Source organism: Kitasatospora sp. NPDC004531 (assembly GCF_053602195.1).
On sequence record NZ_JBSGDD010000002.1, the window covers coordinates 1 to 57,039 of the forward strand.

Annotated in this window: 47 protein-coding genes, 2 tRNA genes, 2 rRNA genes and 1 riboswitch (1 of these 52 only partly in view); of the genes, 38 read left to right on the forward strand and 13 right to left on the reverse strand. The window is 71.8% G+C overall.

The genetic code is table 11. The annotated features are described in order from the left end of the window. The 6 genes from ACWEMJ_RS01270 to ACWEMJ_RS01295 form a co-directional block, all read left to right on the forward strand. Positions 1–93, forward strand: a 23S ribosomal RNA gene (locus ACWEMJ_RS01270); the annotation flags it as partial. Positions 94–167: 74 nt separating this feature from the next. Then, positions 168–284: ribosomal RNA gene (gene rrf / locus ACWEMJ_RS01275) — 5S ribosomal RNA — on the forward strand. Positions 285–401: 117 nt separating this feature from the next. Continuing rightward, positions 402–1,112 (forward strand): SigE family RNA polymerase sigma factor, encoded by a 711-nt coding sequence (locus ACWEMJ_RS01280; RefSeq protein ID WP_452134850.1) that lies wholly within the window; start codon positions 402–404, stop codon positions 1,110–1,112. Then, positions 1,105–2,235 (forward strand): hypothetical protein, encoded by a 1,131-nt coding sequence (locus ACWEMJ_RS01285; RefSeq protein WP_452134851.1) that lies wholly within the window; start codon positions 1,105–1,107, stop codon positions 2,233–2,235. The genes ACWEMJ_RS01280 and ACWEMJ_RS01285 overlap by 8 nt, the downstream gene beginning before the upstream one ends. A 372-nt stretch (positions 2,236–2,607) precedes the next feature. Beyond that, a complete protein-coding gene (locus tag ACWEMJ_RS01290; protein ID WP_452135005.1) occupies positions 2,608–3,513 on the forward strand; it encodes an ABC transporter ATP-binding protein in 906 nt (301 codons plus the stop codon). 8 nt (positions 3,514–3,521) lie between these two features. Next, positions 3,522–4,187 carry an ABC transporter ATP-binding protein gene (locus tag ACWEMJ_RS01295; protein ID WP_452135006.1) on the forward strand — a complete coding sequence of 222 codons (666 nt, stop codon included), beginning with the start codon at positions 3,522–3,524 and terminating at the stop codon, positions 4,185–4,187. A 19-nt stretch (positions 4,188–4,206) separates the two neighbouring features. On the opposite strand, the gene ACWEMJ_RS01300 is transcribed toward ACWEMJ_RS01295, so the two are convergent. Further along, entirely contained in the window at positions 4,207–5,034 is an 828-nt protein-coding gene (locus ACWEMJ_RS01300; protein WP_452134852.1) for a patatin-like phospholipase family protein, read from the reverse strand. A 133-nt stretch (positions 5,035–5,167) separates the two neighbouring features. Here ACWEMJ_RS01300 and ACWEMJ_RS01305 point away from each other — a divergent pair, with 133 nt between their 5' ends. From ACWEMJ_RS01305 to ACWEMJ_RS01320, 4 genes are all read left to right on the forward strand, one after another. After that, the gene (locus ACWEMJ_RS01305) at positions 5,168–7,771 is read left to right on the forward strand and encodes an ATP-binding protein (protein ID WP_452134853.1); all 2,604 of its coding nucleotides are present in this window, start codon (positions 5,168–5,170) and stop codon (positions 7,769–7,771) included. Beyond that, on the forward strand, positions 7,768–8,448 hold the full coding sequence (locus ACWEMJ_RS01310; protein WP_452134854.1) for a response regulator: 681 nt from the start codon (positions 7,768–7,770) through the stop codon (positions 8,446–8,448). Before ACWEMJ_RS01305 ends, ACWEMJ_RS01310 begins: the two co-directional genes overlap by 4 nt. Before the next feature lie 65 nt (positions 8,449–8,513). Further along, positions 8,514–8,924, forward strand: coding sequence for an OB-fold nucleic acid binding domain-containing protein (locus ACWEMJ_RS01315; protein WP_073812423.1), 411 nt, complete (start codon positions 8,514–8,516; stop codon positions 8,922–8,924). Further along, a complete protein-coding gene (locus ACWEMJ_RS01320; protein WP_452134855.1) occupies positions 8,921–9,637 on the forward strand; it encodes a DUF3159 domain-containing protein in 717 nt (238 codons plus the stop codon). Before ACWEMJ_RS01315 ends, ACWEMJ_RS01320 begins: the two co-directional genes overlap by 4 nt. A 61-nt stretch (positions 9,638–9,698) precedes the next feature. On the opposite strand, the gene ACWEMJ_RS01325 is transcribed toward ACWEMJ_RS01320, so the two are convergent. Continuing rightward, positions 9,699–10,355: a potassium channel family protein gene (locus tag ACWEMJ_RS01325; protein ID WP_452134856.1), complete on the reverse strand. Its 657-nt coding sequence runs from the start codon at positions 10,353–10,355 to the stop codon at positions 9,699–9,701. Beyond that, a complete protein-coding gene (locus ACWEMJ_RS01330) occupies positions 10,355–11,023 on the reverse strand; it encodes a potassium channel family protein (RefSeq protein WP_452134857.1) in 669 nt (222 codons plus the stop codon). Before ACWEMJ_RS01330 ends, ACWEMJ_RS01325 begins: the two co-directional genes overlap by 1 nt. 246 nt (positions 11,024–11,269) lie before the next feature. Here ACWEMJ_RS01330 and ACWEMJ_RS01335 point away from each other — a divergent pair, with 246 nt between their 5' ends. The 9 genes from ACWEMJ_RS01335 to ACWEMJ_RS01375 all read left to right on the forward strand — a co-directional run bounded on the left by ACWEMJ_RS01335 (position 11,270) and on the right by ACWEMJ_RS01375 (position 21,907). Beyond that, entirely contained in the window at positions 11,270–13,321 is a 2,052-nt protein-coding gene (locus tag ACWEMJ_RS01335; RefSeq protein WP_452134858.1) for an APC family permease, read from the forward strand. A 494-nt stretch (positions 13,322–13,815) separates the two neighbouring features. Continuing rightward, a complete protein-coding gene (locus ACWEMJ_RS01340; RefSeq protein ID WP_452135007.1) occupies positions 13,816–15,135 on the forward strand; it encodes a class I SAM-dependent RNA methyltransferase in 1,320 nt (439 codons plus the stop codon). 179 nt (positions 15,136–15,314) lie between these two features. Continuing rightward, positions 15,315–17,255 (forward strand): TerD family protein, encoded by a 1,941-nt coding sequence (locus ACWEMJ_RS01345; RefSeq protein ID WP_452134859.1) that lies wholly within the window; start codon positions 15,315–15,317, stop codon positions 17,253–17,255. Between the two features lie 147 nt (positions 17,256–17,402). Beyond that, positions 17,403–17,639 carry a toxin-antitoxin system HicB family antitoxin gene (locus ACWEMJ_RS01350; protein ID WP_035862820.1) on the forward strand — a complete coding sequence of 79 codons (237 nt, stop codon included), beginning with the start codon at positions 17,403–17,405 and terminating at the stop codon, positions 17,637–17,639. Continuing rightward, complete coding sequence (locus ACWEMJ_RS01355) at positions 17,636–18,049, forward strand: fic family toxin-antitoxin system, toxin component (protein ID WP_452134860.1); 414 nt, start codon at positions 17,636–17,638, stop codon at positions 18,047–18,049. The genes ACWEMJ_RS01350 and ACWEMJ_RS01355 overlap by 4 nt, the downstream gene beginning before the upstream one ends. A gap of 115 nt (positions 18,050–18,164) precedes the next feature. Then, a complete protein-coding gene (locus ACWEMJ_RS01360) occupies positions 18,165–18,995 on the forward strand; it encodes a putative RNA methyltransferase (RefSeq protein ID WP_452134861.1) in 831 nt (276 codons plus the stop codon). 97 nt (positions 18,996–19,092) lie between these two features. Beyond that, complete coding sequence (locus tag ACWEMJ_RS01365) at positions 19,093–20,445, forward strand: AAA family ATPase (protein ID WP_452134862.1); 1,353 nt, start codon at positions 19,093–19,095, stop codon at positions 20,443–20,445. After that, on the forward strand, positions 20,442–20,768 hold the full coding sequence (locus ACWEMJ_RS01370; RefSeq protein WP_452134863.1) for a nucleotide pyrophosphohydrolase: 327 nt from the start codon (positions 20,442–20,444) through the stop codon (positions 20,766–20,768). Before ACWEMJ_RS01365 ends, ACWEMJ_RS01370 begins: the two co-directional genes overlap by 4 nt. Before the next feature lie 182 nt (positions 20,769–20,950). Next, positions 20,951–21,907 carry a DUF6099 family protein gene (locus tag ACWEMJ_RS01375; protein ID WP_452134864.1) on the forward strand — a complete coding sequence of 319 codons (957 nt, stop codon included), beginning with the start codon at positions 20,951–20,953 and terminating at the stop codon, positions 21,905–21,907. A gap of 211 nt (positions 21,908–22,118) precedes the next feature. On the opposite strand, the gene dapD is transcribed toward ACWEMJ_RS01375, so the two are convergent. Beyond that, positions 22,119–23,117 (reverse strand): 2,3,4,5-tetrahydropyridine-2,6-dicarboxylate N-succinyltransferase, encoded by a 999-nt coding sequence (gene dapD, locus ACWEMJ_RS01380; protein ID WP_452134865.1) that lies wholly within the window; start codon positions 23,115–23,117, stop codon positions 22,119–22,121. 92 nt (positions 23,118–23,209) lie between these two features. Between dapD and ACWEMJ_RS01385 the strand changes: the two genes are divergently transcribed. From ACWEMJ_RS01385 to argF, 3 genes are all read left to right on the forward strand, one after another. Further along, positions 23,210–24,934 carry a 3' terminal RNA ribose 2'-O-methyltransferase Hen1 gene (locus ACWEMJ_RS01385; protein WP_452134866.1) on the forward strand — a complete coding sequence of 575 codons (1,725 nt, stop codon included), beginning with the start codon at positions 23,210–23,212 and terminating at the stop codon, positions 24,932–24,934. After that, positions 24,931–27,549 carry a polynucleotide kinase-phosphatase gene (locus tag ACWEMJ_RS01390; RefSeq protein ID WP_452134867.1) on the forward strand — a complete coding sequence of 873 codons (2,619 nt, stop codon included), beginning with the start codon at positions 24,931–24,933 and terminating at the stop codon, positions 27,547–27,549. Before ACWEMJ_RS01385 ends, ACWEMJ_RS01390 begins: the two co-directional genes overlap by 4 nt. Before the next feature lie 151 nt (positions 27,550–27,700). Further along, complete coding sequence (argF, locus tag ACWEMJ_RS01395; protein WP_452134868.1) at positions 27,701–28,702, forward strand: ornithine carbamoyltransferase; 1,002 nt, start codon at positions 27,701–27,703, stop codon at positions 28,700–28,702. A 21-nt stretch (positions 28,703–28,723) separates the two neighbouring features. On the opposite strand, the gene ACWEMJ_RS01400 is transcribed toward argF, so the two are convergent. From ACWEMJ_RS01400 to ACWEMJ_RS01415, 4 genes are all read right to left on the reverse strand, one after another. Next, on the reverse strand, positions 28,724–29,272 hold the full coding sequence (locus ACWEMJ_RS01400) for a superoxide dismutase family protein (protein ID WP_452134869.1): 549 nt from the start codon (positions 29,270–29,272) through the stop codon (positions 28,724–28,726). A 194-nt stretch (positions 29,273–29,466) separates the two neighbouring features. Beyond that, a complete protein-coding gene (locus ACWEMJ_RS01405; protein WP_452134870.1) occupies positions 29,467–29,871 on the reverse strand; it encodes a type II toxin-antitoxin system VapC family toxin in 405 nt (134 codons plus the stop codon). A gap of 76 nt (positions 29,872–29,947) precedes the next feature. Continuing rightward, a complete protein-coding gene (locus ACWEMJ_RS01410) occupies positions 29,948–31,066 on the reverse strand; it encodes a hypothetical protein (RefSeq protein WP_452134871.1) in 1,119 nt (372 codons plus the stop codon). Continuing rightward, the gene (locus ACWEMJ_RS01415; protein WP_452134872.1) at positions 31,063–31,581 is read right to left on the reverse strand and encodes a SigE family RNA polymerase sigma factor; all 519 of its coding nucleotides are present in this window, start codon (positions 31,579–31,581) and stop codon (positions 31,063–31,065) included. Before ACWEMJ_RS01415 ends, ACWEMJ_RS01410 begins: the two co-directional genes overlap by 4 nt. A gap of 317 nt (positions 31,582–31,898) precedes the next feature. On the opposite strand from ACWEMJ_RS01415, the gene acnA reads away from it, so the two are divergent. From acnA to ACWEMJ_RS01440, 5 genes are all read left to right on the forward strand, one after another. Continuing rightward, positions 31,899–34,544 carry an aconitate hydratase AcnA gene (acnA, locus tag ACWEMJ_RS01420; protein WP_452134873.1) on the forward strand — a complete coding sequence of 882 codons (2,646 nt, stop codon included), beginning with the start codon at positions 31,899–31,901 and terminating at the stop codon, positions 34,542–34,544. Between the two features lie 171 nt (positions 34,545–34,715). Continuing rightward, on the forward strand, positions 34,716–36,029 hold the full coding sequence (locus ACWEMJ_RS01425; RefSeq protein WP_452134874.1) for a glycoside hydrolase family 18 protein: 1,314 nt from the start codon (positions 34,716–34,718) through the stop codon (positions 36,027–36,029). A 373-nt stretch (positions 36,030–36,402) separates the two neighbouring features. Then, positions 36,403–37,797 carry an N-acetylglucosamine/diacetylchitobiose ABC transporter substrate-binding protein gene (gene ngcE, locus ACWEMJ_RS01430; protein ID WP_452134875.1) on the forward strand — a complete coding sequence of 465 codons (1,395 nt, stop codon included), beginning with the start codon at positions 36,403–36,405 and terminating at the stop codon, positions 37,795–37,797. Between the two features lie 128 nt (positions 37,798–37,925). Beyond that, on the forward strand, positions 37,926–38,858 hold the full coding sequence (locus ACWEMJ_RS01435) for a carbohydrate ABC transporter permease (protein ID WP_452134876.1): 933 nt from the start codon (positions 37,926–37,928) through the stop codon (positions 38,856–38,858). 10 nt (positions 38,859–38,868) lie between these two features. Beyond that, positions 38,869–39,822, forward strand: coding sequence for a carbohydrate ABC transporter permease (locus ACWEMJ_RS01440; protein WP_452134877.1), 954 nt, complete (start codon positions 38,869–38,871; stop codon positions 39,820–39,822). A gap of 85 nt (positions 39,823–39,907) precedes the next feature. On the opposite strand, the gene pepN is transcribed toward ACWEMJ_RS01440, so the two are convergent. Next, a complete protein-coding gene (pepN, locus tag ACWEMJ_RS01445) occupies positions 39,908–42,475 on the reverse strand; it encodes an aminopeptidase N (RefSeq protein WP_452134878.1) in 2,568 nt (855 codons plus the stop codon). 188 nt (positions 42,476–42,663) lie between these two features. Between pepN and ACWEMJ_RS01450 the strand changes: the two genes are divergently transcribed. Next, a complete protein-coding gene (locus tag ACWEMJ_RS01450) occupies positions 42,664–43,299 on the forward strand; it encodes a mycothiol-dependent nitroreductase Rv2466c family protein (RefSeq protein ID WP_452134879.1) in 636 nt (211 codons plus the stop codon). A 55-nt stretch (positions 43,300–43,354) separates the two neighbouring features. Here ACWEMJ_RS01450 and ACWEMJ_RS01455 read toward each other — a convergent pair whose 3' ends face one another. Further along, positions 43,355–44,755: an amino acid permease gene (locus ACWEMJ_RS01455; protein ID WP_452134880.1), complete on the reverse strand. Its 1,401-nt coding sequence runs from the start codon at positions 44,753–44,755 to the stop codon at positions 43,355–43,357. Between the two features lie 276 nt (positions 44,756–45,031). Between ACWEMJ_RS01455 and ACWEMJ_RS01460 the strand changes: the two genes are divergently transcribed. Both ACWEMJ_RS01460 and ACWEMJ_RS01465 read left to right on the forward strand, forming a co-directional pair. Continuing rightward, positions 45,032–45,628, forward strand: a complete 597-nt coding sequence (locus ACWEMJ_RS01460; protein ID WP_452134881.1) for a biotin transporter BioY — start codon at positions 45,032–45,034, stop codon at positions 45,626–45,628. 69 nt (positions 45,629–45,697) lie between these two features. Continuing rightward, complete coding sequence (locus tag ACWEMJ_RS01465; protein ID WP_452134882.1) at positions 45,698–46,183, forward strand: ribose-5-phosphate isomerase; 486 nt, start codon at positions 45,698–45,700, stop codon at positions 46,181–46,183. 63 nt (positions 46,184–46,246) lie between these two features. Here ACWEMJ_RS01465 and ACWEMJ_RS01470 read toward each other — a convergent pair whose 3' ends face one another. After that, positions 46,247–47,500: a GNAT family N-acetyltransferase gene (locus ACWEMJ_RS01470; RefSeq protein ID WP_452134883.1), complete on the reverse strand. Its 1,254-nt coding sequence runs from the start codon at positions 47,498–47,500 to the stop codon at positions 46,247–46,249. Between the two features lie 170 nt (positions 47,501–47,670). Between ACWEMJ_RS01470 and ACWEMJ_RS01475 the strand changes: the two genes are divergently transcribed. From ACWEMJ_RS01475 to ACWEMJ_RS01485, 3 genes are all read left to right on the forward strand, one after another. Then, on the forward strand, positions 47,671–48,882 hold the full coding sequence (locus ACWEMJ_RS01475) for a PP2C family protein-serine/threonine phosphatase (protein WP_452134884.1): 1,212 nt from the start codon (positions 47,671–47,673) through the stop codon (positions 48,880–48,882). A 409-nt stretch (positions 48,883–49,291) separates the two neighbouring features. Continuing rightward, complete coding sequence (locus ACWEMJ_RS01480; RefSeq protein ID WP_452134885.1) at positions 49,292–49,486, forward strand: hypothetical protein; 195 nt, start codon at positions 49,292–49,294, stop codon at positions 49,484–49,486. A gap of 370 nt (positions 49,487–49,856) precedes the next feature. Beyond that, a riboswitch (cyclic di-AMP (ydaO/yuaA leader) is annotated at positions 49,857–50,010 on the forward strand. Between the two features lie 5 nt (positions 50,011–50,015). Continuing rightward, on the forward strand, positions 50,016–51,020 hold the full coding sequence (locus ACWEMJ_RS01485; protein WP_452134886.1) for a M23 family metallopeptidase: 1,005 nt from the start codon (positions 50,016–50,018) through the stop codon (positions 51,018–51,020). A gap of 171 nt (positions 51,021–51,191) precedes the next feature. Here ACWEMJ_RS01485 and ACWEMJ_RS01490 read toward each other — a convergent pair. After that, a tRNA-Gly gene (locus ACWEMJ_RS01490) sits at positions 51,192–51,262 on the reverse strand. 150 nt (positions 51,263–51,412) lie between these two features. Between ACWEMJ_RS01490 and ACWEMJ_RS01495 the strand changes: the two genes are divergently transcribed. The 5 genes from ACWEMJ_RS01495 to clpX all read left to right on the forward strand — a co-directional run bounded on the left by ACWEMJ_RS01495 (position 51,413) and on the right by clpX (position 56,198). Next, positions 51,413–51,486, forward strand: a tRNA-Pro gene (locus tag ACWEMJ_RS01495). Between the two features lie 204 nt (positions 51,487–51,690). Then, positions 51,691–53,073, forward strand: a complete 1,383-nt coding sequence (gene tig, locus ACWEMJ_RS01500) for a trigger factor (RefSeq protein ID WP_452134887.1) — start codon at positions 51,691–51,693, stop codon at positions 53,071–53,073. Between the two features lie 235 nt (positions 53,074–53,308). Then, positions 53,309–53,926 (forward strand): ATP-dependent Clp protease proteolytic subunit, encoded by a 618-nt coding sequence (locus ACWEMJ_RS01505; protein ID WP_100586005.1) that lies wholly within the window; start codon positions 53,309–53,311, stop codon positions 53,924–53,926. A gap of 44 nt (positions 53,927–53,970) precedes the next feature. After that, positions 53,971–54,633: an ATP-dependent Clp protease proteolytic subunit gene (locus ACWEMJ_RS01510; RefSeq protein WP_452134888.1), complete on the forward strand. Its 663-nt coding sequence runs from the start codon at positions 53,971–53,973 to the stop codon at positions 54,631–54,633. A gap of 278 nt (positions 54,634–54,911) precedes the next feature. After that, positions 54,912–56,198, forward strand: coding sequence for an ATP-dependent Clp protease ATP-binding subunit ClpX (clpX, locus tag ACWEMJ_RS01515; protein ID WP_014135752.1), 1,287 nt, complete (start codon positions 54,912–54,914; stop codon positions 56,196–56,198). 90 nt (positions 56,199–56,288) lie between these two features. On the opposite strand, the gene ACWEMJ_RS01520 is transcribed toward clpX, so the two are convergent. Further along, a protein-coding gene (locus tag ACWEMJ_RS01520) for a hypothetical protein (RefSeq protein ID WP_452134889.1) crosses the window boundary here: on the reverse strand, positions 56,289–57,039 show its 3' portion. Its footprint extends 53 nt past the window's final position; the window shows 751 of its 804 coding nt (coding positions 54–804); its start codon lies off the right edge, out of view; its stop codon occupies positions 56,289–56,291.

Here is a 57,039-nt window from a genome sequence, read left to right on the forward strand (position 1 = left end):
GGCTCCCAGTAGACGACTGGGTTGATAGGCCGGATATGGAAGCCCTGTGAGGGGTGGAGTTGACCGGTACTAATAGGCCGAGGGCTTGTCCTCAGTTGCTCGCGTCCACTGTGTTGTTCTGAAACAACGACCCCCGCTTCGTGCGGGTGGCGACAGTTTCATAGTGTTTCGGTGGTCATAGCGTGAGGGAAACGCCCGGTTACATTCCGAACCCGGAAGCTAAGCCTCACAGCGCCGATGGTACTGCAGGGGGGACCCTGTGGGAGAGTAGGACGCCGCCGAACAATTATTCAGGGAAAGCCCCCCGCCATTTCTGGCGGGGGGCTTTTTCGCGTTTCCGGGCCGGACGGGCACCCCGGGCCTGTTGCCGGGTGGTTCGGTGCACGGCACACTGTGGCGTCATGGTCGTGGAGCAGGGCGAGGGGGCCGGCGGAAGAGTCGGTCGGGGCGGCGACGACTTTCGGGTGTTCTACGAGGCCGCGTACGGTCAGCTGGTGGCGCACCTGTATGCGCTGACGGGCGATCTGGGTGAGGCGCAGGATGCTGCCCAGGAGGCGTTCGTACGGGCGTGGAACCACTGGGGGCGGCTGGTGTCGCACGAGAATCCGGTGGCCTGGGTGCGGCTGACGGGGCAGCGGATTGCGATCAGTCGGTGGCGGCGGGCGCGGACGGCGTTGCAGAGCTGGATCCGGCACGGGGACGCGAATCTGCCGGTTCCGGGGCCGGGGCCCGAGACGGTGGCGCTGGTGGAGGCGCTGCGGCAGTTGCCGGAGGCGCAGCGGTCGGCGTTGGTGTGGCACCACATGGGGGGTCGTTCGGTGGCGGAGATCGCCGCGGACGAAGGGGTGCCGGTGGGGACGGTCAAAGCGCGGTTGCATCGAGGGCGGCAGGCATTGGCGGCGCTGTTGGGGGAAGAGCCGGCGGCGGTCGTGGAGGAACCGGTGGTCGCGCCGCTGCGGCAGGTTCCGGCGGCTGCCGCGGGTGAGCGTACGACGGGTGAACGCACAGCGGGCGAACAGGAGTTGGCGGAGGCCGGCGGCGGCGGGGAGCGGGCGGTGACGGTGCGGTTGACGGGGGATCGGGTGGCGGAGGACTGGGGTTCCCATGTCTGAACCCGAGGCTGAGGCGGTGGAGACGGTGGGGACGGAGGAGCTTCCGGCGATCGGGGCGGCCCGGTTGGAGGCGATGTTCGACGGGTTGCGGCGCGAGGTGGTGCTGGCCGTGCCGGTGCCGCCGAGTGCGGAGATGGTGCGTCGGGGGGTGCGGCGGGCGCGGTACCGGGCTGGTGCGGTGGCGGTGGCGGGGGTGTTGGGCGTCGCGGTGCTGTGGTCGGCGGCGACGGTGTTGCCGCTGTCGGCGGGGCGCGGGCACGGGATGGCGGCGTACCCGGTGCCTCCGACGGCCGGTGCGACCGGGCCGGACGTGGCGCTGCCCTGGCCGGAGCCGCGGTTCCCGTTGTTGCCGTCGGTGGGCGGGGTGGTGGAGTGGCCGCCGCTGGAGTGGGCCGATGCGGAGGCGCGGGCCCTGGTGCTGGATGTGTCACGGATGCCGAGCGTGCTGGGCAGTTACGGCCCGTGGACGGCGGTGTCGGTGATGGACGAGACGTCGGCCGGGCCGTCGGCCTCGGCGTCGCTGGGACTTTCTCCCACCGCGGCTCCCGCCAACAGCCCTACCAACAGCACCTCCACCAGCTCCCCCGACAGCCCCGACCGGCTTGCAGGCGGCGCCTCACCGTTCGCGGATTCGACCGGACCGACCCGAGGCACGCCCGACAGCCCGGCGGCCGCCGGCGGGACCGGGAGCGCTGGTCCGGACGGGTACGGCGACGGGTTCGCGGACGGCTGCGTGTCGAGGCTGATCCGTACCTCGGGGGCCGAACTGCTGTGGGGGCAGCGGTACATCGACCCGGTCCACCCGGAGGCGTCGGCCCAGCAGGTGGTGATGCGGTTCGGCTCGCCCGCGGCGGCGGGGCAGCAGGCGACCCGGCTGATGCGGGGCGGGGAGTGCGTGAGTGCGGGGAATTGGAGGGTGGAGCAGCAGGTCGGCGCCGTGGTGGCGTTGGGGGTGCGCCAGCCGGTGGTGTTCGCGGAGGAGCTGGTCGTGCACGTCAGCGGCACCTCGGTGGCGGTGTTGACGGTACGGCGGGGCGGGCGCGGGGTGTCGCCTGCCGCAGGGCTGTCGGACCCGTTCCGGGCGGCGGCGCAGGAGTTCCTGCAGTTGCGAGCCACCGGCTGAGGCCTGCGGAGCGAGCCCCGGGTGTGTCCGGGGCGCGGTGGTCGGCATCGTTGCGCGCACCCGAAGCGGGCGCGGCGCGCCGGCGTCCGGAGGGTTTCGAAAAAAGTCCGCAGTGCGGTGCAACCGGTCTGCTTCGGGCCGCGTTGGTGTGGTGAGGCCGCTGCCGATCGGGGTGGTGGCCTGCGGGGGAACGCCCGGTCGGGTTGGTCGGGGCAGAACAGGGGACTGCCCCGGCTGCCCGGCCGGGCATCCGTGAGGGACGAGGCGTCGGGCCGGAGCACAGGCCGTGGTGAGCCGTTGGTTCGGCGGCCGGAGGGGAACGCGGTGGGGGCTGAGGCGGTGGGGGTGTCGGTCGTACCGGAGCCCGCGGGGTTGGCGGAGTTGCGTCGGCGGGCGGCCGCGGCGGGTCCGCCGCCGGCCGAGGGCATGGTGGTGTGCGAGAACCTGGTGCGGATCCACCGCTCCGAGGGCGTCGAGGTGCAGGCCCTGCAGGGTCTCGATCTGACGGTCGAGGACGGCGAGTTGATCGCGGTGGTGGGTGCGTCCGGTTCGGGCAAGTCGACGCTGCTGGGGATCCTGGCGGGGCTGGACGTGCCGACGGCGGGCAGTGCCCGGGTGGCGGGGCACGACCTGTTGGCGATGGGCAAGAAGGAGCGGTTGGCGTTCCGGCGCCGGACGGTGGGCTTCGTCTGGCAGCAGACGGCGCGGAACCTGCTGCCGTACCTGACGGCGGTGGAGAACGTGATGCTGCCGATGGCGTACGCGGCGGTGCCGCGGCGCGACCGGCACCGCCTGGCGATGGACCTGTTGGGGATGCTGGGGATCGGGCACCTGGCGGCGCGTCGGCAGGGGGAGATGTCGGGCGGCGAGCAGCAGCGGGTGGCGATCGCGGTGGCGAACGCGAACTCGCCGGCGCTGCTGCTGGCGGACGAGCCGACCGGCGAGCTGGACAGCGCGACCAGCGAGGAGATCTTCGCGGCGCTGCGGTCGGTGAACGAGGAGTTGGGGGTGACGGTGCTGATCGTCACCCATGACCTGATGGTGGCCCAGGAGGTTCGGCGCACCGTGCGGATCCGCAACGGGCGGACCTCCACGGAGGTGCTGCGTCCGGAGCGTGGCGAGCCGGGCGTGGAGTACGCGGTGCTGGACCGGGTGGGTCGGCTGCAGTTGCCGCAGGACTTCACGGAGGCGTTGGGGCTGAGCCGCCGGGTGCGGCTGGCGCTGGAGGAGGACCACATCGGGGTGTGGCGCGCGGAGGGGTCGGAGGTGCGCGGGTGAGCGGCGCGATGGTGGTCGTGGAGGACGTGCACCGGACGTTCGGCTCGGGCGACCGGGCGGTGCACGCGGTGCGCGGGGTGTCGTTCACGGCGAAGGCCGGGGAGTTGACGGCGCTGCGGGGCCGTTCGGGTTCGGGCAAGACGACGCTGCTGAACCTGGTGGGCGGGCTGGACTCGCCGTCGCAGGGCCGGATCAGCATCGCGGGGATGGACCTGTCGGGCCTGGACGAGGCGGGCCGGCTGGCGTTGCGGCGCGACCGGATCGGGTTCGTGTTCCAGTCGTTCGGGTTGATCTCGGTGTTGACGGCGGCGGAGAACGTCGGGGTGCCGATGCGCCTGCGCCGGGTGGCGGTGAAGGAGCGCGAGGAGCGGGTGCGGACGCTGCTGGCGATGGTGGGCCTGGCCGACCACGCGGCGCAGCGGCCGACCGAGATGTCGGGTGGTCAGCAGCAACGGGTGGCGGTGGCGCGGGCGTTGGCGAACGAGCCGGCGCTGTTGATCGCGGACGAGCCGACCGGGCAGCTGGACTCGGACACCGGCCTGGCGATCATGGAGCTGCTGCGGGCGGTGGTGCGCAGCGAGGGCGTGACGGCGCTGGTGGCGACGCACGACCCGCAGCTGATGGACCTGGCGGACCGGGTGCTGGAGCTGCGGGACGGCAGGATCGTCGAGTAGCCGCAGGCGGCCGGGAGGGTCAGGCCCAGAGTTCGCGGACCTGGTGGGCGATCCGCCGGGCCTGGGCCCGGCCGGCTTCGGCGGCGGGGGTGCGGACGGCGGTGTCCAACGGGTTGGCGCCGAAGGCGGCGAGTGCGTCCTCGTCGGGGGTGACGGCGAGGACGGCGCCGGTGGCCCGCAGGGTCTCCAGCTCGGTGTCGAGGTGGAGGTCGGTCATGGGGGCGACGATCAGGACGGCCTGTCGGCCGGTCATCAGGTCGGCGTTGGTGGTGCTGCGGATGCCGCCGTCCATGTAGCGGTGGCCGTCGATCTCGACGGTGGGCCAGATGCCGGGGATGGCGCAGCTGGCGGTGACGGCGTCGACCAGGGGGACGCCACTGCGGCGGTCGAAGGTGCGGAGTTCGCCGGTCTCGGCGTCGACGGCGGTGAGGGTGAGCGGCCGGTCGGGCCAGTCGTGGGCGGGGAGGCGGCCCGCGACGACGGCGCGCCGTTCGGCGGCGGGGACGGTCTCGGCGTCCAGGGCGAGGCGGCCGACGTGGCGGCGCAGTTCGGCGGGGTCGGTGATTTCGGCGAGCAGGGCGTTCCACGTTTCGAGGAACGTGGTGAGGCGGTCGGCGGGCGGGACGATCTCGGGGTTCTGCAGGGCGGGTTCGGTCTGCCGCCGGTAGAGCTCGGCGAGCGGGAGGCCGGAGGCGAGTTGGCCGGCGACGGTGGCGCCGGCGGAGGTGCCGAGGATGTGGTCGGCGGTGTCGGGGACGTCGAGGCCGGTCTCGGCGAGGCCGTGGAGCAGTCCGGTGGTCCAGGAGATTCCGGCGAGGCCGCCGCCGCCGAGTACGAGTCCGCGCATGGTGGGTGCCCCCTGGTCGAGTTGATCGATGCGTTCGGCATTCTGGCTCAACGGCCGTCAAGAAGTTGACAATTATTCGGCCGAGACAGTCTGATCAGCGGATATTCCGATTGCAGGGCTTAATCTCGGGGGCATGGTGCACACGGGCCGCGGCCGACTGCGGATCTACCTCGGGGCGGCCCCGGGCGTCGGTAAGACGTACGCCATGCTCGCCGAGGCGCACCGCAGGATCGACCGCGGCGCCGACGTGGTGGTCGGCTTCGTCGAGACCCACGGGCGGGCCCGCACCGCCGAACTGCTCGACGGACTGGAGAGCGTCCCGCGCCGCGCCATGACCCACCGGGGAGCGGAGTTCACCGAACTCGACCTGGACGCGGTGCTGGCGCGCGACCCGGCGGTCGCGCTGGTCGACGAGCTCGCCCACACCAATGTCCCCGGTTCGCGCAACGCCAAGCGCTGGCAGGACGTCGAGGAACTGCTCGCGGCCGGGATCGACGTCATCTCCACCGTCAACATCCAGCACCTGGAGTCGCTCGGCGACGTGGTCGAGGGCATCACCGGTGTCCGCCAGCGGGAGACCGTCCCGGACGAGGTGGTGCGGCGGGCCGACCAGATCGAGCTGGTCGACATGTCGCCGCAGGCGCTGCGCCGCCGGCTGGCGCACGGCAACGTGTACGCGCCGGAGAAGGTGGACGCGGCGCTCGCCCACTACTTCCGGCTCGGCAACCTGACGGCGCTGCGCGAACTGGCGCTGCTGTGGACGGCCGACCGGGTCGACGAGTACCTCCAGCGCTACCGGGCCGAGCAGGGCATCCAGGGCACCTGGCAGGCCCGCGAGCGGATCGTGGTCGGTCTGACCGGAGGGCCGGAGGGCGCCACGCTGATCCGCCGCGCCGCCCGGATCGCGGCCCGGGCCAGCGCCGGCGAACTGCTGGCGGTGCACATCTCGCGCTCCGACGGCCTGTCGGGCTCCTCGCCGCAGACGCTGATCGAGCAGCGCGCGCTGGTGGAGAGCCTCGGCGGCAGCTTCCACTCGGTGCTCGGCGACGATCCGGCGGCCGGCCTGCTGGACTTCGCGCGCGGCGTCAACGCCACCCAGATCGTGATCGGCACCAGCCGCCGCAAGGTCTGGCAGTACGTGTACGGGCCGGGCGTCGGCCTCACGGTGGCCCGGGACTCCGGGGACATCGACGTCCACATGGTCAACCACGAGCACGCGGCGCGCGGCCGGGGCCGGATCCCGATCCGCAAGGTCACCGACCTGGGCCGGACCCGGACGGTGGCGGGCTGGCTGATCGGCGTGGCCGGTCCGCCGCTGCTGGCGCTGGTGCTGAGCCGGTTCCACGGGCAGGGGCTGTCCACCGACATGCTGCTGTTCCTGTCGCTGACGGTGTGCGCGGCGCTGGTCGGCGGACTGTTCCCGGCGATAGCCTCCGCGCTGGTCTCCTCCTCGGCGCTCAACTACTACTTCGCGCCCCCCATTCACACCTTCACCATCGCCGAGCCGCAGAACATCCTGGCGGTGGGGATCTTCGCGGCGGTCGGCATCGCGGTCGCCACCGTGGTCGACCTGGCCGCCCGGCGCAGCCACCAGGCGGCCCGCGCCCAGACCGAGGCGCAGACCATGTCCGCGCTGGCCGGCACCGTGCTGCGCGGCGCGCCCAGCGGCGAAGGGGTGCTGACGGCGCTGCTGGAGCAGGTCCGGGAGACCTTCCAGCAGGAGGCCGTGGCCCTGGTCGAACGCGCCGACCCGCACGCCGCCTGGCATGTCGCCGCCTCGGCCGGCCCACGACCGCCGGCCGGTCCCGAGCAGGCGGACGTGGACGTGCCGGTCGGCGAACGCCTCGCCCTGGTGCTGCGCGGCCGGGTGCTGCCCGCCGCGGACCGGCGGATGCTCGGCGCGTTCGCCAACCAGGCCGCCGTGCTGCTGGAACGCCGCCGGCTGGCCGGGGAGGCCGCCGCCGCCCGCCGCGAGGCCGAGGGCAACCGGATCCGCACCGCGCTGCTGGCCGCCGTCTCGCACGACCTGCGCACCCCGCTGGCCGGGATCAAGGCCGCTGTCACCTCGCTGCGCGCCGAGGACGTCGAATGGGACCCGGAGGACGAGGCCGAGCTGCTGGCCGGGATCGAGTCCGGTGCCGACCGCCTCGATCATCTGATCAACAACCTGCTGGACATGAGCCGCCTGCAGACCGGCACCGTCACCCCGCTGCTCCAGCCCACCGACCTGGACGAGGTGGTGCCGTTCGTGCTCGGCGGCGTCCCGCCCGGCAGCGTCCGCCTCGACGTGGCCGAGTCGCTGCCGATGGTGCGCGCCGACGCCGGACTGCTGGAGCGGGTGCTGGCCAACCTGGTGGAGAACGCCGTCAAGTACGGCCCGCCCGACAGCCAGGTGCTGGTCAAGGCCGACCTGCTGCCGCGCGACGGCCGGGTCGAACTGCGCATCGTGGACCGCGGCCCGGGCGTCCCCGAGGAGGCCCGGGAGCGGATCTTCGCCCCGTTCCAGCGCTACGGCGACGCCCCGCGCGGCACCGGCGTCGGCCTCGGACTCGCCGTTGCCCGCGGCTTCGCCGAGGCGATGGGCGGCGCCGTCACCGCCGAGGACACCCCCGGCGGCGGGCTGACCATGGTGGTCTCGCTGCCCGCCGTCGACCTGCACGACCGCACCGACGACGAAGAGGACCGCAGCGACCGCGGTCACGACCGCACCGACAACGGAAAGGCCGGTCCCGCATGACCCGGGTCCTGGTGGTGGACGACGAACCGCAGATCGTCCGCGCCCTGGTGATCAACCTCAAGGCCCGCAAGTACGAGGTGGACTCCGCCCACGACGGCGCGAGCGCCCTGGAGCTGGCCGCCGCCCGCCATCCCGACGTGGTGGTGCTCGACCTCGGCCTGCCCGACATGGACGGCGTGGAGGTGATCCGCGGCCTGCGCGGCTGGACCCGGGTGCCGATCATCGTGCTGTCCGCCCGGCACGCCTCCGACGAGAAGGTGGAGGCGCTGGACGCCGGCGCCGACGACTACGTCACCAAGCCCTTCGGCATGGACGAGCTGCTGGCCCGGATGCGCGCCGCGGTCCGCCGCGCCGAGCCGGTCAGCGCCGAGGGCGAGCCGGTGGTCGCCACCGACTCGTTCACCGTCGACCTGGCCGCCAAGAAGGTCAACCGTCAGGGCGCCGACGTCCGGCTCACCCCCACCGAATGGCACCTGCTGGAGGTGCTGGTCCGCAACTCCGGGCGGCTGGTCAGCCAGACCCAGCTGCTGCAGGAGGTGTGGGGGCCGGCCTACCGCAAGGAGACCAACTACCTGCGGGTCTACCTGGCGCAGCTGCGCCGCAAGCTGGAGGCCGACCCGTCGCACCCCCGGCACTTCATCACCGAACCCGGCATGGGCTACCGCTTCGAGCCGTGACCGGGACGTGACCGGCGCGGCCGGAGCTCTGCCGCCGGGAGGCGGTGAACCGGTACCCTTCCGGCATGAGTGGTGACAACATCGGCGACCAGCCGCAGGGCCGTTTCCGCCGCATGCTGAGCCGGCTGACGTCCTCCTCGGAGGAGCTGGCCGCCCAGGAACTGCGGCAGGACACCGCCGAGGCGGGCTGCACCCCGATCGCCGCCTGCGGCGACCGCGAGATCGTCACCGTGGCAGGCACGCTGCGGACCGTCACGCTCCGCCCCCGCGCGGGTGTGCCCGCGTTGGAGGCCGAGCTGTTCGACGGCACGGAGGCGCTGGACGTGGTGTGGCTGGGCCGTCGCTCGATCGTGGGAATCGAGCCGGGCCGCCGTTTGATCGCCAGCGGCCGGATCGGCCACGCACGCGGGCGCCGCGTGCTCTTCAACCCCCGCTACGAGCTGCGTCCGGTGGGACACGGGAGCGAGTCCGCGTGAGCAACGAGGCCGAGGCGATCCGAGTGACCGCGCACGACCCGCAGGGCGACGAGCAGAACGGTGCGTACGAGCGGGACGCCTCCAAGGAGGCGGCCGAGACGGTGTTGAAGGCCTTCGGCGGCGTCCGCGGCATGGTCGACATGACGCTGCCCGGCCTGGTGTTCATCATCGCCTTCAACATCACCCACAAGGTGCCGGTGGCCGCCTGGTCGGCGCTGGCCCTGTGCGCGGTGTTCGTGGTGGTCCGGCTGGCGCGCCGGGAGACCATCCAGCACGCCTTCTCCGGCGTGTTCGGAGTGGCGATCGGCGCCTGGATCTCGATGAAGACCGGCAAGGCCGAGGACTTCTACCTGCCCGGCCTGCTGTGGAACGTCGGCTACTGCGTGGCACTGGCGGTCTCCGCCCTGGTGCGCTGGCCGATGATCGGACTGATGCTGGGCCCGATCACCGGCGAGATGTTCACCTGGCGCAAGCAGAACCCGGGCCGGCTGGCCGCCTACACCCGGGCGACCTGGGCCTGGGTGCTGATCATGGGCCTCAAGCCGCTGATCCTGTTCCCGCTGTACTTCACCCACAACGTCAACCTGCTGGGCTGGCTCAAGGTCGCGCTCGGCATTCCGCCGCTGCTGCTGGCGATGTACGTGACCTGGCAGATCCTGCTGAAGGCGCCGCCGCCGATCAAGGCGGAGCTGCCGGAGGACGAGCAGGAGTAACCCGTACGCATGACGGAGGGCCCGCGCACCGCGCGGGCCCTCCGTCGTACCGCGGGGCGGATCAGCCGGCCAGCAGCGTCTCCAGCTCCTCCTCGCGCTCCTGCGCGGCGACGAACAGCAGCTCGTCGCCGGCCTCCAGGGTGTCGCTGCCGCCGGGCACCAGCACCCGGCCAGCCCGGATGATGGTGACCAGCGCGGTGTCCACCGGCCACGCGACGTCCGCGACCCGGGTGCCGACCAGGTTGGTGTCGGCGGCCAGGGTGAGCTCGACCAGGTTGGCGTTGCCCTGCGAGAAGCGCATCAGCCGGACCAGGTCGCCGACGCTGACGGCCTCCTCGACCAGCGCCGACATCAGCCGCGGGGTGGAGACGGCGACGTCCACGCCCCACGACTCGTTGTACAGCCACTCGTTCTTCGGGTTGTTCACCCGGGCGACCACCCGGGGCACCCCGTACTCGGTCTTGGCGAGCAGCGAGACGACCAGGTTGACCTTGTCGTCACCGGTGGCGGCGATCACCACGTGGCAGCGCTGCAGGGCGGCCTCGTCCAGCGAGGTGATCTCGCAGGCGTCGGCGAGCAGCCACTCCGCCAGCGGGACCCGCTCCACCGAGATGGAGTTCGGGTTCTTGTCGATCAGCAGGACCTCGTGGCCGTTCTCCAGCAGCTCTCCGGCGATGGAACGGCCGACGGCACCGGCTCCGGCGATGGCGACGCGCATCAGTGACCAGCCTCCTCGGGGCCCTTGGCGAAGGCCGCCTCGACCGCGGTCAGTTCGTTGCGGCGCAGCATCACATGGACCAGGTCGCCCTCCTGGACGACCATCTGCGGGGTGGGCAGCACGCCCTCGCCGACCCGGGTGACGAACGCCACCCGGACCCCGGCGGCGGCCTCCAGCTCGGACAGGCGGTGGCCGATCCAGGCGGGGGCGAACGCCACCTCGGCGAGCTGCACGGCGCCCGACGGGTCCTGCCAGACCGGCTCGGCGCCGCTGGGCAGCAGCCGGCGCAGCATCTGGTCGGCGGTCCAGCGGACGGTGGCGACCGTCGGGATGCCCAGGCGCTGGTAGACCTCGGCGCGGCGCGGGTCGTAGATGCGGGCCGCGACGTGCTCGACGCCGAAGTTCTCGCGGGCCACCCGGGCCGCGATGATGTTCGAGTTGTCGCCGCTGGAGACGGCGGCGAAGGCGCCCGCCTCCTCGATGCCGGCTTCCTTCAGGGTGTCCTGGTCGAAGCCGACGCCGGTGACCCGGCGCCCGTTGAAGCCCGCGCCGAGCCGGCGGAAGGCGGTCGGGTCCTGGTCGATCACCGCGACCGAGTGACCTTGTTTCTCAAGCGTTCTGGCGAGGGCGGAGCCCACGCGCCCGCAGCCCATGATGACGATGTGCACGCGACTACCTCAGCCGTTCCGTTGGGGTTATGACCTGCGTAAACACCGCTCATCGTCCTTCCGTGCACCCGATTGCGGGGGCGACTTGTCGGTCGCGCCTGTGATCCGACGCGAGGGGGCAACCAGGTGGTGCCCGCGAACCCTTAATCCGACACGCTAGCCGGTCCGCCGAACACAGTCTCGACCAAGGTGGCCCCGCGAGGCATCGAGTGCCACCGCGAGCCCTTACGATTCCTTGCTGTGCCTATGCCTGCTGACCTACCGAAACGCATCCTGATCGGGCGTGCGCTGCGCAGCGACAAGCTGGGGGAGACGCTGCTCCCCAAGCGGATCGCGCTGCCGGTGTTCGCCTCGGACGCGCTCTCCTCCGTGGCGTACGCGCCCGAGGAGATCCTGCTCACGCTGTCGCTGGCCGGGGCCGGGGCGATCCACTTCTCCTGGCAGATCGGTGTCGTGGTCGCCGTCGTGATGCTCGCGGTGGTCGCCTCGTACCGGCAGAACGTGCACGCGTACCCCAGCGGCGGCGGCGACTACGAGGTCGCGACCGTCAACCACGGGTCGAACTCCGGCCTGGTGGTGGCCAGTGCGCTGATGGTCGACTACATCCTCACCGTGGCGGTGTCCACCACCTCGGGCGTGGCCAACGTGGTGTCGGCGGTGCCGGCGCTGCGCGGGCACGAGATGGCGCTGTCGGTGTTCCTGGTCATCCTGCTGATGGGCATGAACCTGCGCGGCGTGCGCGAGTCCGGCTCCGCGTTCGCGGTGCCGACGTACGCGTTCATGGTGGGCGTGCTCGGCATGGTGGTCTACGGCCTGGTGCGGCACTTCGGGTTCGGCGCGGAGCTGCCCGCGGAGAGTTCGGCGTACCACCTGGAGGCGACGCCCGGGAACGGCGGGCTGGCCGGGTTCGCGCTGGTCTTCCTGCTGCTGAAGGCGTTCTCCTCCGGCTGTGCCGCGCTGACCGGTGTGGAGGCGATCTCCAACGGCGTGCCGGCGTTCCGCAAGCCGAAGAGCAAGAACGCGGCGACCACGCTGCTGATGATGGCGAGCATCGCCGTCACGATGTTCATGGGCATCATCTACCTGGCCCACCTGACCGGCACGCAGATGGCCGAGAACCCCGCCGAGCAGCTGATCGGCGCGCCCGCGGACTACCACCAGAAGACCGTCCTCGCGCAGATCTCCGAGGCGGTGTTCTCCAACTTCACCCCGGGCTTCTACTTCGTCGCGGGCACCACCGGCCTGATCCTGGTGCTGGCCGCGAACACCGCGTTCAACGGCTTCCCGGTGCTCGGCTCGATCCTCGCCCAGGACCGCTACCTGCCGCGGCAGCTGCACACCCGCGGCGACCGGCTGGCGTTCTCCAACGGCATCGTGCTGCTGGCCGGCGCGGCGATCCTGTTCATCGTGGCGTTCGGCGCCGACCCGAACCGGCTGATCCAGCTGTACATCGTCGGCGTCTTCGTGGCGTTCAACATGAGCCAGTCCGGCATGATCCGGCACTGGACGCGGCTGCTGAGGACCGAGACCGACCCGAAGAAGCGCGCCCGCATGCAGCGCAGCCGGGCGATCAACACCTTCGGCCTGGTGATGACCATGGCCGTGCTGATCGTGGTGCTCGCCACCAAGATCGGCCACGCCTGGATCGCGATCGCGCTGATGGTGGTGCTGTTCGTGATGATGAAGGCGATCCGCCGCCACTACGACAGCGTCAACTCCGAGCTGACGGCCGCCGAGGAGCCCGCCGACGTCGCCCCGCCGACCCGGGTGCACGCCATCGTGCTGGTCTCCAAGCTGCACAAGCCCGCGCTGCGCGCCCTCGCGTACGCCCAGCTGTCCCGGGCGCACGCCCTGGAGGCCGTCACCGTCAACGTCGACCCGGTCGACACCGCGGCGCTCCGCAAGGAGTGGGACGAGCGCGGCATCGACGTGCCGCTGAAGGTCCTCGACTCGCCGTACCGGGAGATCACCGGCCCGGTCCTCGAGTACGTGAAGAACCTGCGCCGCGACAGCCCGCGCGACGTGGTCGCGGTCTACATCCCCGAGTACGTGGTCGGCCACTGGTACGAGCACCTGCTGCACAACCAGAGCGCGCTGCGGCTCAAGGGACGACTGCTGTTCAAGCCCGGTGTGATGGTGACATCCGTACCCTGGCAGTTGGAGTCCTCGGAGCGGCGCAAGGCGCCCAAGGCGTGGTCCGCGCCCGGCGCGGTGCGCCGCGGTGAGCCCCGTCCGCGACGCGGGCAGGCTCCCGGGGAGTCCCGGGTCGGCCAGGACGACGCCGCGCCGCGCGACTGAGCGGCGCAGCCCGTCCGGCCTCCCGATGGCCTTCAACGGGCCCGTGGCGGACCTTCCCGGTCCGCCGCGGGCCGCCGTGTTCTCCACCGTCCGACCTCTGCCGTCCGTATCGCGTAAGGAAGCTCCCCGTGACCCGCAACAACCCGCCCCGCTCCTCCGGTCGCCAGGGCCGCCCCGGCCGCACGTCCGGCGCCAAGCCCGGGCAGGTGGCGCACCCGCGCTGGAGCAGCCGGCCCGCCCGGCCGGAGGCCACCGACCGCGAGGGCAACACCGCCCGCAGCCTGCCGCCGGTGCCGGGGGAGCGGCGACCCGCCGAGGAGCGGCCGGTGCCCGTGAAGGCGGCCAAGCCGGCGAAGACGGCCAAGGCGGCGAAGACGGCCAAGGCGGCGAAGGACGCGAAGGGCGAGGGCCCGCGGGCGAAGAAGGCCGACCGGCAGGGGCGCAAGCCCGGTGCGGTGCGGGCGCCGAAGGCGCTGCGGCCCGCCCAGCCGGCGATGCGGCAGCCGTCCGGGGACCCGCTGGTCGGCGAGCGCTACGAGGTCGAGGTCGGGCCGGTCGCGCACGGCGGGCACTGCGTGGCCCGGCACGAGGGCCGGGTGCTGTTCGTCCGGCACGCGCTGCCCGGCGAGCGGGTGATCGCGCAGGTCACCGACGGCACCACCACCTCCCGCTTCCTGCGGGCCGACGCGGTGGAGGTGCTGGAGCCCGCCAAGGAGCGGATCGAGGCCCCCTGCCCGTTCGCCGGCCCCGGCAAGTGCGGCGGCTGCGACTGGCAGCACGTCACCCCCGGCGGGCAGCGCAAGCTCAAGGGCGCGGTGCTCACCGAGCAGCTCGCCAAGCTGGCCGGCCTCACCCCCGAGGAGGCCCGCTGGGACGGCTCGGTCGAGCCGATCGGCGGCAAGCTCCAGGCGGGCGAGGTCCCGGCCTGGCGCACCCGCGTCCAGTACGCCGTCGACGAGGAGGGCACCGTCGGCCTGCGCAAGCACCGCTCGCACGACATCCAGCCGATCGACCGCTGCCTGATCGCCGCGCCCGGCGTCACCGAGCTCGGCATCGAGTCCCGCGACTGGACCGGCGTCGCCGCGGTCGAGGCGATCGCCGCGTCCGGCTCCTCGGACCGGCAGGTGATCCTGCGGCCGCGGCCCGGCGAGCAGCTGCCGCTGGTCGAACTCGACCGGGAGACCTCGATCGCCCGGATCGACGAGCAGGACCTCTTCCACCGCGTCCACGGCCGCACCTTCGTCCGCGAGCGCGCCGCCGGCCGCACCTGGCGGGTCTCCAACGGCGGCTTCTGGCAGATCCACCCCGAGGCCCCCGACACCCTGGTCGACGCCGTGCTGGCCGGCCTCGACCCGCAGTGGGGCGAGAACGCCCTCGACCTGTACTGCGGCGTCGGCCTGTTCGCCGGCGCGCTCGCCGAGCGGGTCGGCGAGGACGGCGCGGTGCTCGGCATCGAATCCGGCAAGCAGGCCGTGATCGACGCCCGGCACAACCTTGCCGCGCTGGAGAACGTCCGGATCGAGTGCGACAAGGTCGAGACCCTGCTGCCCCGCACCGGCATCACCTCCACCGACCTGATCGTCCTCGACCCCCCGCGGGCCGGCGCCGGCCGCGACACCGTCGCCCACCTCTGCTCGCTCGCCGCCCGCCGCATCGCCTACGTCGCCTGCGACCCCGCCGCCCTCGCCCGCGACCTCGCCTTCTTCCGCGAGGGCGGCTACCGCCCGGTCTCGCTGCGCGCGTTCGACCTCTTCCCGATGACCCACCACTTCGAGTGCGTGGCCATCCTGGAGCCGGTCGCCGACCGCGACTGACCGGCCCAACCACTCGGACGGGCGCGGGAGTTCCTCTCCCGCGCCCGTCCGGCGTTTCCGGGACCGGCCATTTCGCTCGGGGGGATGGCGTGAAGATCCGGTGGGAGTACCATCCTCGGAACGTGGGAGGCATGTGACGCTGCACACATGCCGATCGTCGTACTCCGGAGGGGGAGGCCGTGCATCAGCTGACCAAGGGTGCCAATGTCGCACTGTTCGCCGAGGGTGGGGAGCCCGGGCCGGTCACGGTGGCCCTGAGCTGGTCCGATCCCACCGGCACTGGAGACGCCGACGTTTCGGTGCTGCTGCTCGGCGAGGACGGGAAGGTGCGCGAGGACGCCGACTTTCTCTTCTACAACTGCCCGGCCACGCCCGACGGTTCGGTGCAGCTGCTGGGCAAGGCGCCTACCGGCAGCGGTTCCCAGGACCGGATCCTGCTCGACCTCGGCGCGCTGCCCGCCGACGTGCACCGGGCAGTGCTGGCGGCCAGCCGCTACGCCGGGGCCACCTTCGGCGACCTGGCCGAACTCCGACTCGCGCTGCTGGACGGCAGTGGCGAGACGCTGGTGTGCTTCGACATTCCCGACGCGGGGGAGGAGACCGCGTTCGTCTTCGGCGAGCTGTACCGGCGCGCCGGCGAGTGGAAGTTCCGGGCCGTCGGCCAGGGCTACCGCTCCGGCCTCGGCGGCCTCGCCGGTGACTTCGGGATCAGTGTCGACCAGGGTGAGGAGACCGAGGAGGTGACGGCTGCCGAGGAGCCGGAACCCTCAGCTGTCGCCGAGGCCGCGACGGCCGACCGGGCGCCGGAGCCGGCGGCCGCTCCGAAGCGCGCGGTGCGCACCGCCAAGAAGCGGGTGACCCTGCCGAAGGCGGTCAAGGTCGACCTGGCCGACCATCCGTCCTGGCGGCACGCCCGATTGTTCTCCGTCGCGGGTCTGAAGAACGAGCTGGACCGGGAGAACCGGGCCACCGCCACCCTGCTGTCGGTGATGGCCGAGGTGCCCGAATTCGGCCGGCGGATCACCGCGATGTTCAGTGCGCCCGCCGGCGTCGTGCAGACCTTCACCGAGACCAGCTTCAAACACGGCGATGGCACGGTCCGCCCCGACGGCACGATCCGGGTGAGCCGGGCCGGGAAGATCTGGACTGCTCTGGTGGAGACCAAGACCGGCGGCAGTCCGTTGAAGTCCGAGCAGGTCCAGGCATATCTGGACGTCGCCCAGCGGCACGGGTACGAGACGGTCATCACGCTCTCCAACGATCTCGCGTTGGACGGCGAACCGCCGGTGACGGTGGACCGGCGGCGGGCCCGGAAGGTCGCGCTGCGGCACGTGTCCTGGGCGGAGGTGGCTCACGAGGCGCACCTGCTGTGCCACCACGACGGGGTGGTGAACCCGGCGCATGCCTGGTTGCTGAGCGAGTTCCTGCACTACCTGCGGCACGAGAACTCCGGTTGCCACGGCTTCCAGAACATGGGCCCGACCTGGGTGACGGTCCGCAACGCGATCTCCGAGGGCACCCTGCGGCCCGGAGACCGCAACGCCCTGCGGGTGGTGGAGAACTGGGAGCGCCTCACCCGCCAGCTCTGCCTGCGTCTGGGCGGCGAACTCGGCGTACCCGTCTCTCCGGTGCTGCGCGGCAAGCGGCGCACTGAGCCGGCGGTGCGCCGGGCCCAGGCGGTCGAGGAGCTGGCGGCGAGCGGGCAGATGCGGGCCGAGCTGGCGATTCCCGGTCAGCCCGGCCCGATCACGCTGGAGGCCGACCTGCGAACGGGCCGGATCGAGACCGCAGTCGAGGTGGCCGCCCCCGAGCGGTCCCGGGCGCTGACCAGGGTCCAGTGGCTGCTGCGGCAGCTTGCCGACTCGCCCGCAGAACTGCGCATCGAGGTACTCGCTGCGGACGGCGGACCAGGGCCGTGCGAACTGCTGCGTGCCCTGCGGGTCGAGCCCGGTCTGCTGGTGCCCACGGACGGCACGGAGATCCACCGGTTCCGGCTGACCCTGGCCTCCGGCATGGGTACCAGGCGCGGCACGGAGGAGACCGGGTTCATCCGCAGCGTGGACGCCGTGGTCGACCGCTTCCTGAACGAGGTCGTCCGAGTGCTGAAGCCCGCCGAGTAGGCACCGACTTCGGCCGCAGTGCAGCCCGCGTGGGACCTCGGTGCCGTGCCCGGTTTTCGCGGGGGCGTGGGCGGACAGGGTTGGGGGAGTGGGGGTGCGGCCGGTTTGCGCCCTTGTTGTGCTAGCACCTCGGCGCTAGCGTGAAGTATGGCCAAGAAGCAGCTGAACGTCAGGGTGGATGCGACCACCGCCGAGATGGCCCGCGAGCGGGCCGAACAGCAGGGGATCAGCATGAACCAGTACATCGAGCGCCTGGTGCAGCAGGACATGGGCGAGGCGGGGCGCAACTTCGTGGATGCCGCGGCGCAGTTCATGAAGGAGCACGAGGCGGCGTTCCTCGCCGAGTTCGGGTCGCCGAGCGAACTCCAGGACGTGCGCCGTTGAAACTTGAGGTCGACCTCTCGTGGCTGCTCATGACCGCCGAGCAGTACACGCCCGGTGACCCGCAGGTCACCGACTACGGATCGCTGCTCGCGGCGATCACCAGGCACCAGGCCGAGATCTTCGACATCGCCGTCTACCCGGAGCCGCAGGACCGGGCGGCGGCGCTGATGCACCAGCTGATCCGGGTTCCGGCGCTGGAGCGCAACAACGAGCTGTTCGCCACCGCCGTGGCCTACGCGTACCTGGTGGCCAGCGGCTGCCGGGTGGCGACCACCGCGCGGGAGGTGCGCAGCCTGGCCCGGGCGATCCGGGAGGGCAAGCTCGGCATCACGGGCGTGGCGGAGCGGCTGGCCATGTGGGTGGTGGACGAGTCGGAGGAGGAAGAGGTCGGCGACGACGGCGACGAGTGAGCCGTCGGCACGGTCGATCCGCAGGTCAGGGGCCGGGAGAGCGACGAGGCGTCCCCAGCCGGGATACCCTCGACGTTCCCCCGGCCCCTGACGATCCCGCGAGGATGCGACCGAGTTGCTGCAGGACATCGAGCCCTACCTGGTCTGCCCGCACTGCGCCCGCCCACTGACCCTGGACGGCCGCACCCTGCGCTGTGCGCAGGGCCACAGCTTCGACCAGGCCCGGCAGGGCTACGTCAGCCTGCTGGCCGGCGACGCGAAGGCGGGCACCGCCGACACCGCGGAGATGGTCGCCGCCCGCGGCGAGTTCCTGGCGGCGGGCCACTACCGGCCGCTGGAGGAGGCGCTGGCCGGGGCGGCCGCCGAGGTCGCGGCGGACACCGGCCTGGTGGCCGACCTGGGCGCGGGCACCGGCCACTACCTGGCGCGGGTGCTCCAGGCGCGGCCCGGCGCGGCCGGCGCCGCCCTCGACCTGTCGAAGTACGCGCTGCGGCGGGCCGCGAAGGCGCACCCGAGGATTGGCGCGGTGGTGTGCGACGCGTGGCGCCCGCTCCCGCTGCGGGACGCCGCGGCGGACGTGCTGCTGAACGTCTTCGCGCCGCGCAACGGCCCGGAGATGCGGCGGGTGCTGCGCCCCGGCGGCCGGCTGCTGGTGGCCGCGCCGACCTCCCGCCACCTGCGGGAACTGGTGGGTGCGCTGGGCCTGCTGTCGGTGGACGAGGACAAGGACCGGCGGATCGAGGAGAAGCTCGGCCCGTGGTTCGCGCCGGTGGGGCGCACGGAGGTGGAGTTCACGCTGCGGCTGTCGCGGGCGGACGCCGCCGCGGTGGTCGGGATGGGCCCGAGCGCCTGGCACACCGACCGGGCCGCGCTGGCCGCCGCGCTGGACGGGCTGCCGGAGCCCGTGGAGGTCACCGGATCGGTGCGGATCACCGCGTACGAGTGACATGCCGTCGGGGCCGGGCGACGGTTGGGACTCGAAGGGGTGAAAGGCCGTCAGGAGAGACGTTTCTCCAGCTCACTGCGGGCCTAAAGTGCTCGGGGTGACCAGCGAAGCCCCCTTGGCCCCGCCCGCGCTCGGCTCACCCGAGCGTTCCTCCGTCCAACCGGGCCGGCGCCCGCCCGCGGAGTCCGCGCCCCTGGTGAAGCGCCCGACCGTCGAGGAACTGCGGCTGACGTCCTTCAAGTCCTACCGGCGCGCCACCCTGCCGCTGTCGCCGCTGACCGTCCTGCACGGCCCGTCCGGGGCGGGCAAGTCCAACGCACTGGACGCGCTCGGCGTGCTCTCCCGGCTCGCCCACGGCGAGGAGATCAGACCCTCGCTGGACGGCATCGGCGGCATCGGCGGCCCGCTCGCCGTCCCCGTCCGCGGCGGGCTGATCGGCTGCGTCCCGCACGGCCGCAACGCCATCATCCTGGGATGCACCGTCCGCACCGGCGTCGGGCAGGTCCGGCTCGAAGTGGTGGTGCGCACCGACGAACGCGTCCGGATCGCCCGCGAATGGCTCACCCTGGACGGCCGGACCCTGATGGAGACCGGCGAACAGGACCTCGCCCGCGGCCGGGTCAACGTCACCTGGCACAACGACTCCCGGCAGGGCGACATCCGCGCACCGCTGTCCAGCAGCAGCCTGATCACCGCCCAACTGCCGCTCAGGGTGGCCGGATCGTCCAACGGCGAACGCAAGGTGGTGGCCGCCTCCGAACAGCTGCTCACCGCGCTCCGCGAGGTGTTCGTCCTGCACCCGGTGCCCGCCGCGATGCGCGGCTGGGCCCGACCCGAACCGCAGGCCCGGCTGCTCGGCACCGCCGCCAACATCTCCGCCGTCCTCGGCCGACTCAAGCACGAGTGCCAGCGCCGCTGGGCCCGCCTGCTGCGCACCGTCCAGGCCGCCGCACCGCACCCGCTGCTCGGCCTGGACGTTGCCCGGCGCGGCGAGGGCGCGCACCAGCCGATGATCGCCGTCTTCGACGAGGGCGTGCTCGGCCGCACTGGCGCCGACCAGGCCTCCGACGGGATGCTGCGGCTGCTCGCCTTCGCCGCCGTGCTGCTCACCGGCGCGGACGTCATCGACGTCGACCCGGCCGCCGAAGTGCCGGACGCGCACCGGCAGTTGGTCCTCCTCGCCGAGGACCTCGGGGCGGGCCTGGCCGCCGAGCAGGTCGCCACGCTGCTGCGGCTGGCCCGCGAAGTCACCGGCAAGGGCGACATCCGGCTGCTCGCCACCCTGCAGGAGCCCGGGCCCGCGCTCGGCCTGGACGGCGTCGAACTCGTCGAGTGCCGGCGCGATCCGGCCACCGGCCGCAGCCTGCTGCGCCGCAGCGAACCCGCCGCCCGGGTGCCCGTCCAGGGCGCCGCGCGCGACGAGGCCGCAGTGGTAGACCTGGGGGAATGAATGACGATCTGACGGTGCCCGAACTCCAGCGGCGACTGGCCGAGTTCGCGGCCGCCCGGAACTGGCAGCCGTTCCACACCCCGAAGAACCTGGCCTCGGCGCTGAGCGTCGAGGCCGGTGAACTGCTGGAGATCTTCCAGTGGTTGACGCCCGAGCAGGCCGGCGCGGTGATGGCCGAGGCGGACACGGCGCACCGGGTCCGGGACGAGGTCGCCGACGTGCTGGCCTACCTGTTGCAGCTGTGCACCGTGCTGGAGGTGGACCCGCTGCGGGCGCTGGCGGAGAAGATCGAGCGCAACGAGAGCCGGTTCCCGGCAGCGTGAGGTTGTTCCCGACGGGAGGGGAAATCATCCGGTTTTCCCTCCTGCGGGGGACCCGGGTTGTCCACAGGGCGGGGTTTTCCACAGGCGCGGCGAATGCGCTGGGACCGCGCGGCCGAGGGCGGCACGCTGAACCCCTGACCGACCGCCGAACGACGGCGGCGGCGACCGAGGGAGCGCGCACCGTGGACGCACTGCGACTGATCAAGACCGTCCGGCAGGGCATGGCCGAGGCCGTGGAGGCGGGCGACATCCTGCACCGGGCCTGGCAGTCCGGGCTGCTCACCGAGGCCGTCGGGGCGCGGATCGCCGACCACGACGGCGAGGAGTCGGCCACTCTCGGGCAGCTGCTCGCGGAGGCCGGCGGGCACACCGCGAACTGCCTGAGACAACCGTCCGACCGGGGCCCCGACGGGCTCGGCGAGGTCCTGGGCGGCGTGCTGCGCGGGCCTGCGGCCGGCGGGGCGGCCGGCGGGGTCGGCGGCTGGTCCGGGCCGGGGCTGGTGTCGCGGCTCACCGAGCTCGGCGAGCTGGAGCCCGTCCTGACGGAGCTTGCCGGGCTGCTGGCGGAGGCCGCCGAGAGCCTGGTGGTGCTGGCCTGCGGCGCGGAGACCGAAAGCCTGTACTGGACGTGCGTCGACGGGCTCGACGCGAGCTCCGAATGCCGGGATCTGGTCGCCGAGCTGCTGCGCGAGCAGCAGCGGGTGACGGCGGCCGACCCGGCGTCACCCGAGGGCGCGGGAACGCCCTCGCCGGACGAGGGAACGCCGGTGGAGGGCCTGGAAACGCCGTCGGAGGACGCAGGCGCGCCACCGGAGGCGGCGGAGGGAGGGAGCGCGGTGCCGGGCGGGGCCCGGCGGGAGGAGCCGAGGCTCGTGGTCCCGCTGGGCCCGCCGGTCCCGGTGGCGTGCGCTCAGTCGCGGGCCGAGTCGTCCGGCTCGCTCCGGGGTGCGGGTGCGGTGTCCCGCAGGTCGGAGTCGAGTCCGGCCAGGTCGGTGTTGATCGCGGCGAGCAGCTCCTGCATCTGCTCCAGCAGCGACTTGGTGGTGACGGGCGCGCCGCCCGTGGGGGTGCCCGTGGTGGGCGGCTCGGTCCAGGGCTCGGACATGAGGGGGCCCCTTCAGCTCGGTGGTGCGGGGTGAAGCGCCGGGGGGTCGACGCCGCCGGTCCAACGAGCCCCCTGCGCACGCGGTCACCCCGGACCACCCGTAGCGGTCCAACCGCGGTGCCCGGTCAGCCCCAGGGGTGAGCCGAGTTTGCGAGCCCGGCCCCCGCTCGGCTACAGCGCCGAGCGGGGAGGCTCCGTCGTCGTTCGGCACGACGCGGCTGCCGAACGGTCACCTCGGAAGGAGATCAGTTGTGCGAGTGCAGATCCGCGTTCAGGCCGCCCCACGAACCGCTGCGGGCGATCACCTCGACCGCGCCGGACTGCGAGTTGCGCCGGAACAGCAGGTTGTCCTGGCCGGACAGGTCCACGGCCTTCGCCACCGTGCCGTCCGGGGCGGTGACCCGGGTGCCGGCGGTGACGTACAGGCCGGCCTCCACCACGCAGTCGTTGCCCAGCGAGATGCCGATGCCCGCGTTGGCGCCCAGCAGGCAGCGCTCGCCCACCGAGACGACCTGCTTGCCGCCACCGGACAGCGTGCCCATGATCGAGGCGCCGCCGCCGATGTCGCTGTGGTCGCCGACCACCACGCCCGCGCTGATCCGGCCCTCGACCATCGAGGTGCCCAGGGTGCCGGCGTTGAAGTTGACGAAGCCCTCGTGCATCACGGTGGTGCCCTCGGCCAGGTGCGCACCGAGGCGGACGCGGTCGGCGTGCGCGATGCGCACCCCGCTCGGCGCCACGTAGTCGGTCATCCGCGGGAACTTGTCGATGCCGTACACGGCGAGCTGCCCGCCCTGGGCACGCACCGCCAGCCGGGCCTGCTCCACGTTGCCCACCGGCACCGGGCCGATCGACGTCCAGGCGACGTTCGCCAGCAGGCCGAAGACGCCGTCCAGGTTCTGGCCGTGCGGCTTCACCAGGCGGGAGGAGAGCAGGTGCAGTCGCAGGTAGACGTCGTGCGCGTCCAGCGGCTTCTCGTCCAGGGAGGAGATCACGGTGCGCACCGCCACCACCTCGACGCCGCGCCGCGCGTCGGCGCGCAGCGCCTCGGAGGCGCCCGGGCCGATCTCCCGCTCGGCCTCCTCGGCGCTCAGCCGGACAGTGCCGGACGGGCCGGGGGCGGCGGCCAACTCGGGCGCGGGGAACCAGGTGTCGAGGACGGTGCCGTCGGCGGCGATGGTCGCCAGGCCGGCGGCCACCGCACCGTTCGTGGAAGTGGAGGTCTCTGCAGTCACATCCCGCACGTTAACCAATCGGGGCAAGCCCTGACCAACACGCTCACCGGACGGACAAAACCGGATGCCCCCGAACAAGATCAACAGTCATACTCGGCCGGGTGTTCGTATCGATATCCACCACCGGCACCGCCGAGAACCCTGCCTCCGACCTGGGCTTCCTGCTGCACAAGCACCCCGACAAGGTGCAGCGGTTCGCCACGGCGCACGGCACCGCGCACGTCTTCTACCCCGAGTCCGGTGAGCAAGCGTGCACCGCCGCGCTGCTGCTGGAGATCGACCCGGCGGCGCTGCTGCGCCACGGCCGCGGCAAGGGCCGATCCGGTTCGCCCGACCTGGCGCTCGCCGAGTACGTCAACGACCGGCCGTACGCCGCGTCCTCGCTGCTCGCGGTGGCGCTGCGCACGGTGTTCCGGTCCGCGATGAAGGGCGAGTGCACGATCCGCCCCGAACTGCCCGGCCGCGCGCTGCCGTTGCGGATCGAGCTGCCCGCCGTCCCGGTGGCCGGCGGCGGACCGGCCCTGGTGGAGCAGCTGTTCGCCCCACTGGGCTGGCAGGTTCAGGCGACACCCGTTCCGCTGGACGAGGCCTTCCCCGAGTGGGGCGACTCCCGGTACGTACGGCTCGAACTCACCGGCACGCTGCGGCTCGCCGACGCCCTGCAGCACCTGTACGTGCTGCTGCCGGTGCTGGACGGCGCCAAGCACTACTGGGTCGCGCCCGACGAGGTCGACAAGCTGTTGGCGGCCGGCCAGGGCTGGCTCGCCGACCACCCCGAACGCGCCCTGATCGCCCGCCGCTACCTGTCCCGCCGCTGGTCGCTGACCCGGCGCGCGATGGAACGCCTCGCCCTTGCGCGGCTCGCCGAGGCCGACGACCGCGAGGCCGAAGAGCTCGACAACGCCGTTCCCGACGTCCCGGAGGAGGTGGACGCCATCGACCCGACCGCCGACCCGCTTACCGGCCCGACCGCCGACAGCTCGGCCGGGGAGGCGGCGACTTCGCCGCCGGAGGCACCGGGCACCGCTTCGGGGCCGGAGCCGGGACCGGGGCCGGGGCCGGATTCCGTCGGCCCGTCCGAGCCGGCCGCCGAGCGCGGTGGGTCGCTGGCCTCCCGGCGGCGCACGGCGATCCTGGCCGCGCTGGCCCGTACCGGCGCCGCCCGGGTGCTCGATCTGGGCTGCGGCCAGGGCGAGTTGGTGGGCGCGCTGCTCAAGGAGCCCCGGGTGAGCGAGGTGCTGGGGGTGGACGTGTCCTCCCGGGCGCTGACGATCGCGGCCCGCCGGTTGCACCTGGACCGGATGTCGGAGCGTCAGGCGAGCCGGGTGCGGTTCGTCCAGGGCGCGCTGACGTACACCGACGCCCGGCTGAAGGGCTACGACGCGGCGGTGCTGTGCGAGGTCATCGAGCACCTCGACCTGCCCCGGCTGCCCGCGCTGGAGTACGCCGTGTTCGGCGCGGCCCGGCCCGCCGCGGTCGTGGTCACCACGCCGAACGCCGAGTACAACGTGCGCTGGGAGAGCCTGCCTGCCGGGCACCTGCGGCACGGCGACCACCGGTTCGAGTGGAGCCGCGCCGAGTTCACCGCCTGGGCGGAGCAGGTGGCCGACAGCTACGGCTACACGGTCGCGTTCGAGCCGGTCGGCCCGCTCGATCCCGAGGTCGGCGCACCCACCCAGCTCGCCCACTTCCGCCTCGCCGAGCCCGCCACCACCGAACAGACCGCCCCTGACGCGGCCGCCACCACCGAACAGGCCGCCCCCGCCGCCACCAGCACCGACACCCCGTCGACCGACCCCGCCCTCGAAGGGAGCGCGAACCGATGACCACCGAAATCTCCGGTGCCGAGACCCCCGGGGCCGGCGCCCCGGCCGGCCGACGCCTCCCCGTCACCGATGTCTCGCTGGTGGTGCTGATCGGCAGCACCGGCTCCGGCAAGTCCACCTTCGCCAGGAAGCACTTCCTGCCCACCCAGGTGGTCTCCTCCGACTACTGCCGGGGGCTGGTGTCCGACGACGAGAACGACCAGTCCGCCTCGGCCGACGCCTTCGACGTGCTGCACTACATCGTCGGCAAGCGGCTCGCGGCCGGGCGGCTCACCGTGGTCGACGCCACCAACGTCCAGCAGGACGCCCGCCGCGCGCTGATCGCCCTCGCCCGGGAGCACCACGTGCTGCCGATCGCGATCGTGCTCGACGTGCCCGGCGAGGTGTGCGCCGAACGCAACCGCGCCCGCCCGGACCGGCAGATGCCGCCGCACGTGATCCAGCGCCACCAGCGCGACCTGCGGCGCTCGTTGCGCGGCCTGGAGCGCGAGGGCTTCCGCAAGGTGCACCTGCTGCGCGGGGTGGAGGAGATCGAGCGGGCCGAGATCGTCCCGGAGAAGCGGTACAACGACCTGCGGCACCTGACCGGCCCGTTCGACATCGTCGGCGACATCCACGGCTGCCGCTCCGAACTGGAGACCCTGCTCGGCCGGCTCGGCTACGCGATCACCCGCGACGAACAGGGCCGTCCGGTCGACGCCGCGCACCCCGAGGGCCGCACCGCCGTGTTCGTCGGCGACCTGGTCGACCGCGGCCCCGACAGCCCGGGCGTGCTGCGCCTGGTGATGGGCATGGTCGCGGCCGGCCACGCCCTCTGCGTGCCCGGAAACCACGAGAACAAGCTCGGCCGCTGGATGGACGGCCGGAAGGTCACCGTCTCGCACGGCCTGCAGGAGACCATCGACCAGCTGTCCGGCGAGAGCGAGGAGTTCCGCGCCCAGGTGCGGGCGTTCATGCGCGGCCTGGTCAGCCACTACCTGCTGGACGGCGGCGCGCTGGTGGTCTGCCACGCCGGCCTGCCCGAGAAGTTCCACGGCCGCGCCTCCGGCCGGGTCCGCTCGCACGCGCTGTACGGCGACACCACCGGCGAGACCGACGAGTACGGTCTGCCGGTGCGCTACCCGTGGGCCGAGGAGTACCGGGGCCGCGCCCTGGTGGTCTACGGCCACACCCCGGTGCCGGTGGCGAGCTTCCTCAACAACACCATCTGCCTGGACACCGGCTGCGTCTTCGGCGGCGACCTCACCGCGCTGCGCTACCCGGAGCGGGAGATCGTCGGCGTGCCCGCCGAGCAGGAGTGGTACGAGCCGGTCCGCCCGCTGCGCGGCGACGCGCCCGGCGGCCGGGAGGGCCGTCCGCTGGACCTCGCCGACGTGGTCGGCCGCCGCGTGGTGGAGACCGGCACCCTCGGCAACGTCGCCGTCCGGGAGGAGAACGCCGCCGCCGCGCTGGAGGTGATGAGCCGCTTCGCGCTCGACCCCAGGCTGCTCGCCTACCTGCCGCCGACCATGGCGCCCTCGCCGACCTCCCGCCGCGAAGGCTTCCTGGAACACCCGGAGGAGGCGTTCCTCGCCTACCGGCACGACGGGGTGCGGCAGGTGATCTGCGAGGAGAAGCACATGGGCTCGCGCGCCGTCGTCCTGGTCGCCCGGGACGAGGCCGCACTCGACAAGCGCTTCGGCCTGTCCGGCCCGGGCGCGATCTGGACCAGGACCGGCCGCGCCTTCCTGTCCGACGAGCAGCTCACCGGCGCGATACTCGACCGGCTCCGGGCCGCCGCCGAGCAGTCCGGCCTGTTCGACGAACTCGACACCGGCTGGCTGCTGTTGGACGCCGAGCTGATGCCCTGGTCGCTGAAGGCCGTCGAGCTGCTGCGCCGCCAGTACGCCGCCGTCGGCGCGGCCGCCGGCGCCGCCCTGCCCGTCGCGCTGGACGCCCTCGCCAAGGCCGCCGCGCGCGGGCTGGACGTGACGGAGCTGACCGGCCGGCAGCAGGAGCGCGCCGCCGACGCGCTGGCCTTCACCGACGCGTACCGGCGCTACTGCTGGCCGACCGAGGGCCTCGACGGCATCCGGCTGGCGCCGTTCCAGCTGCTCGCCGCCGAGGGCGCCAACCTGGCGCTGCGCCCGCACACCGAGCACCTCGACCTGATCGACCGCCTGGTGGCCGCCGACACGCGGCTCGCGGCGGAGGCCGACGGCGCCGCCCCGCTGCTGCACCGCACCGGGCGGATGCTGGTCGACACCGAGGACGAGTCCTCGGTGGCCGCCGCCGTCGCCTGGTGGGAGGAGCTGACCGGCGCGGGCGGCGAGGGCCTGGTGGTCAAGCCGGTCGAGGCGCTGCACCGCACCAGTGGCGGGCGTCCGGTCCAGCCCGGCCTGAAGGTCCGCGGCCGCGAGTACCTGCGGATCATCTACGGCCCGGACTACACCCGGCAGCTGGACCGACTCCGCCAGCGCTCCCTCGGCCACAAGCGCTCGCTCGCCCTGCGCGAGTACGCCCTCGGCCTGGAGGCCCTCGACCGCCTGGCAGCCGGCGAGCCCCTCTGGCGGGTGCACGAGGCGGTGTTCGCCGTCCTGGCCCTGGAGTCCGAGCCGGTCGACCCCCGCCTCTGACCCCGAGGCCCACGTCCCGAGCCCCGTGGCCCGAGGTCGCGGGGCCGGGGCTCGGCTCCGGAGCGGGACGGACCGCAAAGCTGTTGCATGATTATTCGACGACTCGTATACACTTCCTGTCTCAGTCCGTTGACCGACCCAGGAGACCGGTATGGCGTTCAACCTCCGGAACAGGCACTTCCTCAAGGAGACCGACTTCACTCCCCAGGAGTTCCGTCACCTGGTCGATCTCGCGGCGCAGCTGAAGGCGGCCAAGTATGCCGGGACGGAGCAGCCGCGGCTGCGGGGGAAGAACATCGCGCTGATCTTCGCCAAGACCTCCACCCGGACGCGTTGTGCGTTCGAGGTGGCGGCGCACGATCAGGGGGCGTCCACCACTTATCTGGACCCGGCGGGGTCGCAGATGGGGCACAAGGAGTCGGTCAAGGACACCGCCCGGGTGCTGGGGCGGATGTTCGACGGCATCGAGTACCGGGGCGACGGCCAGGCGATCGTCGAGGAGCTGGCCGCCCACGCGGGCGTGCCGGTGTGGAACGGTCTGACCGACGAGTGGCACCCGACCCAGATGCTGGCCGACGTGCTCACCATCCAGGAGCACTCCACCAAGCCGCTGAACGAGACCACCCTGGTCTACCTCGGTGACGCCCGCTCCAACATGGGCAATTCGCTGCTGGTCACCGGCGCGCTGCTGGGCATGGACATCCGGATCGTCGCCCCGGCGCAGCTGTGGCCGTCGGAGGAGGTCCAGAAGGCGGCGCACGCGCTGGCCGAGGCCAGTGGCGCCCTGATCACGCTGACCGAGGACGTGGCGGCGGGCGTGGCGGGGGCGGACTTCCTGTACACCGACGTCTGGGTGTCGATGGGCGAGCCCAAGGAGGTGTGGGCCGAGCGGATCGCGCTGCTGAAGCCCTACCAGGTCTCCATGGACACGGTGCGCGCCACCGGGAACCCGGCGGTCAAGTTCCTGCACTGCCTGCCCGCGTACCACGACCTCGGCACCGAGATCGGCCGCCAGATGTTCGAACTCACCGGCATGGCCGAGCTGGAGTGCACCGACGAACTCTTCGAGTCGGCGCACTCCGTGGTCTTCGACCAGGCCGAGAACCGCCTGCACACCATCAAGGCCGTGATGGTGGCGACCCTCGGCTCCTGAGAGGGACGCAGAGCCGGAAGATCAGAAGTCGACGTCGACACAGCCCACCCGGTCGGCGGCGGCGTGCGAGCCGGCGTCGGGGCCGGCGTGCAGCACCAGGGAGTGCGCGCCGTCGGGCCGGAACGTCCAGGGGACGGCCGCCGAGGCGTCGCCGGACCCGCCGGGGTCGGTGCGCACCGTCATCCGCACCTCGTTGTCCTCGGCGGTCGAGCCCGCCACGTGCTGGTAGTGCGGGCCGGACGCCGCCGGGTCGGTGCCGCAGTAGCCGGTGTGCACGTGGGCCGGGAACTCGTGCGGGCCGGCCACGCCGGCGAGCTCCACCGAGACCACCGTGCGGCCCGCGTCGCGGTGGACGGTGACCCGTACCTGCGCGCCGTACGGCACCAGGTCGGGTGCGTGGGTGATCGCCTTGGCGGCGACGATGCCGTTGGCCCGGTCGAACTGGGCGTCCACCACTTGGTCGGGGACGGCCGAGGCGGGCGCCCCGACCGGCCCGGGGGCGCTGGACGGGCCGATCGGCAGCAGGGTGAGCGGCACCAGCAGTGCGCCGGCGGCGGAGGGCAGGGACATCGCGGACCTTCCGACGGGGGGTCAGGGAACACCGCCCACCGTGGCCGCCGGTCACCCCGCCGCGCACGCCGCCGTGCCGCAGCACCGCCCGCAGTCACCCGTACGGGAACGCCGCGGCCGCGCCCGCGCCCGCAGCACCGGAAGCGGCGGCCCGTCGTAGGGCGCCCGCCGGCGGGCCCGCCGCCCGGCACCCGTCAGTCGCCGCCCGTGATGCCGCGGATCTCGCAGCGCGGCCCGCTGGCGCGCATCAGGCGCAGGTCGGCGGTGATCAGCGGCGCGCCGCAGTGTTCGGCGACCGCGACGTAGGCGGCGTCGTCGGGGGTCAGGTTGTCCTTGAGTTCCCAGATCCGGCCGAGCAGCGGGGCGACCTCCACCTTGCGGATCGTCAACTCCGGTAGCCGGAGGGCGATCTGGGCCGCCTGCTCGGCGGTGACCTGCTTGGCGAGGTAGAGCCCGCGCAGCGACTGCATCACCTCGACCAGCACGTGCTCGGGCGCGACCCAGTCGGGGTCGGCGGCCAGTGCGGCCCGGGCGGCGGCCCCTCGCGGGCCCTGGTCGGCGAGCGAGAGCACCACTGCGGAAGCGTCCACCACGATCACCCGCCCACGGTAGCCCGACCGCGTGCCGCGCCGGGGCGCGGGGGTGCCCGAACCACCGTCCCCAGCAGGCGGATCGCTACTGCCCGGTCCCCCCGCGCACCGCCGGGCCGGTACCCGCACCCACTCCCGCGTCCACACCCAGCCCCGCCCACGAGCCCGGGCCGGAGCCCGCACCGGAGCCCGTATCCGGGCCCACCCCCGCCCCCGTCCACGAGGCCGGCGTCTCGACCGCCCGGCCCGCGCCCGGCTGTCCGGACATCGAGGACGGCTGCCCGGGCACCGCGGTCGGCGGGCCGCCCCGGACGGAGAGGTCCTTCAGCCGCCGCTCGGCGTTCCTGGCCTCCTCCGGGGTGATGAAGGGCTGCCACGCCGGATCGAGCGCCCACTTGGTGAGAACCCCTGGTTCGACCACCGGTTCGCGCCCGTCCATACCGGTGGCGACGATGACGACCCAGACACCGTCGCCGGCCCGTCGGAGCTTCGACGCGTAGCTGACCTGCCGGTCCTCACGCGCGCCGACGAAGAGCACCCCCTGCTCGCCGCGGGTGCCCTCGAAGACCTCGCAGTTCTGGGTGGGGGTGGCGGCGCAGTTGAAGGTCTCGTTCGGCGGTTCCGGCTGGCTGCCGGGGATGGTCACCTGGACCTGGACGGTGCCGGTCCTCCCGGTCTTGAGGTCGCGCACATAGGCGGTGACATCGGTGCGCATCTCGTCGTTCTCCGGGGGAGAGCTGCCGTTCCAGGTGTCGATGACCCGGTCGGGGCCGAGCAGTTCGGCGAGCCTGGCCGCGACGGCCTGGGCGGTCAGCGGCACCTGGTTCGGCAGCGTGGCGCTCGGCGAGGGGGCGGGCGTCGTCGAGCTCCCGGCGGCGGGGGAGAGGGCGGACGCGGGCGGTTGGGCGCGCAGCAGCAGTCCGGCGCCGACGGCCAGCGCGGCGACCGCGGCGACCGTCCCGGCGAGTGCGGCCCGTCGCCGCAGCCGGATGGCGTTCCCCTCGGCCGCGGCCCCGGCGACGAGCAGGCCGAGGTCGGGCACGGCGTCGCCGACCGCCTGCTCGAAGACATCGCTCAGCTCCTGCTCGGGCATCGGGGCTCTCTCGCTTTCTGGTGGTCCGCCGCTGCGGGCGGTGGCGGGCCGGGCGGCCGGTCGGCCGACCGCGCGGGCGGTGGGGTGGGGGCGGGACGCGGGCTCGGTCATGGGACGAGGGTGTCCAGGTGCGGGGCGAGCTGGCGCCGCAGCCGGGTGAGGGCGCGCAGTGCGCGGACCCGGACGGTGCCGGGGGCGAGCTGGAGTTCGGCGGCGGTCTCCTCGACGCTGCGGTCCTCCCAGTAGCGCAGCACCAGCACGGCCCGGTCCTTGGGCGGGAGTTCGGCGAGTGCGGCGAGCAGGGCGACGCGCAGCGCGGGGTCGGTGTCGGGGGCGGCCTGTTCGGGCAGGAAGTCGAGCCCGGGCAGTTCGCTGCTGCGGCGCAGCCGGCGGTGCGAGAGGTAGCAGCGCAGCAGGACGGTGCGGGCGTAGGCGACGGGGCTGTCGGCCTGCCGGACGCGTCCCCAGGAGGCGTAGATGCGGGCGAGCGCGGTCTGGGTGAGGTCCTCGGCGAGGTGCCAGTCGCCGCACAGCAGCAGGGCGGTGCGGAACAGTGCGGTGCCGCAGGCGTGCGCGAACTCCTCGAACTCGCGTCGCTCCTCGGCCCGTCGCCGCCCGACCGCCATCCGCACCCCTTGTCACGTGCCGGGTTCCGGCGGCCCCACCAGCTGGATGGGGCGCCGCCCGGTACATAGAAGACAGATGCGCCGGGGCTGCGGTTGCGTTACAGGATGTGCCGGTGAAGTTTGGACGGAGCCATGCACTATGGTTTATCTCGACATCGAGATACATTCCGCGTTAGACTTTATCTTGACGTCAAGATACTTGCCGAGAGGCGCAGGCCCCGCATTCGGCGGGCCTTCCATCATCGGCTCGGTAAGCGGCGGCCGTCAGGTTAGCTAAGGCTTACCTTATCACCGGGTGGACCAAGAAGGAGTCAGTCGTGTCCGCGAACAGCTTCGACGCCCGCAGCTCGCTGCAGGTGGGCGACGAGTCGTACGAGATCTTCAAGCTCTCCGCCGTCGAGGGTTCCGAGCGGCTGCCGTACAGCCTCAAGGTCCTGCTGGAGAACCTGCTCCGCACCGAGGACGGCGCCAACATCACCGCCGACCACATCCGCGCCCTGGGCGGCTGGGACCCGACGGCCGAGCCGTCCGAGGAGATCCAGTTCACCCCGGCCCGCGTGATCATGCAGGACTTCACCGGCGTGCCCTGCGTGGTCGACCTGGCCACCATGCGCGAGGCCGTGAAGGAGCTGGGCGGCGACCCGTCCAAGATCAACCCGCTGGCGCCGGCCGAGCTGGTCATCGACCACTCCGTCATCGCCGACAAGTTCGGCACCCCGGACGCCTTCGTCCAGAACGTCGAGATCGAGTACGGCCGCAACAAGGAGCGCTACCAGTTCCTGCGCTGGGGCCAGACCGCGTTCGACGAGTTCAAGGTCGTCCCGCCCGGCACCGGCATCGTCCACCAGGTCAACATCGAGCACCTGGCCCGCACCGTCATGGTCCGCAACGGCCAGGCGTACCCGGACACCTGCGTCGGCACCGACTCGCACACCACCATGGTCAACGGCCTGGGCGTGCTGGGCTGGGGCGTCGGCGGCATCGAGGCCGAGGCCGCGATGCTCGGCCAGCCGGTCTCGATGCTGATCCCGCGCGTGGTCGGCTTCAAGCTGAACGGCCAGCTGCCGGCCGGCACCACCGCCACCGACCTGGTGCTCACCATCACCGAGATGCTGCGCAAGCACGGTGTGGTCGGCAAGTTCGTCGAGTTCTACGGCGAGGGCGTCACCTCGATCCCGCTGGCGAACCGCGCCACCATCGGCAACATGTCGCCGGAGTTCGGCTCGACCTGTGCGATCTTCCCGATCGACGCCGAGACCATCAACTACCTGAAGCTCACCGGCCGTGACGAGCAGCAGCTCGCCCTGGTCGAGGCGTACGCCAAGGAGCAGGGCCTCTGGCACGACCCGTCGGTCGAGCCGGTCTACTCCGAGTACCTGGAGCTGGACGTCTCCACCGTCGTCCCGTCGATCTCCGGCCCGAAGCGCCCGCAGGACCGCGTGGTCCTCGCCGAGGCCGCCGAGAAGTTCGCCGAGGCGCTGCCGACCTACTCCGCCGAGGCCTCGAAGCCGACCGCGGTGGCCGCCGCCGACGGCTCGTCCTACGAGATCGACAACGGCGCGGTCGTGATCGCCTCGATCACCTCCTGCACCAACACCTCCAACCCCTCCGTCATGCTGGGCGCCGCCCTGCTGGCGAAGAAGGCCGTGGAGAAGGGCCTGCGCGTCAAGCCCTGGGTCAAGACCACCCTGGCGCCGGGCTCCAAGGTCGTCATGGACTACTACGAGAAGGCCGGCCTGCTCCCGTACATGGAGAAGCTGGGCTTCAACCTGGTCGGCTACGGCTGCGTCACCTGCATCGGCAACTCGGGCCCGCTGCCCGAGGAGGTCTCCGCCGCGGTGAACGAGGCCGACCTGGCGGTCGTCTCGGTGCTGTCCGGCAACCGCAACTTCGAGGGCCGGATCAACCCGGACGTCAAGATGAACTACCTGGCGTCCCCGCCGCTGGTGGTCGCCTACGCCCTCGCCGGCAACATGAACATCGACCTGACCAAGGACGCCCTGGGCCAGGACGCCGACGGCAACGACGTCTTCCTCGCCGACATCTGGCCGTCCGAGCAGGAGGTCGCCAACGCGGTCGCCGGCTCCATCGACGAGGCCATGTTCGACAAGGGCTACCAGGACGTCTTCGCCGGCGACCACCGCTGGCAGTCGCTCCCGGTCCCGACCGGCAACACCTTCGAGTGGGACGCCGAGTCCACCTACGTCCGCAAGCCCCCGTACTTCGAGGGCATGGCCAAGACCCCGAGCCCGGTGACCGACATCGCCGGCGCCCGCGTGCTGGCCAAGCTGGGCGACTCGGTCACCACCGACCACATCTCCCCGGCCGGCAACATCAAGCCGGGCACCCCGGCGGCGCAGTACCTCACCGAACACGGTGTGGAGAAGCGTGACTTCAACTCCTACGGCTCGCGCCGTGGCAACCACGAGGTCATGATCCGCGGCACCTTCGCCAACATCCGCCTGCGCAACCAGATCGCGCCGGGCACCGAGGGCGGCTACACCCGCGACTTCACCCAGGCCGACGCGCCGGTGTCGTTCATCTACGACGCCTCGCAGAACTACCAGGCCGCGGGCATCCCGCTGGTGGTCCTGGCCGGCAAGGAGTACGGCTCCGGCTCGTCCCGCGACTGGGCGGCCAAGGGCACCGCGCTGCTCGGCGTCAAGGCCGTCATCGCCGAGTCCTACGAGCGCATCCACCGCTCCAACCTGATCGGCATGGGCGTCCTGCCGCTGCAGTTCCCGGCCGGCCAGAACGCCGACTCGCTGGGCCTGACCGGCGAGGAGACCTTCGAGATCACCGGTGTCACCGAGCTGAACGAGGGCCGCACCCCGAAGACCGTCAAGGTCAAGGCCGGTGCTGTCGAGTTCGACGCGGTGGTGCGCATCGACACCCCCGGTGAGGCGGACTACTACCGCAACGGCGGCATCCTGCAGTACGTGCTGCGCAGCCTGATCGGCTGATCGCAGGTCTGAAGAGCCGCACCGCCCCGCGAGGGGAGGTGCGGCTCTTTGCCATTTCTTGGGGCGGATCCGGCCAACCCCTTGTGGGAAGCCGCCTCGCAGGACTAGACCTCTCCATCAGCACATGGTCCATACCAATTCCACGCTGAATCGGACGGAGAGGTCCACGCCATGACCAGACGCACCTCGGCTCTCCTGGCCGCCGCGACCATCGGCGCGCTGCTCGTCTCCCCGGCCACCGCGCAGGCCCAGGAGAAGGGCCGGCACCTGAACGGTCAGCGGGTCGGCTACTTCACCCAGTGGGGCATCTACAGCGGGTTCTCCGCCAAGAAGGTCCAGGACAGCGGCCAGGCCGGCCGGCTCACCGTGATCAACTACGCCTTCGGCAACGTCTCCGCCGACGGCACCTGCTTCGAGGCGAACCAGGCCGGGGTGGGCGACGCCTGGGCCGACTACCAGCGGCCGGTGGGCGCCGAGGAGTCGGTGGACGGCGTGGCCGACGCCCCCGACCAGGCGCTCAAGGGCAACTTCAACCAGCTGCGCAAGCTGAAGGCGAAGAACCCGCAGCTGCGGGTGGTGATCTCGCTGGGCGGCTGGAGCTGGTCCAAGCACTTCTCGGACGCGGCGCTCACCGACGCCTCCCGGAAGAAGTTCGTCTCCTCCTGCATCGACCTGTACCTCAAGGGCGACCTGCCGCAGCTGGGCTCCGCCGAGGGCGGCGCGGGCGCGGGCGCCGGCGTGTTCGACGGCATCGACATCGACTGGGAGTACCCGGGCAGCCCGGGCGACGAGGGCAACGTGGTGCGCCCCGAGGACGGGCGGAACTTCACCCTGCTGATGCAGGAGTTCCGCACCCAGCTGGACGCGCTGTCGGGCCGCAAGGGCCCGCACTACCTGCTCACCGCCGCGGTGCCGGCCGGCCAGTCGGCGATCGACAAGTTCGAGATCGACAAGGTCGCCGAGCCGGTGGACTGGCTGAACCTGATGGCCTACGAGCTGCACGGCCCGTGGGAGACCAAGGGCCCGACCAACCACGAGTCCAACCTGTACTCCGACCCGAACGACCCCACCGGCCTGCAGCTGAGCGTGGACCGGCTGGTCGGCACCTACACGGACCGCGGCCTGCCGTCGAAGAAGGCCGTGGTGGGCGTCCCGTTCTACGGCTTCGGCTGGACCGGCGTGCCGGCCGGCCCGCGCGGCAACGGCCTGTACCAGTCGGCCACCGGCCTGGCCCGGGGCGGCACGCTGTCCTACAAGCAGATCGCGGAGCTGCCCGGCAAGGTCTACAACGACCGGGCGCACGGGGCCAGTTGGAAGTACGACGGCACCGACTTCTGGACGTACGACACCCCGGAGCGGGCCACCGCCAAGGCCCGTTACGTGCGGGAGAACGACCTCGCGGGCGTGATGGTCTGGTCGCTGGACGGCGACGACGCCCGGGGGACCATGATCGCCGCGCTGGACAAGGGCCTTCGCGACGACTGAAACTGAGGGCTCGTCAGGGTTCACTGCGCGCAGCTCCGCCGTCACAGTTTTCGAACCGTGATGCGCGGAGCTGCGCATTTCTATGTTCAAGTGAACATGATCGCGCTAGATTCGCGATCACGGCTGGCGCGGACATGTAATGAGCAGGGTCCCTGCACATTGCACATGCTGCACCGCCGACAACGCTTTGACTGTCAGGTTTGTTATCAGACCGGCGGCCTATTGCTGTCAGATGAACAGTGGACTATACCTTTGCGCATCATCACACCGCCTCTGACCGGCAACTTCGCCGCTGGGCACCTTCCGGGCCAAGGGAGTTGACGTGACGTCAACTCGGGCTCACATTCTCTGGAACTGAGGGGTTAGGGCACGCATGGGCTCTGCAACTGAGTACAACCGCCGCGACCTGTTCAAGCGCGCGGCCGCGATCACCGTCCTGGCGGCCGGCAGCAGCTCGCTGCTCGCGGCCTGCGCCGGCGGTACCGGCAGCAGCGACAACAAGTCGGGAGCTCCGGCGGTCGGGGGCGACAGCAAGAACCCGTTCGGGGTCAAGGCCAGTGACCCGCTGGACGTGGTGATCTTCAAGGGCGGCTACGGCGACGACTACGCCAAGGCCTTCGAGGAGATGTACAAGAAGACCTACTCGGGCGCGAACATCTCGCACCTGGGCACCCAGGAGATCAGCGGCAAGCTCCAGCCGCGCTTCAACGCGGGCAACCCGCCGGACGTCATCGACAACTCCGGCGCCCAGCAGATGAAGATCGACGTCCTGGCCAGCGCCGGCCAGCTCACCGACCTGACGGCGCTGCTGGACGCCCCGTACCTGGACGACCCGTCCAAGAAGATCCGGGACGTCCTGCTGCCGGGCACCATCGAGCAGGGCACCATCGGCGACAAGATGTACTCGCTGAACTACGTGTACACCGTGTACGGCCTCTGGTACTCGGCCAAGCTGTTCAAGGAGAAGGGCTGGACCGCGCCCAAGACCTGGGACGAGTTCATCACCCTCTGCGGCACCATCAAGGCCGCCGGCATCTCCCCGTTCGCGCACCAGGGCAAGTACCCCTACTACGCGAACTACGTGATCCTCGACCTGATCGGCAAGCAGGGCGGCGCCGAGCTGATCAAGAAGATCAACGCCTGTGAGGCCTCGGCCTGGGACGACCCGGCCGTGCTCGCCGGTGTCTCCGCGTTCTACAAGATCATGGAGAACGACTACCTGCTCCCGGGCACCAACGGCATGACCCACACCGAGTCGCAGACCGCCTGGTGCCAGGGCAAGGCCGCCTTCATCCCGTCCGGCTCCTGGCTGGAGAACGAGATGCTGGCCTCCACCCCGGCCGACTTCGACATGGCCTTCCTGCCGATCCCGTCGCTGCCGGGCGACAAGCTGCCCGCCACCGCGGTCCGGGCCGGCGCCGGCGAGCCGTTCATCGTGCCGAGCAAGGGCAAGAACAAGAACGGCGGCCTGGAGTTCCTGCGCATGATGCTGACGAAGGAGGGCTCCGGCAAGTTCGCCGCCGTCGCCAACTCCCTCACCGTCCTCAAGGACGGCATCGGCCCCGAGGTGCAGCTCAAGCCGGGTACCAAGTCGTCCGCTGCCGCCGTCAACGCGGCCGGCAACGGGACGTTCAACTTCACCTACCCGGACCTGCAGACCCCGTTCGACACCGAGCTGCAGAACGCCACCAACGAGCTGGTCAACAAGCGCATCACTCCGCAGGAGTGGGTGGCCCGCGGCAAGGCCGCGACCTCCAAGAAGGTCTGACCCACCAGCAGGCCGACGGCTTGTCACCGAAAGGCCGGGGCCCGCTCGCGGACCCCGGCCGTTCCACGCGATAACCGCTTTTCCGAGCCTGTCTGACCACAGGCTGTCGGCGGACAGGAGCAGCTCGCATGCGTCACCGTAAATACCCCTTCATCTTCGGGTTCCTCGTCGTTCCCGTCGTGCTGTACATCGCCCTGGTCATCTGGCCCTACCTGCAGACCTTCGGCTACTCGCTGACGGACTGGTCCGGCGCCTCGCCGGAGATGAACTTCATCGGGCTGGACAACTACACCAAGCTCTTCCAGGACAGCGTCTTCCTCGGCGCGTTGCGGCACAACCTGCTGCTGCTGATCGTGCTGCCGCTGGTCACCATCCTGCTGGCGCTGTTCTTCGCCTTCATGCTCAACGTGGGCGGCAAGGGCGGGACGGGCGGCGTGCAGGGCGTGCGGGGCTCCGCCTTCTACAAGGTGGTCTTCTTCTTCCCGCAGGTGCTGTCGGTCGCGATCCTGTCCGTGCTCTTCCAGGGCGTCTACCGGACCGACGAGGGCGGTCTGCTGAACGGCGTCCTGTCCAAGCTCGGGATCGTCGACCCGGCGCACCCCTGGCAGTGGCTCGCCGACCCCGACTTCGGCCTGTGGTGCGTCATGGGCGTGCTGATCTGGTCCGGCGTCGGCTTCTACCTGGTGCTGTTCTCGGCCGCCATGCAGAGCATCCCGAAGGACATCTACGAGGCCGCCCTGCTGGACGGCGCCAAGCGCAGCACCACCTTCTTCAAGATCACGCTGCCGCTGCTCTGGGAGACCATCCAGACCGCCTGGGTCTACCTGGCGATCGCCGCGATGGACGCCTTCGCCCTGGTCTCCACCATGACGCCCGGCGCGTACTACGGCGGTGGCCCGGACCACCACAGCGAGATCATGGCGACCTTGCTGATGCGCAACTTCATCACCTTCGGCAAGGCCGGCTACGCCTGTGCCATGGGTGTGGTGATCTTCTTCATCACCATGGTCCTGTCCGTCGTCTCGCTCCGGGTCACCCGGCGCGAGAAGATCGAGTTCTGAGGTTCCCGGCATGAGTACCAACACCGACGCGACCACCGGCATCCCGGCTCAGCGGGGCGGCGGGAACGACAAGTCCCGCAAGCCCACCCAGGAACAGCGCTTCGCGGACGGCGGGGGAGTCCTCAACGTCTTCTCGCACGGCTTCCTCGCCCTGTGGGCCGTGCTGATCATCGGCCCGCTGGTCTGGATCGTCCTCGGCTCGTTCAAGAACAACACCGAGATCGGCAGCAGCGCCTGGAGCTGGCCGTCGCACTGGAGCTTCGACGCCTTCACCCGCGCCTGGGACAAGGGCATCGGCGACTTCTTCGTCAACACCCTGATCGTGCTGGCGGGTTCGCTCACGCTGACCATGCTGCTCGGCGCGATGGCGGCCTACGTGCTGGCCCGGTACGAGTTCCGCGGCAACCGGGTCATCTACTACTTCTTCGTCGCCGGCGCGATGTTCCCGGTGTACCTGGCGCTGGTCCCGCTGTTCTTCATGGTGAAGAACCTCGGCGACGTGATCCCGTGGCTGGGCCTGAACCAGTACCTCGGCCTGATCCTGGTGTACACGGCCTACTCGCTGCCGTTCACCGTGTTCTTCCTGTACTCGTTCTTCCGCTCGCTGCCCAGCGCCGTCCACGAGGCCGCGATGATCGACGGCTGCTCGCACAGCCGGGCGTTCTTCCAGGTCATGGTGCCGATGGCGAAGTCCGGCCTGATCAGCGTGTTCATCTTCAACGTGCTCGGCCAGTGGAACCAGTACCTGCTGCCGCTGACCCTGATGCAGCAGCAGAGCGGCAACGACCCGGACCACTCGATGCTCGCCCAGGGCCTGATGAACCTGGCCCAGCAGTCCGGCTACGCCAGCGACTTCCCCGGCCTGTTCGCCGGTATGACGATCGCGATGCTGCCGGTGCTGGTGGTGTACCTGTCCTTCCAGCGCCAGGTCCAGGCGGGCCTGACCTCCGCCACGCTGAAGTAGCCGCGGCGCTCCGATTCGTGGGGCAACTCCCGTTCCAGAGGCGGGAGTTGCCCCACTCGGTTTTTCCGCTGTGCGGCGGTCTCCGCTACTCGGCGTCGCGGGCCTGGGCGCGCAGCGCGCGGGCCAGGTCGTCGCGGCACTCCAGCACCAGGCGGCGCAGCGCCGGGGCGGCGTCCTGGTGGGCCGCCAGCCAGGCGTCGGTGGCCTCCAGGGTCTCCGGCGTGGTCTGGTAGCGCGGGAAGAAGCCGCCGACGATCCGCATCGCGATCTCGATCGAGCGGTCCGCCCAGATCGACTCCAGCATCGCGAAGTACGGCTCGCGGTAGGGAGCGGTGAGCGCGCGCTGCGCGGCCCGGTCGAAGCCGGCGATCTGCGCCTCGACCAGCGCGTTGGGCAGTTCGTCGGAGTCGACCACCGCGGCCCAGGCGGCGGCCTTCGCGTCCGCGGTGGGCAGCGCGGCCAGGCACTCGGTGTGCTGGCGGCGGCCGCTGGCGGTGTTGTCGCGGGCCAGTTCGGCGGACAGCTCCTCGGCGGTGGCCGCGCCGCCCGCGGCGAGGGTCAGCCAGAAGTTCCAGCGCAGTTCCTGGTCGACCGTCAGGCCGTCGATCCGCTCGGTGCCCTCCAGCAGGCCGCGCAGCAGCCGCAGGTGCTCGGCGTGCTCGGCGGTGTCGGCCAGGAAGCGGGCCCAGGCGAGCTGGTGGTCGCTGCCGGGGACGGCCCGGGTGAGCTCACGCAGCGCGACCTCGGCCAGCGCGGAGCCGTACTCGGCGCGGCGGGCCGGGTCGGCGTACACCTCCAGCGCGGTGCCGGCCTGCTGGTGCAGCGACTGCAGCACGCCGATGTCGGACTCCCGGCCGGCGAAGCGCTGCACCAGGTCGAGGTAGTCGCGGGTGGGCATCAGCCCGTCCCGGGTCAGGTTCCACAGCGCGGACCAGGCCAGCGCGCGGGCCAGGCCGCGCTCGCCGGCGAGGTCGCCGAGGCCGGTGCGCAGGGTCTCCAGCGAGCGCTCGTCGAAGCGGACCTTGCAGTACGTCAGGTCGTCGTCGTTGAGCAGCACCAGCGCGGGCAGCGCACGGCCGGCCGCCTCGGCGACGACGGTGCGGGCGCCGGTGACGTCCAGCTCGAAGCGGTCGGTGCGGACCAGCGCGCCGTCCTCGGCCCGGTCGTACAGGCCGACCGCGATCCGGTGCGGGCGCAGCACGTCGCCGTCCTGGAGGATCGCCAGCTCGGTGATCCGGCCCTCGGCGTCCGAAGCGACCTCGGGGGTCAGGGTGTTGACGCCGGAGGTCTGCAGCCAGGCGGCGGACCAGCTGCGCAGGTCGCGGCCGCTGGTCTCCTCCAGGGCGTCCAGCAGGTCGCCGAGGACGGTGTTGCCGTAGGCGTGCTGCTTGAAGTAGCGGCGGGCGCCCTCGAAGAACGCGTCCCTACCGACGTACGCCACCAGCTGCTTGAGGACGGAGGCGCCCTTGGCGTAGGTGATGCCGTCGAAGTTGAGCTTGGCGTCCTCCAGGTCGCGGATGTCCGCGGTGATCGGGTGGGTGGTGGGGAACTGGTCCTGCCGGTACGCCCAGGCCTTGCGGCGGTTGGCGAAGGTGATCCAGGCGGAGCGGTACTTGGTGGCCTCGATCTGCGCGAAGGAGCCCATGAAGTCGGCGAACGACTCCTTCAGCCACAGGTCGTCCCACCACTTCATGGTGACCAGGTCGCCGAACCACATGTGCGCCATCTCGTGCAGGACGACGTTGGCGCGGCTCTCGTAGGCGGCCTCGGTGACCTTCGAGCGGTAGATGAACTCCTCGCGGAAGGTGACGCAGCCGGGGTTCTCCATCGCGCCGATGTTGTACTCGGGGACGAAGCACTGGTCGTACTTGCCGAACGGGTACGGGTAGTCGAACTCCTGGTGGAAGAAGTCCAGGCCCTGCTTGGTGACGGTGAGGATCTCGTCGGCGTCGAAGTACGGGGCCAGCGAGCGGCGGCAGGTGGCGGCGAGCGGGATCTCCAGCACGGTGCCGTCGGGCAGTTCGCGGGAGTAGTGGTCGCGCACCACGTGGTAGGGGCCGGCCACCACGGCGGTCAGGTAGGTGGAGATCGGCCGGGTCGGCGCGAACTCCCAGGTGCGGGTGGCGCCTTCGTCGGTGATCGTCTCGTGCACCGCGTTGGCGTACACGTCCCAGGCGGCCGGGGCGGTCACCGTGAAGTGGAACGGGGCCTTCAGGTCGGGCTGCTCGAAGTCGGCGAACACCCGGCGGGCGTCGGCCGGTTCGTAGTGGGTGTACAGGTAGGTCTCGCCGTCGGCCGGGTCGACGAAGCGGTGCAGGCCCTCGCCGGTGCGGCTGTACGCGCACTCGGCGACCACCGTCAGCTCGTTGCGCGCGGCGAGTTCCGGCAGTGCGACCCGGGTGCCGTCGAACACCTCGGCCGGGTCCAGCGGGCGCCCGTTCAGCTCGACGGAGACCACCTCGGGGGCCAGCAGGTCGGCGAAGCTCGACGCGCCCGGGGAGGTGCAGTCGAACGAAATCCGGGTGGTGGAACGGAAGGTGGGCCGGCCGGGGTCGGCCGCCGCACTCACGTCCAGGTGGACGCGGTAGCTCTCCACCCGGATCATCCCGGCCCGATCGCGGGCCTCCTCACGGCTCAGGTTCTTGCCCGGCACGGCGGTACTCCTCTGTACGGAACACACGGCTTTCGGAGTGTTCATGGCACTCCGTCGGGGGCATCCTTTCACGCCCCTCCAGCTGTGCCATTGCACTGGGTGAGGAATCATCACGGACACCTCCGGGTTGCAGCTCCGAGGGGGGAAACCCCGCACCTCTCGACCGTCGACAACGGAGGGCGTCGCCCGTGAGCACCGCAGACAGCCGCAAGACCGCCGACTTCTGGTTCGACCCGATCTGCCCCTGGGCCTGGATGACCTCCCGCTGGATGCTGGAGGTCGAGAAGCTCCGCCCGGTGGACGTCCGCTGGCACGTGATGAGCCTGTCCGTCCTGAACGAGAAGCGGGACGACCTGCCCGAGCAGTACCGCGACCTGCTGGCGGCCGGCTGGGGCCCGGTCCGGGTGCTGATCGCCGCCGCCGAGCAGCACGGCGAGGAGGTGCTCGGCCGGCTCTACACCGAGCTCGGCCTGCGCTTCCACAACCAGGGCCTGCCCAACACCCGGGAGACCGTGGTCGCCGCCCTCACCGCGGCCGGCCTGCCCGCCGAGCTCGCGGACGCGGCCGGCACCGACGCGTACGACGAGAAGCTGCGCGCCTCGCACGCCGAGGGCATCGGCCTGGTCGGCGAGGACGTCGGCACCCCGGTGATCGCCGTGGAGGGCGCCGACGGCGAGCGGGTCGCCTTCTTCGGCCCCGTCGTCACCCCGACGCCGCGCGGCGAGGCGGCCGCCCGACTGTGGGACGGCACGCTGCTGGTCGCCTCGACGCCGGGCTTCTACGAGATCAAGCGCACCCGCACGGCCGGGCCCTCGTTCGAGTAGCCCCGTCCGGCACGCGAAACCCCCCGCACCCGCGCGGGGGGTTTCGCGCGTCCGCTCAGAGCGCCGTCCGCCGGCTGCGCAGCACGCCGACGACGGCCAGCGCCACCGTCAGGCCGGCGGTGAAGTACAGCTGGACGCGGTTGGCGGAGTCCAGCGTCATCAGCACCAGCACCACCGCGATCGCCGCCAGCGCGACGTACGTCAGGTACGGGAACGCCCACATCCGGACGGGGAGCTGCGCCGCGGGCACCGTGCGGCGCATCCGCAGCTGGGCCACGGCGATGAACGCCCAGACCACCAGGACGGCCGCGCCGACCATGTTCAGCAGCCAGGTGAACACCGTCTCGGGCCACCAGTAGGACAGCAGCACGGCGAGGAACCCGAACGCGCAGGACGCCAGCACCGCCCGCCGGGGGACGCCGCCGGACAGCCGGGCCAGCGCGCGCGGGCCGTGCCCGCGGGCGACCAGCGAGTGCACCATCCGGGACGAGCCGTAGATGTTGGCGTTCATCGCGGACAGCAGCGCGATCAGCACCACCACGTTCATCACCTGGGCCGCCGCCGGAATGCCCAGCGTCCCCAGCACCGCGACGTACGGCCCGGGCCGGACCACCGACGGGTCGTCCCACGGCACCAGGGTGACGATCACCGCCATCGAGCCGACGTAGAACAGCGCGATCCGCCACATCGCGGTGCGCACCGCGACGGCCACCGAGTGCCGGGGGTTCTCGGACTCGGCGGCGGCGATGGTGACGGTCTCCAGGCCGCCGTACGCGAACACCGAGGCGAGCAGGCCGGTGACCAGCCCGCTCGCGCCGTGCGGCAGGAAGCCGTGGTGGCCGGTCAGGTTGGCGGCGCCGGGGGAGGCGGTGCCGGGCAGCAGGCCGAGCACGGCCAGCACGCCGATCACCAGGAAGGCGCTGATCGCCAGCACCTTGATCGCGGCGAACCAGAACTCGAACTCGCCGAAGTTGCGCACCGCCGCCAGGTTGGTCAGGCAGAAGAAGGCCATGAACACGGCGACCCAGGCCCAGGACGGCACGGCGGGCAGCCAGCCGGAGACGATGCCGGCCGCGCCGATGGCCTCCACGGCGACGCCGACGCACAGGAGTATCCAGAACAGCCAGCCCACGGTGAAGCCGGCCCACGGGCCGATCTCCCGGTCGGCGTGCACCGAGAACGACCCGGAGGCGGGCCGGGCGGCGGACATCTCGCCGAGCATCCGCATCACCAGCATCACCAGCAGCCCGGAGGCGGCGAAGGCGAGCACCACGGCGGGCCCGGCGGCGGCGATGCCGGAGCCGGAGCCGACGAACAGCCCGGCGCCGATCACGCCGCCCAGCGCGATCATCGACAGGTGGCGCTGCTTGAGGCCGTGGGCCAGACCGGAGTCCTCGGTGGCGCCGTCGGCGGCCGGCCGGGCGGACGCCTCGGCGGAGGGCGGAGTTCGGGTCATGCGGAGGGTTCCAGACTGTGTGACTGTCCGACCATTTCGGCGGGTCTGTCCACTATTCGGCATCTGACGTGGACGCCCCAACCGGGACCGGCATCCGGACGCCCGGATCACGCACGGTGAACGAGCCGCTACCGATGGCAGTTCGTGAGGGCTTGGTCACAGGCCGGACCCGACAAGCCGGGCCCGGTCGGCTTTGTCACGCCCCGACGCGGTGGCGGACCCCTGACGCGGCGTAGGTTCACAGGTGATCACCCTCATCGGACCCCGGGAGCAGCCATGGCCATCGCCGCCTCGACACCCTCCACCGCCGTCCTCGCCGACCTGCTGCCGCAGGCGTCCACCCGGATCGGCGCGCGGGCCCGCGACCTGGCCCTGGTGGCCGGCGGCGCCGCGCTGACCGGCATCGCCGCCCAGCTGTCCGTCCCGGTGCCGGGCTCGCCGGTGCCGGTCACCGGGCAGACCTTCGCCGCGCTGCTGGTCGGCACCGCGCTCGGCGCCCGCCGCGGCGCCGCCGCGCTCGGCCTGTACCTGGCGGCCGGCGCGGCCGGCCTGCCCTGGTTCGCCGAGGGCGCCTCCGGCGCGGGCCTGGCCACCTTCGGCTACGTCATCGGCTTCGTGCTGGCCGCCGCCCTCACCGGCGCGCTGGCCCGCCGCGGCGCCGACCGCAGCCCGCTGCGCACCGCCGGCGCGATGGCGCTCGGCAGCCTGGTGATCTACGCGGTCGGCGTGCCGTACCTGGCCTTCGCCCTGGACGTGCCGCTCGCCAAGGCCGCGAGCCTCGGCATGTACCCGTACCTGATCGGCGACGCGCTCAAGATGGCGCTCGCGATGGGCGCCCTGCCGCTCACCTGGAAGCTGCTCGGCCGCCGCTGACGACCCGTCCCCACCGGGCCCGCCGCCCCTGTCGGGGCGCGGGCCCGGAGGCATGTCACACTCGTGACCATGCGCGTCTACCTGGGCTCCGACCACGCCGGATACGAACTGAAGAACCACCTCGTCGAGTGGCTGAAGGGGGCCGGGCACGAGCCGGTCGACTGCGGCCCGCACATCTACGACGCCGAGGACGACTACCCGCCGTTCTGCCTGCGGGCGGCCGAGCGCACCGCCGCCGACCCCGAGGCGCTGGGCGTCGTGATCGGCGGCTCCGGCAACGGCGAGGCGATCGCCGCCAACAAGGTCAAGGGCGTCCGCGCCGCGCTGGCCTGGAGCAAGCAGACCGCCGCCCTGGGCCGCGAGCACAACAACGCCAACGTGATCTCGGTCGGCGGCCGGATGCACACCCTCGACGAGGCCACCGAGTTCGTCGAGATCTTCCTCAACACCCCGTACAGCGGCGAGCCCCGGCACACCCGCCGGATCGAGATGCTCTCCGAGTACGAGACCACCGGCGAACTGCCCCCCATCCCGGCCCACCACCCGCAGGGCTGACCCCCGACGCACCGCGCCCGCCCGGCAGTCGAACCGGGCGGGCGCGCGTTTCGCCGGGCGCGGTCAGAAGCCGTGCGGCAGCCAGGGCTCCAGCCCCGAACGGAACGCCGCCGACACCGACTCCAGCACCCCGGGCCGCAACTCCCGCACCAGCCCCGCCGCGGCCAGCGCCGACAGCGAGCCGCCGCCCAGGTAGACCGAGCCCAACTCCCGTACGTCCAGCGCCAGATCGGCCGGATCGTCGGTCGGCACGCAGGAGGCCGGCTTGCCCGGCGCGGCCGTCAGCCGCCAACGGCCCGCGTTCCACGGGCAGAACGCGTCGGTGACCTCCAGCACCGTGTCCACCGGCTGCGCCCAGCCGCGCGCCTCCAGCGCCTTCGGCAGGTCCACCAGCCGCACGAACATCGAGTCCACCACGCGGGGCGTCAGGTGCCGGACGTCCGACACCAGGTGCAGCAGCGCGTCGTCCGCGGGCAGGTTGAACGCCTCCACCCGCTCCGTCAGGTCGAGGTCCAGCAGGAACTCCCACAGCCGGGCGTACACCCAGGGCTGCTCCGCCAGCACCGTGCGGACCCGCACCACGCCGGCCGCACCCCGCTCGTTCCAGTCGCCCTTCACCGCGAACCGGGCGTAGCCGAGCAGTTCACCGGTCTCCGGATCCTCCGCCACCACCGACTGCAGCCGGGAGAAGCCGCCGCGCGACTGCGGCGCGTCCAGCACCGGCAGCTTGTCCCAGCCGGGCCGGCGCACCAGGGTGCCCGGACGGCGGGTGGCCAGCCGGGCGTACAGCTCCTCGCAGCGCGCCAGTTCGGCGGCCGGGTCGACCAGCCGCAGCACCGCCTCGCCGCGCTGCTCCGGGGTGTGCACCCGCACCCGGCCGCGGGTCATCGACACCGTCACCTTGCGGGTGCCCTGCCCGTAGCCGAACCGGCCGTAGATCGGCGGCTCGGACGCCGTCAGCACCGCCAGGCACTCGCCGGCCGCGCGCACGTCGTCCAACTGCCGGCGCATCAGGGCCGTCAGCGCGCCGCGCCGCCGGTGGGTGGGCAGCACGCCCACCATCGTCACGCCCGCCGCCGGGAGCACCGCGCCGCCCGGCACCACCACCCGGAAGCTGAACGCCGAAGCGCTGCCGACGATCCGCTCGCCCTCGCAGACCGCCAGCGAACGCTCGACCTCGGTCAACTCCTTCCACAGCGCCCGCTCCTCCGGCGCCTCCTCGTCACCACCGAAGGCCACCTCCAGCGTGTCGTACCAGGTGTCCCACTCCTCGGCTCGCAGCGGTCGCACGGTCAGTTGGGGGTGTCGAGTCGTCATGAAGCCCTGCCTATCACCGGATCCGGAACGGTGCGAACGATTTGTCGAGCCCGCGCCGCGACCCGAACACCCGCGCACGGCCGAAACCCGCCGGAGCGTCCCACTCCCGTTGCACTCGGTGCCACCCGGGCCGTCGACGCGCGCACCGCCGGTGGATAAGGTCGGTCCCCATGGCCGGCAGCGCGCGTCCCAGAGCGACGGGCCGGGACGGCGGACCGTCCCGCGAGCCCGTGACGGCCCGGCTGCGCGCGGCGCTGTACCGGGCCCGACGCAGGCTGCGCCGCACCGGCGTCGACTACTTCCGCGGCGACGGCGCCGACTGGTGGGCGTTCGCCGCCCTCGCCCTCGCCGTGCCCGTCCTGGTCCTGCTGAACATCCTGCTCCCCGACTGGGCCCCGCCCACCGCCCTGGTGCTGCCGGTGCTGGCCGGCGCGCTGCTGCTGCGCCCCGGCACCCTGGTGCTGCTGTACGCCGTCGCCGCCGCCGGGCTGATCACCGAGTCCCTGGTGCACACCGGCGAACGCGTCGCCAGCGCCCGGCCCGAGGCCTACGCGCACGGCGTGACCCCGGGCTCCGCGCTGGTGGTCGGCGCGGTCGGCATCGCCGGACTGCTGGTCGCCCAGTTCCGCCGCCGGATCGGGGTGCCCTGGCGCGGCGGCTCCACCATGCTGTTCGACCTGCGCGAACGGATCCGGGTGCAGGGCCGCGTCCCCCGGCTGCCCGACGGCTGGCACACCGACACCGCGCTGCGCCCGGCCGGCGGCCAGTCCTTCTCCGGCGACTTCATGGTCGCCGCCCGCACCGGCCCCGGCGGCCGGATGCTGGAAGCCGTCCTCGCCGACGTCTCCGGCAAGGGCATGGACGCCGGCAGCCGCGCCCTGCTGCTGTCCGGCGCCTTCGGCGGACTGCTCGGCTCGCTGCCCGCCCACGACTTCCTGCCCGCCGCCAACGGCTACCTGCTGCGCCAGGACTGGGAGGAGGGCTTCGCCACCGCCGTCCACCTGGTGGTCGACCTGGACACCGGCGAGTACGAACTGCTCTCCGCCGGGCACCTGCCCGGCATGCACCGCCTCGCCGGGGCCGGGTACTGGGAGGTCAAGGAGGCCGAGGGGCCGCTGCTGGGCGTCTACGACGAGGCCAAGTTCGAAGGGGTGCGCGGCGTCCTCGGCCCCGGCGACGTGCTGATGCTGTGCACCGACGGCATGGTGGAGATCCCCGGCCGCGACCTCGCCGAGGGCATGGACCGGCTGATGGGGGAGGCCGACCGGCTGATCGCCACCGCGCCGTCGGCGATCCGGCACGGCGCCGCGGTCCGGCTGATCGACACGGTGGCCAAGCACGTCAACGACGACCGCGCGGTGCTGCTGGTCTGGCGGCGCTGAGGCGTTTTCGAGCCGCCGCCCAACTGCCGTGATGCGCAGGCGCGGTGAGCGCGGAGTGCCCACGGAGTGTCAAACCCGGGCGTTGATCTTCGGCCAATTCCGCAACCCCGCCCGGGCCCGCCGACGCGGGTGCTCCGGCCTGCCGCTTTGCCGCGCCGGCCAGGTCGGATCGCAGCCCGCCGACGGCGCGTCAGAACCCGTCCGCTATCGTCGCGGACGGCGAAAATCAGTCCCACCAGGCGGGTTGGGGCCCCGGGCGACCGGGCAAGTCCTTTACGCACTCAGCACGAGCGACCACACTGAGTCCGGATGGAGTGGTGGGGACACGGGGGGCAGGGGCCGGTTTCCGCCTGGGAGCCAACGCCGGCTTCCACCGAACCCCCGCCATGAATCGAGGAAGTGAGTCCCGGTGGCCTTCTCCGTCTCCGCGCTTGTCCTGTTCGGCGTCATCGTCGCGATCTTCATTCGCAACAAGCAGCTGAAGACCGGGCACGCCATCATCGCCGCCCTGTTCGGCTTCATGCTCAGCCAGTCGACCATGGCCAACCCGATCCAGCAGTTCCTCACCTCGGTGTCCAAGGCCATCGCCTCGATCGCGGGTTGACGCCCCGTCGGTCCCCGGGCGGCACGCCACGACGGACGGGAGGCTCCCCGCACCGTCCCTTCGGCCTGCCCGCGGGTGACCAGGGTCACCCGAATCGTCACGCCAGGTCCGCGCCCGATCGCGCACGGTGGCCGAAGTCGCCCACCGTGCGGGGTTCGTACGCGCACCGTCATGATCCCGTGCGCACACCGCAGCGCCCCGTCGGCGCAGCGTGACCTGGTGCTCCGTCAGCCCCTTCCCGGCCTCGGGAGCGGGGCCAATCGGCGTTTGCCAGCCTCGCGGACCGTGGGATTTGCTTCCTCCGCAGCCCGGCCAGTGACCGGGCGGGCCACCGGACGGAACGCCTAGTCCTGCCGTCGTCCGGTGCCGACCAGAAACCACGCCACGGCAGGAGCGGGGGAACCACAGGTAAGTCGCCGGGCCCGGGAACATCCGGGAACGGCTCGGGGTGAAGTCGCACTCGTGCGGCCGGGCAACTCTCGCCCGAACCCGACAGCTCACCTCGCAGGCGTCGGAGAGGAACGCCTTCATGTCCGCTCAGGGCAAGCACCGCAAGCCGAGCCTGGCCACCGTCGCCCGGATCGCCATCGCCGCCGGTGTGGCCGGCGCCGCGATCGGCCTCCCGGTCACCGCCGCCTCCGCGCACACCGCCGCCGACCAGGGCGCCCGCCCGTCGACCGTCTCGGTGGACGCCACCCCGGTCGCCGACCGGGCCCCCGCCGCGCACGACTACCGCGTCGTCTCCGGCGACACCCTGTCCCGGATCGCCGACGCGCAGCACGTCGACGGCGGCTGGGAGAAGCTGTACCAGGACAACCGCTCCGTGGTCGGCGGCAACCCGGACCTGATCTTCCCGGGCCAGAAGCTCACCATCAACGGCCAGGCCGCCGCCCAGCAGGCCCCGGCCGCCCCGGCCAAGGCCCCGGCCGCCAAGTCCGCCTCCTCGGACGCCGCCAAGCCGGCCGCCGCCCCGAAGGCCGCCACCCAGCAGGCCCCGGCCGCCAAGCCCGCCGCCAAGCCGGCCACCACCACGGCCACCGCCGCCGCGAAGCCGGCCGCCGCCCCGAAGGCCGCCGCGCCGAAGGCCGCCACCCAGCAGGCCCCGGCCGCCGCGACCACCAGCGCCAACGCCGCGTACGTCGCCCCCGCGCCGGGCAAGGTCACCACCGGTTACAAGGTGGCCGGCTCCAACTGGTCCAGCGGCTACCACACCGGCATCGACTTCCCGGTCGCCACCGGTACCGGCCTCAAGGCGATCGCCGCCGGCACCGTGGTCTCCGCCGGCAACGGCGGCGCCTACGGCAACCAGGTCGTCATCAAGCTGGCCGACGGCAAGTACGCCCAGTACGCCCACCTGTCCTCGATCTCCGTCTCGGCCGGCCAGTCCGTGACCGCGGGGCAGCAGATCGGCCTGTCCGGCGCCACCGGCAACGTCACCGGCCCGCACCTGCACTTCGAGATCCGCACCACCCCGGACTACGGCTCCGACATCGACCCGATCGCCTACCTGGCGGCCCACGGCGTCAACGTCTGATCCACGCCTCACCCCCGAAGGCCCCGCGCAGCCACCCCGGCCGCCGGGGCCTTCGGCCTGCCCGCGCCGCCTGCCCGCCTGCTCGCCGTCCGTCCGCCCGCCCGCGCGAGGCGCCCGCCAACGGCAACGGCCCCGACTGCGTGGGCAGTCGGGGCCGTCGGCCTTGCTCGGAGCGGGTGACGAGAATCGAACTCGCGTGACCAGTTTGGAAGACTGGGGCTCTACCATTGAGCTACACCCGCATACGCGTACCCGCACCGCAGTCGCGGTGGCGAGGACTGGAACAGGGTACCTGGTCGAGTCGGTGGATTGCACACTCCTTCCACGTTGTCGGCTCGCCGATATCGCCCCGGTCGGGGGCGGGCCGACGTGTACTCTTCTGCTCGGCACCACGGGGTGTGGCGCAGGTTGGTAGCGCGTCCGCTTTGGGAGCGGAAGGCCGTCGGTTCGAATCCGGTCACCCCGACCGTGCGGCAGGGTCTCGTCGGCGGGCGGGGCCCTGTTGTCGTTGCGGGGCACGGGTGTTGTGGCATCCCCACCGACGTGCACCCGGTGCCGGGCACAGTCGCTTTCGTGGTACCGGTAGGATGGACCGCTGGCGGTAGTACGGACAGCAATGCAGCCCCAACCGCCTATCGCCCTGACCGCAAGCCCCCTAGGAGACCCAACCGTGAAGAGCGCCGTCGAGACTCTGAACCCGACCCGGGTTCGACTCACCGTCGAGGTGCCCTTCGAGGAGCTCAAGCCCAGCCTCGACGCGGCGTACAAGAAGATCAACCAGCAGGTCACCGTCCCGGGTTTCCGCAAGGGCAAGATCCCGAACCGGGTCATCGACCAGCGCTTCGGCCGGGGCGCGGTGCTGGAGGAGGCCGTCAACGACGCGCTTCCGCGCTTCTACACGCAGGCCGTCGACGAGGGCCAGATCGACGTTCTGGGCCAGCCGGACATCACCGACATCGCCGGTGTCGAGAACCTGGCCGACGGCGGTGACCTGAAGTTCACCGCCGAGGTCGACGTGCGCCCCGAGGTCACCCTCCCGGACTTCGCCGAGATCGCCGTCGTGGTGGACCCGGTCGAGGTCACCGACGAGGACATCGAGAAGTCGCTGCAGCAGCTGCGCGAGCGCTTCAGCTCCGTGAAGGACGTCGAGCGCGCCGCCGCCGAGGGCGACGTCGTGGTCATCGACCTGGAGGCCAAGGTCGACGGTGAGGTGCCGGAGGACGGCACCGCCACCGGCGTGAGCTACGAGATCGGCTCCGGCCGCCTGCTGGACGGCATCGACGAGGCCGTCGTCGGCCTGTCCGCCGGTGAGTCCAAGACCTTCACCACCACCCTCAAGGGCGGCACCCAGGCCGGCAAGGACTCCGAGGTCACCGTCACCGTGACCACCGTCCAGGAGAAGGAACTCCCGGAGCTGGACGACGAGTTCGCGCAGCTGGCGAGCGAGTTCGACACCCTGGAGGAGCTGCGCGGGGACTCCCGCAAGCGCCTTGAGCGGATGAAGGAGTTCGACCAGGCCACCCAGGCCCAGGAGAAGGTCCTCGACGAGCTGCTCACCCGCGTCGAGATGGAGTACCCGGAGAAGCTGCTCGCGGACGAGATCGGCACCCGCAAGCACAACCTGGAGCACCACCAGCTGGAGCCGATGGGCCTGACCCTCGACACCTACCTCGCCTCCCAGGACAAGTCCCGCGAGGACTACGACAAGGAGACCGAGGACCAGGCGAAGAAGGGCATCAAGACCCAGTTCGTGCTGGACCAGATCGTCAAGAACGAGGAGCTGGGCGTCAACCAGGAGGAGCTCACCGAGCACCTCATCCGTCGCGCCGCCGGCTCCGGCCTGACCCCGGACCAGTTCGCCCAGCAGGTCGTCCAGGGCGGCCAGGTGCAGCTGCTGGTCGGCGAGGTCGCCCGCGGCAAGGCGCTGGCCCTGGTCGTCGAGGCCGCCAAGGTCACCGACACCAACGGTGAGGTCGTGTCCTTCGAGGACGAGGAGGAGGCCACCGAGGCCGCCGCCACCGAGGCCGCCGCCGAGGAGACCACCGAGGCCTGAGCCTCGTAACCGCCGGGAATCCGGCGGAGTTTCGGACCGGGTACGGGCCCGGGCACCCCACGGTGCCCGGGCCCGTCCTCGTTCTGCCTGCTCACCCTGCGCTCACAGCGAACAGTTCTGCGTGGGGGATTCAGCGGCGGGGCCTGCGCGTTAGGGTCGGTGGACAGCGACACACACGCAGATCGACTGAGCAGGTGGCTAAGTGACGTTCCCGCAGATGCAGATGCCTGGCCCGATGGCACCGCACGCCGCCGGCGGCGACGTGGGCGGCGGCCTGGGCGACCAGGTCTACAACCGGCTGCTCAACGAGCGCATCATCTTCCTCGGCCAGCAGGTCGACGACGACATCGCCAACAAGATCACCGCCCAGCTCCTGCTGCTCGCGGCGGACCCCGAGAAGGACATCTACCTCTACATCAACTCCCCGGGCGGCTCGATCTCGGCCGGCATGGCGATCTACGACACCATGCAGTACATCAAGAACGACGTGGTGACCATCGCCATGGGCATGGCCGCGTCGATGGGCCAGTTCCTGCTGACCGCGGGCGCCAAGGGCAAGCGCTTCTCGCTGCCGAACGCCAACATCCTGATGCACCAGCCCTCCGCGGGCCTCGGCGGCTCCGCCACTGACATCCGGATCCAGGCGGAGCAGCTGCTGCGCACCAAGAAGCGGATGTCGGAGCTGATCGCCCAGCACAGCGGCCAGTCCTTCGAGCAGATCACCGCGGACTCCGACCGCGACCGCTGGTTCACGCCGGAGGAGGCCAAGGCGTACGGCCTGATCGACGAGATCATGCACAGCGCCGCGGACGTCCCGGGCGGCGGCGGCACCGGCGCCGGCCAGGCCGGCTGACCGGCATCGGAACCCAGACCGCACGCTTCGGAGGACCAGAGAACATGAACATCCCCAGCCTGTCCGGTGCCAAGGCCCGCCTGGAGGACATGCGGGCCGAGGGCCGCTACATCGTCCCGCGGTTCGTCGAGCGCACCTCGCAGGGCATCCGCGAGTACGACCCGTACGCCAAGCTGTTCGAGGAGCGCATCATCTTCCTCGGCTCGCAGGTGGACGACGTCTCCGCGAACGACATCATGGCGCAGCTGATCTGCCTGGAGTCGATGGACCCGGACCGGGACATCTCGCTGTACATCAACTCGCCCGGTGGCTCGTTCACCGCGCTGACGGCGATCTACGACACCATGCAGTTCGTGAAGCCCGACATCCAGACGGTCTGCATGGGCCAGGCCGCCTCGGCCGCCGCGGTCATCCTGGCCGCCGGCACCCCCGGCAAGCGGATGGCGCTGCCGAACGCCCGGGTGCTGATCCACCAGCCGTACACCGAGACCGGCCGCGGTCAGGTGTCGGACCTGGAGATCCAGGCCAAGGAGATCTTCCGGATGCGCGAGCAGCTGGAGACCATGCTGGCCAAGCACTCCAACAAGAGCGTCGAGCAGGTCCGCGAGGACATCGAGCGCGACAAGATCCTCACCGCCGAGGAGTCGCTGGAGTACGGCCTGATCGACCAGATCATCTCGACCCGCAAGAACTCCTACATGGAGTGATCGCTCGCCCCGGGGCGGCGCGTACGTGACGTACGCCCCGCCCCGGGGCGTTCCGGTCGGGGCCCCGGCCCCGGCACAATGGCTGTCGGGTCATGCACCCGCGACGGCATCTGTTCGGTATCAATTCGCCCAGGGCGTAGGGCAGACCGGTCGAAGTCGGCGGAAACGACGGCTCGGCAGAGTACCGTCGGATACCAGACCGACCGCCGACGGCGAAGCCGGTCTCACAGCACCAGGCCCCGACCCCCGCGGGGCCCCTGGCGAAGGGGAAGCACCTCGTGGCACGCATCGGAGACGGTGGCGACCTGCTCAAGTGCTCGTTCTGCGGCAAGTCGCAGAAGCAGGTGAAGAAGCTGATCGCCGGGCCAGGCGTGTACATCTGCGACGAGTGCATCGACCTGTGCAACGAGATCATCGAGGAGGAGCTCGCGGAGAGCTCCGAGGTGCGCTTCGAGGAACTCCCGAAGCCCCGCGAGATCTACGAGTTCCTGGACCAGTACGTGGTCGGCCAGGACCTCGCCAAGAAGGCGCTGTCGGTCGCGGTCTACAACCACTACAAGCGCGTCCAGGCGGGCGAGGCCGGTCGTTCCGGCTCCGGCCGGGACGACGCGATCGAGCTGGCCAAGTCGAACATCCTGCTGCTGGGCCCGACCGGCTCCGGCAAGACGCTCCTCGCGCAGACCCTGGCCCGGATGCTCAACGTGCCGTTCGCGATCGCGGACGCCACCGCGCTGACCGAGGCCGGCTACGTCGGCGAGGACGTCGAGAACATCCTGCTGAAGCTGATCCAGGCGGCCGACTACGACGTCAAGAAGGCCGAGACCGGGATCATCTACATCGACGAGATCGACAAGGTCGCCCGCAAGAGCGAGAACCCGTCGATCACCCGGGACGTCTCCGGCGAGGGCGTGCAGCAGGCGCTGCTGAAGATCCTGGAGGGGACCACCGCCTCGGTGCCTCCGCAGGGCGGCCGCAAGCACCCGCACCAGGAGTTCATCCAGATCGACACCACCAACGTGCTGTTCATCGTGGGCGGCGCGTTCGCCGGCCTGGAGCGGATCATCGAGGGCCGGGCGGGTGCCAAGGGCATCGGCTTCGGCGCCACCATCCGCTCCAAGCGCGAGGTGGACTCGGCGGACCACTTCCGCCAGGTGATGCCGGAGGACCTGGTGAAGTTCGGGATGATCCCGGAGTTCATCGGCCGCCTCCCCGTCATCACCTCCGTCCACAACCTGGACCGCGAGGCGCTGCTGCAGATCCTCACCGAGCCGAAGAACGCGCTGGTGAAGCAGTACCGCAAGCTGTTCGAACTGGACGGCGTGGAGCTGGAGTTCACCCGGGACGCGCTGGAGGCCATCGCCGACCAGGCGATCCTGCGGGGCACCGGCGCGCGCGGTCTGCGGGCCATCATGGAGGAGGTGCTGATGTCCGTGATGTACGAGGTGCCGTCCCGGCAGGACGTCGCCCGCGTGGTGGTCACCGGGGACGTGGTCTCCAAGCACGCCATCCCGACCCTGGTCCCGCGCGACATGATCAAGCGTGAGCGCCGGGAGAAGAGCGCCTGACCCGGCGTCAACTCGGCGACAGCGAAAGGGCCCCGCACCGGTGAACGGTGCGGGGCCCTTCGTGTTGTCCGGACTCCCTTGCGGGGCAGGCTACTTGGGGACCTCGGAGAGCTTGCGCAGCTCCTGGGTGTCGGCGACGACCTGGTCCTTGGAGACGCCGTTCGCGCTCTCGCCGTCGAGCTCCAGGACGACCACCACGGAGGAGCTGTCGGCCCAGACGCAGATGCCGCCCTTGGTGCCGCCGATCTCGGTGACGCCGCAGGACATCCGGCCGCCCAGCGGGCCCGCGTCCACGTTGCTGCGCTCGGTGACGCCCTCGCCGCCGGCCGAGAAGCTGCTGAAGGCCGCGTCGACCTGCTTGTCGGGGAACAGCACGTGGCCCTGCATGCCGGAGACCAGCAGCATCTTCCGCTCGTCCGCGGAGCGGTAGATGGTGCTGACCGGCTCGGCCTGGGTGAAGGAGGACTTGTCCTTGCCGAGGCCGTCCTGGAGCATCGTGGACAGCTGCTTGGCGTCCTCGTCCTCCGGGTCGCTGGTCAGGTCCTTGAAGCTCTGCGGCAGCGCGACCTTGTACTTGCCGGTGTCCGCGGCGGTGTCGTAGATCAGGTAGCCGATCACGCCGGCGCCGCCGAGCACCACGGCGGCCACGACGGAGAGGCCGATCCACAGGCCCTTGCGGGACTTCTTGGCCACCGGCACGCCGGGCGGGTAGTAGCCGGCGGGGGCGCCGGGCGGGAAGCCCTGCGGCGGCACGGCGCCGCCGCCCCAGGCCTGCTGCTGCGGCGCGGCCGGCTGGCCGTAGCCGCCCTGGGGCGCGCCCTGCGGGGGTATCGGACCGTCC

Bases quoted from the DNA above. Each gene is read 5' to 3' on its own strand.
- ACWEMJ_RS01280 (WP_452134850.1), top strand. From the start codon at position 402: ATGGTCGTGGAGCAGGGCGAGGGGGCCGGCGGAAGAGTCGGTCGGGGC.
- ACWEMJ_RS01285 (WP_452134851.1), top strand. From the start codon at position 1,105: ATGTCTGAACCCGAGGCTGAGGCGGTGGAGACGGTGGGGACGGAGGAG.
- ACWEMJ_RS01295 (WP_452135006.1), top strand. From the start codon at position 3,522: ATGGTGGTCGTGGAGGACGTGCACCGGACGTTCGGCTCGGGCGACCGG.
- ACWEMJ_RS01300 (WP_452134852.1), bottom strand. From the start codon at position 5,034: ATGCGCGGACTCGTACTCGGCGGCGGCGGCCTCGCCGGAATCTCCTGG.
- ACWEMJ_RS01305 (WP_452134853.1), top strand. From the start codon at position 5,168: ATGGTGCACACGGGCCGCGGCCGACTGCGGATCTACCTCGGGGCGGCC.
- ACWEMJ_RS01310 (WP_452134854.1), top strand. From the start codon at position 7,768: ATGACCCGGGTCCTGGTGGTGGACGACGAACCGCAGATCGTCCGCGCC.
- ACWEMJ_RS01315 (WP_073812423.1), top strand. From the start codon at position 8,514: ATGAGTGGTGACAACATCGGCGACCAGCCGCAGGGCCGTTTCCGCCGC.
- ACWEMJ_RS01325 (WP_452134856.1), bottom strand. From the start codon at position 10,355: ATGCGCGTCGCCATCGCCGGAGCCGGTGCCGTCGGCCGTTCCATCGCC.
- ACWEMJ_RS01335 (WP_452134858.1), top strand. From the start codon at position 11,270: ATGCCTGCTGACCTACCGAAACGCATCCTGATCGGGCGTGCGCTGCGC.
- ACWEMJ_RS01340 (WP_452135007.1), top strand. From the start codon at position 13,816: ATGCGGCAGCCGTCCGGGGACCCGCTGGTCGGCGAGCGCTACGAGGTC.
- ACWEMJ_RS01350 (WP_035862820.1), top strand. From the start codon at position 17,403: ATGGCCAAGAAGCAGCTGAACGTCAGGGTGGATGCGACCACCGCCGAG.
- ACWEMJ_RS01370 (WP_452134863.1), top strand. From the start codon at position 20,442: ATGAATGACGATCTGACGGTGCCCGAACTCCAGCGGCGACTGGCCGAG.
- ACWEMJ_RS01390 (WP_452134867.1), top strand. From the start codon at position 24,931: ATGACCACCGAAATCTCCGGTGCCGAGACCCCCGGGGCCGGCGCCCCG.
- argF (WP_452134868.1), top strand. From the start codon at position 27,701: ATGGCGTTCAACCTCCGGAACAGGCACTTCCTCAAGGAGACCGACTTC.
- ACWEMJ_RS01400 (WP_452134869.1), bottom strand. From the start codon at position 29,272: ATGTCCCTGCCCTCCGCCGCCGGCGCACTGCTGGTGCCGCTCACCCTG.
- ACWEMJ_RS01410 (WP_452134871.1), bottom strand. From the start codon at position 31,066: ATGACCGAGCCCGCGTCCCGCCCCCACCCCACCGCCCGCGCGGTCGGC.
- ACWEMJ_RS01415 (WP_452134872.1), bottom strand. From the start codon at position 31,581: ATGGCGGTCGGGCGGCGACGGGCCGAGGAGCGACGCGAGTTCGAGGAG.
- ACWEMJ_RS01425 (WP_452134874.1), top strand. From the start codon at position 34,716: ATGACCAGACGCACCTCGGCTCTCCTGGCCGCCGCGACCATCGGCGCG.
- ngcE (WP_452134875.1), top strand. From the start codon at position 36,403: ATGGGCTCTGCAACTGAGTACAACCGCCGCGACCTGTTCAAGCGCGCG.
- ACWEMJ_RS01435 (WP_452134876.1), top strand. From the start codon at position 37,926: ATGCGTCACCGTAAATACCCCTTCATCTTCGGGTTCCTCGTCGTTCCC.
- ACWEMJ_RS01440 (WP_452134877.1), top strand. From the start codon at position 38,869: ATGAGTACCAACACCGACGCGACCACCGGCATCCCGGCTCAGCGGGGC.
- ACWEMJ_RS01455 (WP_452134880.1), bottom strand. From the start codon at position 44,755: ATGACCCGAACTCCGCCCTCCGCCGAGGCGTCCGCCCGGCCGGCCGCC.
- ACWEMJ_RS01460 (WP_452134881.1), top strand. From the start codon at position 45,032: ATGGCCATCGCCGCCTCGACACCCTCCACCGCCGTCCTCGCCGACCTG.
- ACWEMJ_RS01465 (WP_452134882.1), top strand. From the start codon at position 45,698: ATGCGCGTCTACCTGGGCTCCGACCACGCCGGATACGAACTGAAGAAC.
- ACWEMJ_RS01470 (WP_452134883.1), bottom strand. From the start codon at position 47,500: ATGACGACTCGACACCCCCAACTGACCGTGCGACCGCTGCGAGCCGAG.
- ACWEMJ_RS01475 (WP_452134884.1), top strand. From the start codon at position 47,671: ATGGCCGGCAGCGCGCGTCCCAGAGCGACGGGCCGGGACGGCGGACCG.
- ACWEMJ_RS01485 (WP_452134886.1), top strand. From the start codon at position 50,016: ATGTCCGCTCAGGGCAAGCACCGCAAGCCGAGCCTGGCCACCGTCGCC.
- ACWEMJ_RS01505 (WP_100586005.1), top strand. From the start codon at position 53,309: ATGGCACCGCACGCCGCCGGCGGCGACGTGGGCGGCGGCCTGGGCGAC.
- ACWEMJ_RS01510 (WP_452134888.1), top strand. From the start codon at position 53,971: ATGAACATCCCCAGCCTGTCCGGTGCCAAGGCCCGCCTGGAGGACATG.